Source organism: Nocardia altamirensis NBRC 108246, assembly GCF_001612685.1.
Taxonomy (GTDB): Bacteria; Actinomycetota; Actinomycetes; order Mycobacteriales; family Mycobacteriaceae; genus Nocardia; species Nocardia altamirensis.
The window spans coordinates 57672-113295 of record NZ_BDAY01000042.1 but is presented as its reverse complement, the minus strand read 5'-3'; the positions used below and the strand labels follow the sequence as shown (position 1 = coordinate 113295).

Sequence of the window (55624 nt, the reverse complement as noted above, 5' to 3'; positions counted from 1 at the left end):
GCGCGGCCGAGGCCGGAGCCCGCTCGGCGGGTGCGGGCAGCGCGCGCCGGTCCAGCTTTCCGCTGACCGTCAACGGAATCCATTCGAGCCGCACCAGCGCCGAAGGCACCATGTGGCCGGGCAGCAGCTCCGCCGCGCCGTCGCGGATCTGGTCGAGCGCCAGGACGGTGTCCGGCTCGGCCACCACGTAAGCCACGATCCGCTGATCGCCTGGCTCGTCCTCGCGCACGATGACCGCCGCCTGCGCGATTCCCGGCTGAGCGAGGATCGCGGACTCGATCTCGCCGAGCTCGATCCGAAAGCCTCGGACCTTCACTTGGTCGTCGGCGCGGCCGAGGTATTCCAACTCGCCGAAGCGATTCCAGCGCGCCAGATCGCCGGAGCGGTACAGGCGCGCGCCCGCATCCCCGCCGCCGAGCGGATCGGCCACGAAGCGCGTCGCCGACAGGCCGGGACGACCGAGATAGCCGCGCGCCAACTGCGTTCCCGCCACATAGATTTCACCGGCGACACCAACCGGAACTGGCTGCAGCCGGTGATCGAGCACGTACACCCGCAGGCCGGTGACGGCCCTGCCGACCACGGAACCCGTGGTGGCCGCGATGGTCGCGCCGTCCAGCGCGCGGTACGACACGTGCACCGTGGTCTCGGTGATGCCGTACATGTTCACCAGCAACGGCGCATCGGCACCGCGGCGGGACACCCAATCGGCGAGCCTGCGCAGTTCGAGCGCCTCGCCGCCGAAGACCACGTAACGCAGCGCGAGCGGCGAAACGTCCGGCGCGGCATTGCGATCCGCTTCGGCCAGTTGATAGAACGCGGACGGGGTCTGGTTGAGCACCGTCACCTGTTCGGCACGCAGCAGTTCCAGGAACTGCTCCGGCGAACGCGAGGTGTAGTAGTCGACGACCACCAGGGTGCCGCCGAACAGCAGCGGACCCCACAGCTCCCACACCGAGAAGTCGAAGGCGTACGAGTGGAACAGCGTCCACACGTCGTCGGGACCGAAGCCGAAGTCGCGATCGGTATTCGCGAACAGCCGCACCACATTCCGATGGGTGACCGCGACACCCTTCGGGCGGCCGGACGAGCCCGATGTGTACATCAGGTACGCGACGTGATCGGGCGACAGCGCGGCGTTGCGGTCGGCGTCGGCGATCGGTGCGTCGTCGGCGTCTTCGATATTTCCGGTCTCCACCGCGAACCCGTCGAGCACCACGCTCGGCAGTGCTACCGGAACCCGTACCTGGACCGTCGAATCCAGGATCACACTCGTCGGCTGGGCGTCGGCGAGCACAGCGGTGATGCGATCGACCGGGTAGGTCGGGTCGACGGGCACATAGCCCGCACCGCTCTTCGTCACCGCGACCAGCGCGACCACCAGGTCGAGCGAACGCGGCAGGATCACCGCGACCAGTGTCTCGGGTCCGGCGCCGTCGGCGATCAGCCTGCGCGCCAGCACATTCGCGCGCCGGTCCAGCTCGGCGTAGGTCAGTGTCTCGACCCCGAAGCGGGCTGCCGTCCGGTGCGGGTGCTCGGCAACTGCCGCGTCGAACAGCGCATCCAGGGTGGTCATCGGATCGCCGAAACGTCCTGCAGAACTGTCCGTTCCGGAGGAAACCCACTGCTGCGTGACGGCGCTGCGCTCGGCCGCATCGAGCAGATCGATGTCACCGACCGCGATCCGCGGATCTGCGGCGACGGCGTGCAGCACCCGCACCAACCGATCAGCGAAGACGGCCACCGTCGCCGGGTCGAACAGCTCGGTCGCGTAGTTCCACGACATGTCGAGTCCACCGTCCGCGGCCGCGCCGACGGTCAGCTGCACATCGAACTGGGCTGTGCCCGTCTCGAATTCGCCGATCCCGGCAGCGACGCCGGGCAGCTCGGCCAGCTCGAGTTCGGTGGCCATGGCCGCATCGAAGGTCAGCGCGACCTGAAACAGCGGATGATGTGCCCGCGAACGCACCGGGCTGATCACATCCACCAGCTGCTCGAATGGCAACTCGGCGTTCGCGAAGGCCGCAAGATCGGTGCGGCGCACCTGCTCGAGCAGCTCGCCGAAGCGCACCGCCGGATCGACCTCGCTGCGCAACACGACGGTGTTGGAAACCATGTCGTCGAACCCGTGTTCGCGACGCCGGGACACCCGGGCGCCGATCGCGATATCGGTGCTGTTGGACAACCGACCCGCCCACACCGCGAGCGCGGCGTGCACGACCACGAACAGCGTGACACCGTGCTCGCGCGCGCGTCCGGCCAGCGCGGCACGCAGGTCCGCATCGATCGAGAAGTCGTGCGTGCCAGTGGCATTGCCGACAACCTCGGGCCGCGGCCGATCCGCGGGCAACTCGATCTGGTCCGGCAGATCACACAACTGCGCGGTCCAGTACTCGAGCTGCCCGGCGGCCACAGACTCCGCGTCGATCTCGGGCGCAGTGTCCTGTCCGACAGGAGCCGCCATCCTGGCGGCCACACCGACCACGGTCGGCGCCTCGAACAGCACCCGGACCGGAACCTGGGTGTTCAACGCCGCGCCGAGCCGGGCCGCAACCCGAACCGCGATCAGCGAATTGCCGCCGAGCGTAAAGAAGTCGTCGTCCAAGCCGATCTGCTCGACCCCGAGCGCCTCGGCAAAGGTATCGGCGACGATCTCCTGTGTCGGCGTGACCGGTGCCCGGAATACCTTGGCCTCGATCTCGCCGGGCTCGATGCGTTGCCCATCCAGCTGCCTCGGAAAGTCGTTGCGGCCCAGGTACTCCAGCTCGCCATCGGCCGCCCAGCCATCCCCGCTTCGGGAAGGGGGTATCCACCGGACCAGATCACCCGTGCGATACATGCGCGCACCGGCGCCGAACGGATTGGCTACGAACCGCTCCGTCGTCAGGTCGGGACGCCCGACATAGCCGTGCGCCAGCTGCGCGCCCGCGAGGTACAGCTCGCCCGCGACGCCAACCGGAACCGGGCGCAGCCGCGAATCCAGCACGTACACCTGAGTGTTGAACACCGGGGCACCGATCGGCACCGTGCCGGTGTCAGCGTCGGTCACCTCGTGATGGGTCGCATCGACTGCGGCTTCGGCGGGGCCGTAGAGATTGTGCAGGCGGGCGCCGGTCATGGCACGCAGCCGGTGTGCGGCGGCCGCGGGCAGCCCGGCACCGCCGGAAAACACGTTGCGCAGCGTGATCGCCTGTCCGATGGCGTCCTCGGCCACGCACCTGGCCAGCAGCGATGGCGCGAATTGCACTGTGGTGATGGACTCTTCCGCGATCACCCGAAGCAGGTACGCCGGATCACGGTGGCCGTGCGGCGTGGCGAGCACCAGTCGGGCGCCGACCTGCAACGGCAGGAAGAACTCCCACACCGACGCGTCGACGGTGGCAGGCGTCTGCTGCAGCAGCGCATCGTCGGCGGCCAGCCCGTACTCGGCATGCGTCCAGACCAGGCAGTTCACGATCGAGGCGTGCGAGACCGCAACACCTTTCGGCGGTCCGGTCGGGTCCGAAGTGACGATGACGTAGGCGGTGTTGGCAGGCCGCAGCGGCTTGTGCCGGTCCGCGTCGGTCAGCGGTTCGTCGGAGAAGCCGGACAGGTCGAGCTCATCGATGCGGACCTGTCGTGCGACCGTGCTGTCCAAGTCGGCGCCAGAGGTCAGCACGCAGACCGGGCGGGTGGTGTCGAGAATGTGTTCGATGCGCTCGGCCGGATCATCCGGATCCATCGGCACATAGGCGCCACCGGCCGCGTTGATCGCATACATGCCGACGACGAGGTCGAGCGAGCGCCGAATACCGAGCGCCACATAGGATTCCGGACCGACGCCAGCTTCCTTCAGCCAGCGCGCCAGTCGGTGCACCCGAGCGGCAAGCTCACCATAGGACAGCGTCACGTTGTCGTAGGTCACCGCCGCAGCGTCCGGCGTCCGCGCCGCCTGGGCCTCGAACAGCGAAACCAGTGTCGCGGCGGCATCACCCGACTGCGACGTCAACGCCGCGTCGATGGGGAATTCGGTGTCGTTCCACTGCTCGAGCACCAGCGTGCGCTCGGCGTCACCGAGCAGTTCGATGTCTCCCACCATGATTTCGGCGTCGGCGGCAACCTCGCGCAACACTCGAATCATCCGATCGGCCAACGTCGCGGCGAACGCGGCGTCGAACAGGTCTGTCGCGTAACGCAGTTCGACGTCCATCGCGTTGTCGGACCCCGCACTGAGCAACAGCTGCAGGTCGACCTTCGTCGTCTGCTGATCGATGTCGAGCTCGTGCACCGTCAGGCCCGGCAGCTCGATGGCGACGCTGCTCTGGTTCCGGAAGGCGAGCAGCACCTGGAACAGCGGATGCCTGGCCTGCGTACGGACCGGGTCGAGCGCCTCGACCAACCGCGCGAAAGGCAGGTCAGCATGCGCGAACGCCTGCAGGTCGTTGGTGCGCACCTGCGCCAACAGATCAGTGAAGGACTGGTCGACGTCGACCTGTGCGCGCAACACCAGCGTGTTGACGAACGTGCCGACCATGCCGTCGAGCGCCTGTTCGGCACGGCCCGCGACCGGGGTACCAACGGCGATGTCGCCTGCGCCGCTGAGCCGGGCGAGCAACGCGGCAAAGGCGCTGTGCACCACCATGAACAACGTGGCGTCCTGCACGTGCGCCAGCCGGTTCAGCTCATCGATCAACGCACCGGGCACCCGGAACCGATGTATCCCCGCCGCATACGACGCCACCGCAGGCCGCGGCCGGGCAGACAGCCGCAGTTCGTCGGGCAACCCGTCGAGCGCAGCGCGCCAGTAGCCGAGCTGGTGAGACATCAGCGAGTTCGGATCGTCCTGCGGACCAAGCGTTTCCCGCTGCCACAGCGCGAAGTCCACGTAGTGGACAGCAGGCGGTGCCCAGTCCGGTTCCGACGCCGAGCTGCGCGCCAGGTAGGCGGTCATCAGATCACCGACGAGTGGCCGCATCGAGAAGTCGTCCGCCGCAATGTGATGCACCACGAGGACGAGGACATAGTCCTGGTCGCCGAGCTGGTAGGTGCGCAGCCGGAGCGGCGGCTCAGCGGCCACATCGATACCGCGCTCGACGAATTCAGCCATGGCGCCGAGCACGCCGCCCTCGGCGACCTGGTCGACCGCCAGGTCCGGGATCGCCTTGATCGCGGGCAGCACCCGCTGATAGGCCACCCCGTCTCGCAACGGGTAAACGGTGCGCAAGGATTCGTGCCGCCCGACCACATCGGCGATCGCGCCGCGCAGCGCGTCCAGATCCAGTGCCCCCGTCAGCCGCAGGGCGACCGTGCTGGTGTCGGCGGCCGAGCCGGCATCGAAGTGGTTCAGGAACCACACCCGCTGCTGTTCCAGCGACAGCGGCGGATACTCGGGCCGGACCTGCGCCGTAAGCGCTTGGCGCGCACCGGTTGCCACCCATGACGGCAAGCGGGCCGCCAAGGCCGCCACGGTCGGCGCCTCGAACAGCGCACGTACCCTGATTTCGGCATCCAGTGCCACGCTAAGTCGCGCCACCAGCTGGGTGGCGACCAGCGGGTTGCCGCCGAGCTCGAAGAAGTCGTCGTCCACGCCGACGCGTTCGCACCCGAGCAGCTCGCCGAAGGCTTGCGCGATGATCTCCTCGATCGGCGTTGTCGGTGCCCGGAATCGCTTGGCCGCGTACACCGGAGGGGGCGCCGTCCTGCGCTCGCGCTTGCCGCGACCCAGGTATTCCAGCACGCCGTCCGCCGCCCAGCGCACCAGATCGCCGGTGCGATACATCCGCACGCCCGCCGCACCGAAGGGATTGGCGACGAAGCGATCCGCCGTGCGGCCCGTGCGGCCGAGATAGCCGATGGCGAGCTGATCGCCTGCGAAATAGAGCTCGCCTGCGACACCAGGTGCGACGGCGTGCAACCGCGCGTCGAGCACGTAGACCTGGGTGTTCCACACCGGCCTGCCGATCGGCGCCGAGCCGGTATTCGCTCCCGTCGCTTCGTGATACGTGACGGCGCCCACCTCGGTGGGTCCGTACAGGCAGTGCAGCCTTGCGTCGGTCAGCTCGCGCAGCGTTACCGCGGTCGTCGCGGGCAGCGCGGCGCCCGAGACGAATATCTGCCGCAGCCAGGACAAGAGATCGCGGTTCTCGTTTCCGAGCGTTGCGACAAATGCCGTCAGCATCGACGGCACGAAATGCGTCGTGGTGATGCCGTGTTCGGCGATGAGTTGCGCCAGATACCCCGGATCCCGGTGGCCGTCCGGCTTCGCAACGACCAGCCGCGCACCGGTCTGCAAGGGCCAGAAGAACTCCCACACCGACGCGGCGCGAGCCACCGGCGTCTGCCGCAGCACCGCGTCGCCGCCGCCGATCGGGTACTCCTGCTGCAACCAGCGCAGCTGGTTGACGATCGCGCGATGGCTGACCACAACGCCCTCGGGCCGACCGATCGACCCGGCGCTGAACAGGACGCAGGCGGTGTGGCCCGGCCGCAGCGGACGAGTGCGCTCGGCATCGGTGAGCGGCTCGCCACTCGAAGTGGCGATGCCAGGCACACCCTCGATGCCTTCGATCGCGATGACCGGGACCTCGCGCTGCAGGTCGATGCCGAAACCATCCGCGGAGCGGTACAGGATCATCCGCGGGCGCGCGGTGTCGATGATGTGATCGATCCGGTCGGCGGGCTGATCGGGGTCGAGCGGCACATAGGCCGCACCCGTCTGCAGCACCGCGTACATCGCGATGACCAGCTCATTCGAGCCCCGGATCGACAGTGCGACAAGCGATTCCGGTCCGACACCGGCGCCGATCAGCTGTCTGGCGATCCGGTTGGCCCGCACCTGCAGTTCACGGTAGGTGAGCCGCTCCTCGTCGAAGACCAGGGCCACCGCGTCCGGGGTGGCCGCCGCTTGCGCGTCGAACAGCGAAACCAGCGTTTCGGCGGGCACCTGCCGCGCGGTGTCGTTCCATTCGACGAGCACCTGCGTGCGCTCCTCGGGCGAGAGCAGATCGATGTCGCCGACCGGCACCGCCGGGTCGGCGGTGACCGCCGCGAGCACCCGATCCAGGCGACGGGCGAACGCCGCCACCGTCGCCTCATCGAAAAGATCCTCGGCGTAACAGAATTCAGCCGACATCCCGGCGGTCTCGCCGTGCTCGTCCTTGGTCTCGTGCAAGGTCAGCTGCAGATCGACCTTGGCCAGCCGCGTGTCGTAGTCGACGCCGCGCACGGAAAGCCCCGGCAGTTCGACGGTGGCCTGCCTGGTGTTCTGAAAGGTCAGCAGCACTTGGAACAGCGGGTGCCGCGCCTGCGCGCGGGCCGGGTGCAGCACTTCGACCAGCCGCTCGAACGGCACCTCGGCGTGCGCGAACGCGTGCAGGTCCGTCTCGCGGGCCTGCTCGAGCAGGTCGGCGAAGCTCGCCGCGCCGTCAACGTCGGTGCGCAGCACGAGCGTGTTGACGAACATGCCGATCAGCTCGTCCAGCGCCGCCTCACCACGGCCTGCCACCGGGGTGCCGATGGCGATATCGCCGGTGCCGCTCAGCCTGGCGAGCAACACGGCGAGCGCGCTGTGCATCACCATGAACAACGAGGCACTACCCCGATGACCGAGTTCGACCAGCGCGCGCCGCATTTCACCGGAGATGACGAACGGGTAGGTGCCGCCTCGATACGAGGCGACCGCGGGACGCGGCCGATCCGATGGAAGCACCAATTCCGCAGGCAGGCCTGCGAGTTCGCGAGCCCAGTACCGAATCTGCGTGGCGATCAGCGAACTCGGGTCGCCCTCGGCGCCGAGGATCTCGCGCTGCCACAGCACATAATCGGCGTACTGAACCGGCAGCGCGGGCCAGGCGGGCGCCTGCCAGGAGGTGCGGGCGACGTAGGCCTCCATGATGTCGCGCGCCAGCGGCCGCATCGACCAGTCGTCGGCCGAAATATGGTGCACCACGACCCCGAGCACGTACTCGCTCGCGCTGATCTCGAAAAGCTTTGCCCGCAACGGCACCTCGGTGGCCACGTCGAACGCCGCCGAGGCGAGCTCGACCAGGTGCTCGAACAGCAGGTGCTCGGCCACCGGGATCGGCGTCAGATCCGGCACGATCTGCGCCGCCTCCCGTACCACCTGCACCGGCCCGGTCTTGGTCTCCGGGAACACGGTGCGCAGCGACTCGTGCCTGTCGATCACGTCGATGACGGCGACCTGCAGCGCGGCGACGTCGAGGTCGCCGGAGAGCCGGATGACGAGCGGGATGTTGTTGACCGCCGACTCGGTGTCGAACCGGTTGCGGAACCACATGCGCTGCTGGGCAGGCGAAAGCGGCACCTGTTCGGGCCGTACCTTGGCGACAAGTGCCTTGCGTGCGCCGTCACCGACCTGCGCCGCCACCGTGGCCGCGAGCGCGGCGACGGAAGGGGCCTCGAACAGCATGCGCACCGGCACCCTGGTGTCGAGTGCGATGCCGAGGCGGGCGACAACCTGGGTCGCGATCAGTGAGTTCCCGCCGAGTTCGAAGAAGTCGTCGTCGACCCCGACCCTGGCGATGCCGAGCACGTCACCGAAGATCCCCGCGACGATCTCCTCGATCGACGTTGTCGGCGCACGGAATTCGGTGGCCTCGAACATCGGGGCAGGCAGCGCCTTGCGGTCGAGCTTGCCGGACAGGCTGCGCGGCAACGCTTCCAGCACCACGATGGCCGACGGCACCATGTACGCGGGCAGCCTGCGGCGCAGGCTGTCCGCGATGTTGTCGATGTCGACCGGACCGGCCGCGCTCACCACGTAGGCAACGAGCCGATCGCCGAGCACGGTGTCGAAGGTGCGCACGACCGCCTGGGTGACGGCCGGATGGTCGAGCAGTGCGGCCTCGATCTCGCCGAGCTCGATGCGCTGACCGTGGAACTTCACCTGGAAGTCGTTGCGGCCGAGGAATTCCAGCACACCTGCGGAGCCGAGCTCGGGATCGCGCGGCGCCACCCAGCGCACCAGGTCACCGGTGCGATACAGCCGAGCGCCCGGTGCGCCGAACGGGTCGGCGACGAAGCGTTCCGCGCTCAGGCCGGGGCGGCCGTGGTAGCCACGGGCGGTCTGCCCGCCGCCCAGGTACAGCTCGCCGGGCACGCCGACCGGCACCGGGTCGAGGCCCTCGTCCAGCACGTAGGCCTGCGTGTTCCACACCGGGCGCCCGATCGGCACCGAGACGGGTGCGACCTCGTCGAGGTGCCATGCGGTGGCATGCACGGTGCATTCGGTGGGGCCGTACAGGTTGTGCACCGCCGCGGTGGAGAACCGCCGGAACGCGGCGACCGTGGCAGGGGGCAGCGCCTCACCGCTGACGAGAACCACACGCAGCGAAGCGCATTCGGTGGTCGAGGCGGCGCCGGCGAACACCGGGAGCATCGAAGGCACGAACGAGGTCATGGTGACCTGATGGCGTTCGATGAGCTCCGACAGATACCTCGGGTCGTGCTGTCCTTCGGGTGCGGCAATGAGCAAGCGCGCACCTGCGGCCAAGGGGCCGAACAACTCCCACACCGACACGTCGAAGGTGACCGGGGTCTTCTGCAGGATCACATCGGCGGGACCGATCCGGTATTCCGCGGTGAGCCATGCGATCTGGTTGAGCATCGAACTGTGCTGCACCGCAACACCCTTGGGCGCGCCGGTGGAACCGGAGGTGTAGAGCACGTACGCGGTGTTGCTCGCGCGCAACGGAGCCCGCCGGTCGGCGTCGGTGACCCTGGCGTCACTGAACTCGCTCAGGTCGAGGTCGTCGACGGCGAGCACGGGACAGTCGGGCGAGCTGACATTGTCGGACAAGGTCGTCAACACGCAAACCGGTGCCGAGGTCGCCAGCACATACTCGGTGCGCGCAGCCGGGTGCTCGGGATCGATCGGCACGTAACCGCCACCCGCGGTCAGGGTGGCGTAGAGGGCGATCAGCATGTCCATCGAACGGCCGATGCCGACGGCGACGAGCGTTTCGGGGCCGACGCCCTCGGCGATCAATTTGCGCGCCAAGCGATTCACCCGCGCCGAGAATTCGGCATACGTGTAGGCCACGTCGCTGCGGACACCATCGTCGAACAGCACGGCGAGGTCGTCGGGCCGCGCCGGCACCTGCCCGGCGAACAGGTCGAGGATCGTCGCGGCAGGCAGGTCGTGCGCGGTCTGATTCCAGCCCGTGAGCACGGTCGCGCGTTCCTCGGCGTCGAGGAGCTCGATCTCGCGGACCGCGGCATCCGGTGTGGCGGCCACGGTGTCGAGCACGCGCAGATAGCGGCGACCGAAGGCGGCGACCGTTGCGGCGTCGAACAGGTCGGTGGCGTAGGACACGGTGACCGTCATGCCCGCCGCGGCGCCGTCGGCACCACGTTCTTCGGTGATCGTCCACTGCAGGTCGAAGCTGGCGATGTCGAGGTCGATCTCATTGGCGGAGACCGAGAGTCCTGGCAATTCGACTGTCGCGTGCGACAGCTCCTGGAACGACAGCAGCACCTGGAACAGCGGATGGCGGGCCTGCGAACGCGCCGGGTTGAGCACCTCGACCAGACGCTCGAACGGCACGTCGGCGAAGGCGAACGCGGCGAGGTCGGTTTCCCTGGTGCGGGTGAGGAACTCGGTGAACGACTCGGCGCCGTCGATCTCGGACCGCAACACCAGCGTGTTGACGAACATGCCGATAAGGTCGTCGAGTGCCGGTTCGCCGCGCCCGGCGACCGGGGTGCCGATGGCGATGTCGCTGGTGCCGGACAGCCGCGCGAGCAGCACCGCGAGCGAAGCGTGCATGACCATGAACAGACTGACGCTGTTGGCGCGGGCCAGCGCCGAAAGGCGCTGGTGCAGTTCGGCATCGATCGCTAACCCGACGCGGCCGCCGCGCAGGCTCTGCACCGGGGTGCGCGGGCGATCCGCCGGCAGATCGAGCCGATCGGGCAGCCCGGCCAATGCCCTGCGCCAGTAGGCGATTTCGCGCGCCGCCAGCGAGCCGGGATCGGACTCGGCGCCGAGCACCTCGCGCTGCCAGATGCTGAAGTCCTGATACTGCACCGGCAGCGGCGCCCAGTCGGGCGCCCGGCCCGCTACCCGCGACAGGTAGGCCGCAGCCATATCGCGCGCCAGCGGCCCGAACGAGAAGCCGTCGGCGGCGATGTGGTGGACCACGAACGCGACCACGTACTCGGCACCGTCGTCGTTGCCGCCGGTCACCGCGTAGATCCGCACCCGGATCGGCAGCTCACGCGAGACATCGAAGCCGGTGGCCGCGAATTCGTGGAGCGCGCCGGATAATCGGGCTTCCTCGATCGGCCGGATCTCGATGCCGAGATCGACCTGGTCGGCGGGCAGCACCTGCTGGTATGCGCCGTCTTCGGACTCGGGGAAGATCGTGCGCAGCGACTGCTGCCTGGTTACCACGTCGCTGAGCGCGGCCTCCAGCGCCACCACATCGACCTGGTCGCGCAGCCGCAGCACGAACGGCAGGTTGTAGGCAGGCACCGTCGGATCGAACTGGTTGAGGAACCAGATTCGCCGCTGCGCCAACGACAGCGGCACCCGCTCGGGCAGCTGCTTGGCCACCAGCGGCGGCCTGGCTCCATAGCTCGGGCCTGCGTTGTCGGCCTGCGCCGCCAGCCCGGCCACCGTCGGGGTCTCGAACAGCGCGCGCACGCCCACGGTGGTGCCGAAGGCCGCGCCGATGCGCGCGACCACCTGGGTGGCGACCAGCGAGTTGCCGCCGAGGTCGAAGAAGTTGTCGTCGACACCGATGCGGTCCTGGCTCAGCACGTCGGCGAAGATGCCGGCGACGACGTGCTCCGCCTGGGTGCGCGGGGCCAGGAAGCCGGTCGCATCCGCGCGGAACAACAACTGTGGCAAGGCCCTTCGGTCCAACTTGCCGCTGGTGTTGAGCGGGAACGAGTCCAGCACCACGGTCGAGGCAGGCACCATATAGCCGGGCAGCTTCGCGGCCGCGAAACGAGTGAGCGCCACCGGATCGACCGAATGGTCCGGTGCGGCAACGACATAGGCCACGACCTGCGGGCCGGTGGGGGTGTCTGCCACCAGCACAACAGCTTGACCGACCGCGGGATGCGCGAGCAGCGTGGTCTCGATCTCGCCGAGCTCGATGCGCTGGCCACGGAACTTCACCTGGAAGTCGGTGCGGCCGAGGTACTCCAGCGTGCCCGCGTCGTTCCAGCGCACCAGGTCACCGGTGCGGTACATGCGTTCGCCGGTGTCGGACAACGGGTTCGCGACGAACCGATCCGCGGTCAGGTCCGGGCGGCCGAGGTATCCGCGCGCCAGCTGACACCCGGCCAGATACAGCTCGCCCGGCGCACCGATCGCGGCCGGTCGCAGCCGCGAATCCAGCACGTAGACAGCGACATTCCAGGCCGGTATGCCGATCGGCACGGTCACCGTATCGGCGGCGGTCGCCTCCCAGTAGGTCACCGACACCGCCGCCTCGGTCGGGCCGTACAGATTATGCAGGCCTGCGGAGCTGATCGCGCGGAATCCTGCGGCGGTCTCCGGCGGCAACGCCTCACCGATCACGAGCACCGTACGCAACGTGACGCATTGCGCCGCAGTGGTATACGAGACGAACTCAGCCAGCAACGAGGGTACGAAGTCGGTCACCGTGACGCCGTGCCGTGCGATCATGTCCGCGACATGCCGCGGGTCCCGATGCCCCTCCGGCGCGGCAACGACCAGCTTCGCGCCGACCATCAGCGGCAGGAAATAGCCCCACAGCGACACATCGAACGTCGTCGCGGTCTTCTGCAAATACACATCGTCAGCGGTCAACCGGTACTCGTCGAGCATCCACAACAGCTGATTGACAATCGCGTGGTGGGTGACTGCGACGCCTTTAGGCCGCCCGGTCGAACCGGAGGTGTAGATGACGTAGGCCGTGTTCTCCGGGCGCAACAGCGCCAACCGATCCGCATCGGTCACCGGAGCTTCCGAGTACCCCGACACATCGAGTGTGTCGATCCGTATCTGCCGCACCGACTTCGGGAGCTCCAGCTCGTCACCAGCAGTCAGCACACAGACCGGGCTCGCGGACTCGAGAATGTAAGCAGTGCGCTCAGCCGGATGATCCGGATCCACCGGCACATACGCACCACCAGCCTTCAGCACCGCATGCATGCCGATCACCAACTCCAGCGACCGCCGCATACCAAGCGCAACAAGCGATTCCGGACCGACACCATCCGCGATCAAGAACCGCGCCAACCGGTTGACCCGCGCACCCAACTCCGCATAGGTAAGTTCCGCGCCCTCGAAATCGAGCGCAATGTTCTCCGGCGTCAACGACATCTGCGCATCGAGCAACGCAGCCAGGGTGGTGTCGGGCACCTCCTGCTCGGAGTCGTTCCACTCCACCGCCGAGCGCGCCCGCTCATCGGCACTTGTCAGGTCCAAGCTCCACACCGCAGTGTCGGCCGCAGCCGCCAAGAACCCCGCGAAGAACTCCAGAAAACGCGAATGATGCTGCCGCGCTTCCTCTTCGGAGTACAGGTTCGGGTTGGTCTCGAAGTCGATGCGCGGAGACACACCCGCCTCGGACTGATAGAAGTTGACGCCGAGATCCTCGATCCGTCCCATCGAGAGCACCCGCAGCGTGCCGACGGTCGCACCCAGCACGATCCTGGGATGGAACAGCACGATGTTGACCACCGGCGCCGCCTGCCATCCCCCAGGGGCGACCACGTCATTGCCTGCCGCATCACGGCGGATGTCCTCGTGCCGGTAACGCTGATGCCGCAGCGCCCCCGACACCCCAACCCGCACCTGCGCGAGCAGGTCAGCGATCGTGGTCGCGTGGTCGACCCGCACCCGCAGCGGCACGATATTCGATGTCGTACCACCGGAACGCCGCATCACGGCAGTGGTGCGCGCGGTCACCGGCAGGCTCATGACCACGTCCTGCGCGCCGGTCCACTGCGCCAGATACGCGGCGAACGCGGCAAGCAACACTCCGGCAGGCGATGAATCATGGCGCGCGACAGCGGCTTCCAACAACGCGCTCTGCTCGTCCGAAAGCAGCGCTCCGGTCACGCCGTTGCGCGCGGCGGGCGGAGCCGAACGCCCGGCCAGGCTCGTGCCCGTCGCAAAACCCGCGACCCGATCGGCCCAGTACGCCTTGTCCGACGCGAAGCGCGTGCTCGCCCGGTAGTCCATCTCCTGGTCGTAGAGCGTGCGCAGGTCAGTGGCCTTGGCAGGCGCGATCGTTTCGCCGTTCACCAAAGCCGTGTAGATCTCGGCGATCCGAGCCACACTCGTCACCGCGGCGAAGCCGTCGAGCGCAATGTGGTGTGCCCGCAGGTACCAGTACCAATGCTCGTCGGCGAGCTGCAGCCCGGCGATCCGCACCAGCTGGTCCGCGGTCAGCTCCAGCGGACGACCGCACTCCGCGCGCATCCACGCCATCGCCGCCGCGGCCGGATCGGCCTCCCCCCGCAGATCAACGTAGTCGACCCGGTAGTCGTCCGCGATGGTGTGATCGACGTATTGGTACGGCTGACCATCGCGCTCGACGATGCGCAGGAAGCCGGACTCGAGTTCCGACGAGGCAGCGACGAGGGCCTGGCCCAGCACGTCCAGATCGAGTACTCCGTGCAACTCGACGTACTCGGCAACGGTTATCGGCACCTGCGGATCGGCATGCTGCGCGTACCAAATGCCCAATTGCGCAGGGGAAAGCGGGAAGTAATCGGCCGAATCAGCGTGCGCCGGTACGCCACCAGCTTCGCCGTCCCCGCCGAAATCCAGCCGGTCCAACCGTAACCTCGCTTCCGGAACACCATGCAAGCGCTCCCCGACGACACCCCGACAGAACGCTCACCACGCACAGCGTGGCGCCCGCGTCGCGGGGTTTCAATTCTCTTGATCAATCAGTCAAAAAAGCTCAGCGGCACCCGTGTTGCATTCCTCACATCCTGCGCGACGCGCTGGGCGCCCGGCACGGCGGGTCACCGATGGCGCACCCTGGCCGGATCGTAGAGATGGGATTCCACGCACGACACCGAGCTCGACATGGCGCGGCCGACCAGGATGACCGCGGCCTGCCGCAGCCCGGCGGCCGCAACCTGATCGGCGATATCGGTGAGGGTGCCGCGCAGCACCAGCTGATCGGGCTGGCTGGCGCGGTAGACGACAGCGACGGGGCAGTCCGCGCCGTAGTCGGCGACGAGTTCGTCGGCCAGCTCGCGGATCCGGGTGATCGCCAGGTGCAGGACGAGTGTCGCTCGGGTGCGGGCGAACCCGGCAAGTGCCTCGGTGTCGGGCATCGCGGTCGAGCGCGCCTGGGTGCGGGTCAGCACGACCGACTGCACGACCTCGGGCACGGTGAGTTCGGCGCCGAGCAGCGCGGCAGCCGCGGCGTAGGCCGGGACGCCAGGGGTGACGTCCCACGCGATGGCGTGCGCGTCCAGCCTGCGGGTCTGTTCGGTGAGCGCCGAATACAACGACGGGTCACCCGAACACAATCTGGCCACGTCCTGGCCTGCGCGGCTGGCGCGCACCAGGTGTTCGGTGATCTGGTCGAGGTCGAGGTGCTGGGTGTCGATCAGCTCGGTCTCGGGCGCGCAGTGCGCGAGCACCGCTGGATCCAGATAGGTCCCCGCGTACAGGCACACCGGCGAGGAGCGGAGCAGGGTGACCGCACGCACGGTCAACAGGTCGGCCGCGCCCGGCCCAGCCCCGATGAAGTGCACGGTCATGCGGAAGAGTCTATGGCCCAACGGCCGCGGCGGCCGCGGCCCAGTTCCGCCTCAGGAGGTGGCGTCCATGTGGGCGATCACCTTGGTCGGACGCAGCCGGACGACCAACTCGCCGGGCACCCCGTTGCGCTTGCCGAATTCCTCGGCACGGTCCGCGCCCATGTAGCGGCCGCCGATCTCGGTGGCGGTGCGCAACAGCTCGTCGAGGTCCTCGGACAAGGTCACAGTGCCTTGCAACTGCACCGAGGAATAGGGGTGCGCTTCCAAGTCGACACACACCGAGACGCGGCCGTCGCGCGCGAACGCCCTGCCCTTGACGGTGTCCTTTCCGGTGTTGAACACCAGCTCGTCGCCTTCGAGCACGAACCAGACCGGCGTGACCATCGGCCTGCCGTCGGCGGCGACGAACGCCACCTTTCCCGTCCGCGTGCCGTGGGAGAGGAACTCGCGCACCTGAGGATCCGTGAGGGAAGCCATGGAGAAACCCTAAGCGCAGGGGTGGGGCTGGATGAGGCAGCGAGGGCCGCATGTCGCAGAACGCCGCGGACGTCGAGCGTGCGACTCAGATGGCGCCCTGTTCGCGGGCGCGGGCGACGGCCGAGGTGCGGGACCGGACACCGAGTTTCGCGTAGATGTGCACCAGATGGGATTTGACGGTGGTCTCGCTGAGGAACAGTTCCTTGGCGATCTCCCGGTTGGATCGGCCGTCGGCGACCAAGCGCAGCACCTCGATCTCCCGTTGGCTCAGGGTGGTGTCGGCCCGCCGGACTCTGGTCATCAGTTTGGAGGCGACGGCCGGCGACAGCACGCTCTCCCCCGCGGCCGCCGAGCGCACCGCGGCCAGCAATTCGGCCGGTGGGGTGTCCTTCAGGATGTAGCCGCAGGCGCCTGCTTCGATGGCGCCGAGGATGTCGGCGTCGGTGTCGTAGTTGGTCACCACCAAGACATTCGGTGGCTGCGGCAGGGCGCGCAGTTCGGCGGTGGCGTCCGCGCCGGAGCGGCCGGGGCCGAAGCTCAGATCCATCAACACGAGATCCACCGGCGTGGTGGTGCAGAACGCGACGGCCGCCTCAGCGGTGGGCACATCGGCGACGACCTCGATATCGTCGCCACCGTCGAGGAGGGCGCGCAGGCCTGCCCGCACGATAGCGTGGTCGTCGGCGAGCAGCAGGCGGATCATGCGTGCGCTCCCGGCGTCGTATCAGGAAGGGCGGGCGGCGAATCCGCGACTTCGGCTCCGGCCGGTGCCGCGACAGTGGGCTCCAGCGGGAACGCAACAGTGACCGCGGTGTGCCCCGGCTCCGACTCCACAACCATGGTGCCGCCCTGCTGCTCCACGCGCGAGCGCATCGCGGCGAGCCCGAAAGAGCCAGCGGGCGACCGGTCGAGCACGGCGGGGTCGATGCCGATGCCGTCGTCCACCACATCGAGCAGCACCTCGGCGTCGGAGTAGGTGAGGGTCAACCGCATTCGGCTCGCCGCCGCGTGCCGCACCACATTCGAGACCGCGCCCTGCGCGATGCGCACCAGCGCCGCCTCGACCGGCATCGCCAGCCGTTCCGGTGCACCCTCGACCACCAGCTTGGTGCTGAGCGCCGGCGCCGCGGCACGCGCGCAGATTCGTTCCAGCGCCTGGGCCAGCGATTGGCCCTCCAACGCGGCGGGCGCCAATTCGGCGATCAGCCTTCGGGTTTCGGCGAGGTTCTCCGCAGCGGTCTCCCTGGCCAGCCGGATCTGTTGCAGGGCAGGATGTTCCGGCGCCGACTGTTCGGCGGCGTGCAGCAACAGCTGGATGCTGCTCAGTCCCTGCGCGACGGTGTCGTGGATCTCCTGCGCCAAGCGTTCCCGCTCGGACAGCTTGCCAGCCGTGCGTTCCCGATCCGCGAGCGCCGCTCGGGTGCTCATCAATTCGTCGATCAACCGCTGCCTTTCCGCCGACTCACGGAACAACGCCTGATAGCCGAGGCCGATGCCGACCGCCACCCCGGCACCGAAGAGCGGACCGATCACCCCGGCGGCCGACCAGCCGCGATGGGCGCCGAAGCCGAGCACCGCGATCGCGGTCGCCGCCGCCACCGCGAGCAGGCTCCACGGGCGCGGCAGCAGATGCAGATAGAGGAAGAACAAGCCGAAGGCGAGGTACCCGGCGTCCGGCGCGACCACGACCAGACCCAGCCACACCACGGTGAGCGCCGTCAACCACATCGACGGCCCGCCGCGGCGACCGCTCAGCGCGGGTCCGGCGAAGTAGATCACCAGGAAGAGCACCGTCAACGCGACGACCGCGACCGGATGCGGCGCGCCGGGCAACAGGGCGCGCACCGCCGTCACCACGGCCAGCGCCGTCACCAGCACATGCAGCCCGACCCGCAGCGCGGTGAAGACGGAGGTGAGCGGTGACGAGTGCACCCTGTCAGCTTATGTGCGGCTACCTCGGAGGCATCCATCGAAAGATGTAAACCGCCGCCCACCTTTCGACCAGGCTCCTTTCCTTCCCGCGCGCGATGGCTCGCCGCCGTCCGCGCGGAACAGTGAAGGCATGTTCGTCGCACTCCGAGATCTGCGCGCCGCCCGCGGCCGCTTCCTGCTCATCACCCTGGTCGTCACGCTGGTTGCGCTGCTGGTGAGTTTCTTGAGCGGGCTCACGGCCGGTCTCGCGCATCAGAACATCTCGGCGGTGACCTCGTTCCCCGGTGACACCGTCGTCTTCGCCGACAGTGGCGCTGCGCCGTCCTTCGATGCCTCGTCGCTGACGCAGGAACAGGTCGCGGCCTGGCAGTCCGCCGCCGGACCGGACGGCACCGTCGACCCGATCGGCATCAGCCACGGCAAGGTCGATCCGAGCGGGCGGGCCGCCGTGCAGGTCGCGCTGTTCGGCACCACGGGAACAGCATTCGGCAATCGCTCGGCAACCCGGGACGGCACGGTGATGCTGAGCACCGGCGCCGCCAAGGATCTCGGCGCGGCCGCAGGCGACACCGTCACCATCGCCGGACACCCCTTCACCGTCGCGGGCGTGCACGGCGACGACTGGTACAGCCACACTCCGGTGGTCTGGCAGACCCTCGCCGACTGGCAGGCGACGACGCCCCGCGCCGGTGCGGCGACCGTCCTCGCGGTCTCCGGAGTGCCAGACCAGAGCGCACTCAACGCTACGGCGCACACCCAGACAACCAACATCGCCGGCGCACTCTCCGCGCTCAGCGCCTACAAGGCGGAGAACGGCTCGCTGACCTTGATGACCGTATTGCTCTTCGCCATCTCAGCTTTGGTGATCGGCGCCTTCTTCACGGTGTGGACCGTGCAGCGCATGCCCGACATCGCCACCTTGAAAGCACTCGGCGCCACCTCCGGCTCCCTGGTCCGCGACGCCCTCACCCAAGCAGCCGTCGTGCTCATAGCAGGCGTCGCCGTCGGCCTCGGAATCACCTCCACCGCAGCAGCTTTCCTCGGCGACGCCCTCCCCTTCGTCCTGAGCCCAGCCACCACCCTCCTCCCCGCCGCCGCCCTCATCGCACTCGGCCTACTCGGCGCCACCTTCGCCCTGCGCTTCCTGTTCACCACCGACCCACTGACCGCGCTCGGCGCGGGACGCTGAGCCACTGGAGTTTTCGAGATCATGAGCACCGCACTGACCGTCGACAACGTCACCCTCACCTACCCGGACGGCGCCGGCCGCCTCACCGCCCTGGACCAGGTGAGCCTGCACGTCCAAGGAGGCAACGTTGCCGCCATTACCGGCCCCTCCGGCTCCGGAAAGTCCAGTCTGCTCGCCGCAGTAGCTACCTTGATCCGCCCCGACTCGGGCCGTATCGATCTCCAAACCCCCACCGGCAGTATCAATCTCGCCACCGTCAGCCGCCGTGAAGCCGCAGCGCTACGCCGCTCCACCATAGGCATCGTCTTCCAGCAACCGAACTTGATTCCCGCCCTGACCGCCCTCGAACAACTCGAGGCCATGACCCACCTGGGCCAACACCTCCACACCACCCGCCACCAGCGCCGCGAAACCCGCACCAGGGCAATGGAACTCCTCGACGCTGTAGGCCTCGCCGACCAACACGCCAAACGTCCCGCGCAACTCTCCGGCGGCCAGCGTCAACGCATCAACATCGCCCGAGCCCTGATGAACAACCCCGCCCTACTCGTAATCGACGAACCAACAAGCGCCCTCGACACCGAACGCGGCTCCGCCATCATCGATCTCATCCTCACCATCGTCCACGACCACAACGCCGCCACCCTCCTGGTCACCCACGATCGCACCCACCTCCACCGCATGACCACCATCCACACCATGACGGACGGCCACCTGACCGAAACATCGGACCACACCGAAAACTGGGACGTTCCAAAGCAATTCGTTCCAAAAACCGCCTGACACCAGCCATTTCCCTGTCGGTGGCCACTGATAGCTTCCATGCATGCCCGGCCAAATGCATGAAGGACTCCTCAACATGATCTGGCAAGACTCGCGACAGACCACCGAGCTGCTATCGACCATGCTCGACGGGCATTACCCGTATACGACCACGCGTGTTCGGGATCCGACGGACCGGACCGACGACCCTCAAAGGTGGCTACCATCTCCAGGAAGGCGTTACATGCAGGCCGGAGCGTCTAAGTTCAGCTCCCCCTTCGCGCGCGTCTTCTACTGGTGCGGACAGGTAGACGCACTGTTGGCAGTCATGGAAGCGAGAGGCCTGCTCAGCGCACCCGAAAGTAGGACCCTCGCCGAGGAATGCACTGACGCCTGCCGACTCGATACGGACTACCTCGAAACGCTTCTCCGCCGCGCGGTCAAGGTCGGCACAGTAGAAGAGGTCTTCGCAGGCCACCTACCCGATCAAGATTCACCCGCAGAGGACGAGTAGCCCTACAGGACGGTGGCGGATTGTGACACTCAGCGCATCCGAGGCGGGACCCGACTCCCGCCGACAACGCCTCGTAAATACCCTTCCATACATCAAAACTTACACTCTGGACGTTACTAATGCCGCATGCGATGTTATTTTCGATGCACGAAGGGCGACGAACGACTGTTCGGGCTCGATGATGCGGCCGAGTCCCGGTATCGCCGGTAAGGAATGTGGCCACCTTACCGAAAACTGGAACGTTCCAATACAATTCGTTCCAGCACCGCGCGAGAACCGGCACATTTTTTGTCGGTGGACATTGATAGCCTCCACGCATGCCCCCCAGCCACCTGCACGAGCGACTAGTTGACCTGTTCCGGCAACGTCCGCAACTGGCCGCCGAACTGCTAACGACCGTGCTGGACACCCAGCTACCCGAATACGACCACGCCCGTTTGGAATCCGGCGACTTTCCCGACATCAATCCCACCGAGTACCGCGCCGACATCGTCCTGGTATTTGCAGAGGGAACCACCCCGGCCCTAGGGGTGGTAATAGAAATTCAACTGCAGCCGGACAAAGACAAGACTTGGAGCTGGCCGGTTTACCTGACGACGCTCCGTGCTCGACTGAAGTGCCCGACTATCCTGCTCGTGCTCTGCCCGGACCAACGCACTGCTTCACATTGCCGCAAACCCATTACCGTCGCCCCCGAGTTCACGCTCAAGCCCTTGGTGCTGAGCCCGGCCGACATCCCAGTAGTCACCGACGCGGTGACCGCGACAGCCAACCCCGAGCTGACGGTCCTCTCGGCTATCGCACACGGCAGACATCCGGACCGCGAAGCCATCCTGACCGTCCTCGCCACCTGCGTACTCCCGGGGCCCGAGGGTACGAGGTACATTGACCTGGTATCGGGCCTCTTGCCCGAGGCCGCCCGACACTTCCTGGAGAGCGTCATGACCGCTGGCTACGAGTACCAAAATGAGCTCATCCGGACCTACTACTTCGAAGGCAGAGTTGAAGGTGAGGCCAGCGGCGAAGCCAAGGCGCTGCTGAAGGTCCTCCGCAAACGCGGATTCGAAATCCCGGACGCACTCGTTACCCGAGTCGAGGGAAACACCGACATCGCGCAGCTCGATGCATGGCTCGATCGTGCCGTTACCGCCGAATCTCTCGACGAAGTCTTCACCGACTGAATCGGTATTTCTTACCGAGGACGAGCCGAGGGCGCTATTTGCCCATCAGGGCGTTTCGTTCGTCATGGACCTTGGCGCGAAGGGCGTCTACGAAGGCGGACACCTCTGGGCGGCGGAGGGTTTCGGGGCGGGTGACCAGCCAGTAGGCGAGGTTGACCGAGACGATATCGGTCAGGATGCGGTGTAGGTCGGGGTGGCGGTCGGCCATGAAGCAGGGGAGCAGGCCGAGGCCTGCGGCGGCGCGGGTGGCTTCGACGTGCACGAAAACGTTGGTGGAGGTGACGGATTCGCGCATGGCGGGGGCGAAGCTGGAGGCCAGGTCGAGGTCGTCTACCTGGAGCATGGAATCTATGAAATAGACGAGGGGGTAGTCGGCGAGGTCATCGATGGTTGCCGGGGTGCCGTGTTCGCGGAGATAGTCGCGGGAACCGTAGAGGCCGAGGCAGTAGTCGGCGAGGCGAATCGCTTTAGCGCGGTGGACTTGTGGTTCGCCGACCACCACTTCCAGGTCCAGGCCGGAGCGCTGGATGGAGGCACGCCGGGTGGTGGCAACGATCTCGACGGTGATCCCGGGGTGCTGCCGCCGGACCTCAGCGGCAGCAGGAGCGGCGAGGTATGCGCTGAATCCGTCGGTGGCCGAGATCCGGACGACACCCTCGAGCACCCGGTTTCCGCTTGCGTCGGCGGCGAGGGATTGCACCGCCGATTCGACGGCCTCGGCCGCCACCAATGCTTCCCGACCGAGGTCGGTCAGTTCCCAGCCGCCTGCGACGCGGGTCAGGACGCGTCCGCCGAGGGTTTGTTCGAGCGCGGTGATGCGGCGGGAGATGGTGGTGTGGTTGAGGCCGAGTTCGTCGGCTGCGGTGACGAAGCGGCCGGAGCGGCCGACGGCGAGCAGAACGAGGAGATCGTCGGCGCTCGGTCGTCGGGAAGATCCCGAGGCCAGCACGCTCATATGTGCATTCTCGCAGATGTGTCGTGCGGATCTGGGCATTGCGGACCGCGTTATGTGCACGAATACTCGGTGCAGCCGAAGATTTGTGGGGCCGGTCACACACGATCGTGATTGTGAGCCCGGGCACGAAGGAGAGTTCGATGAGCGTGCGCAGCGCACTGTGGCCGACGGATGAGCCAGGAAAGGCGCCGACCGGGCTGAAACGGGTGGTTGCCGCGTCGATGGCGGGCACGGTCGTCGAGTGGTACGAGTTCTTCCTGTACGGCACGGCGGCGACGCTGGTGTTCAGCAAGGTGTTCTTCGCGAAGGGCACCAGCGATCTGGACGCGATCCTCGCCGCGTTCGTCACCTACGCGGTCGGGTTCGCCGCACGCCCGCTCGGCGGCATCGTCTTCGGACACTACGGCGACAAGTACGGGCGCAAGAAGCTGCTGCAGTTCAGCCTGATCCTGGTCGGCAGCGCGACGTTCCTGATGGGATGTCTGCCGACCTTCGGCCAGATCGGATACTGGGCACCAGCCATGCTGGTCGTCCTGCGCTTCATTCAGGGCTTCGCGGTCGGCGGCGAGTGGGGCGGCGCGGTACTCCTTGTGGCCGAACACAGTCCGAGCCGCAGCCGCGGCTTCTGGGCGAGCTGGCCGCAGGCGGGCGTGCCGATGGGCAATCTGCTGGCCACCCTGGTGCTGCTGGCGCTGACCACGTGGTTGTCCGAAGCCGCCTTCCTCAGTTGGGGCTGGCGCGTGGCGTTCTGGCTGTCCGCGGTGGTCGTACTCGTCGGCTACTACATCCGCACGAAGGTCACCGACGCACCCATTTTCATTGCGGCACAACAGGAAGTGGAACAGATCAAGGCGACGTCGCTGAGCGTCGTCGAGGTGGTCAAGCGCTACCCGCGCGGCGTACTCACCGCGATGGGCCTGCGTTTCGGCGAGAACATCCTGTATTACCTGGTGGTCACCTTCACCATCACCTACCTCAAGGTGCAGGTGCACGTCGACACGAAGGTCATCCTGTGGTGGCTGCTCGCGGCACACGCTGTGCACTTCGTGATGGTCCCGGTGGCGGGCAAGCTGTCCGACCGTTTCGGCAGGAAGCCGGTCTACCTGGTCGGCGCGCTCACCGCGGGCACCTGGGGCTTCTTCGCCTTCCCGATGATGGACAGCGGCCACAACGCGGTCATCCTGTTCGCCATCATCATCGGCCTGGTGTTCCATGCGCTGATGTACGCGGGCCAGCCCGCGATCATGGCGGAGATGTTCCCCACCCGGATGCGGTATTCCGGTGTGTCCCTCGGCTATCAGGTCACCTCGATCGTGGCGGGCTCGCTGGCGCCGATCATTGCGGTCCGCCTGCTGAACACCTACAAATCCGCGGTGCCGATCGCGATCTATCTCGCCATTGCCGCGTCCGTCACCGTGGTCGCCGTGATCGTCGCCCGCGAAACGAAAGGCTTGGATTTGGCAAGCATCGACCTCGCCGATGCCGAGTACCTGGCGACCAAGCCCGCTCCGGTGGCCGCCAAATGACCGACCTCGCAGGACGTTCCGCTTTGGTCACCGGGGCAGCCAGCGGGATCGGCGCGGCCTGCGCGCGGGAACTGTCCGCGCGCGGGGCGGCGGTCACCCTGGCCGACATCGACGAGGTCGGCGCCAAAGCGCTGGCCCGCGAGCTCGGCGGCACGTCATGGGCGGTGGACCTGCTCGAGGTCGAGGCCTTGGAAAGCCTCGACCTCGAGGTGGACATCCTGGTGAACAACGCCGGGGTACAACGCATCAGCCCGATCGAGGATTTCACACCGCACGATTTCCGCACCCTGCTGACGCTGATGGTCGAGGCGCCGTTCCTGCTGATCCGCGCGGCCCTGCCGCACATGTATCGGCAGGGCTTCGGCCGGATCATCAATATCTCGTCGGTGCACGGGCTCCGGGCTTCGGAGTTCAAGTCCGCCTACGTGACGGCCAAGCACGGGCTGGAGGGCCTGTCCAAGGTCACCGCGCTGGAAGGCGGCAGGCACGGCGTCACCAGCAACTGCGTGAACCCCGGCTATGTCCGAACACCGTTGGTGGACAAGCAGATCGCCGATCAAGCTGCGGCACACGGCATCCCGGAGCAGGAGGTGCTGGAGAAGATCCTGCTCACCGAGAGTGCGATCAAACGGCTGGTCGAGCCGGACGAGGTGGCCGCGCTGGTCGGCTGGCTGGCGTCGGCGCAAGCGGGCATGGTGACCGGCGCGTCCTACACCATGGACGGCGGCTGGAGCGCTCGATGAGCAAGCACCCGACCGCCGGCGACGGGCGGCTAACCCAAGGCACTCAACGCCATTCGACGCAGGACAGGCCTGGCACGAGTGGCGGTCGCCTTCGTCGCGCTGTGCGGCGTCGAGTTGATCAGGCCGAACGCGGCGTGGGCCTGTACCCGCGCCGTCTCCTCGGGTAGCCCGGGGTGCAGTTCGCGCAGCACCTCGACCCAGATCTCCACATACTGGCGCTGGGTGCGGCGCAGCTCGCGCCGTGCGGCGGTCGGCACGTTCTCGAGGTCCCGATCCTGGATCCGAATGAGCTCGGGATCCCCGAGCGCGAAGTCGAGGTGGAAATCGACGAGCGCGCCGAGCGCCTCCTGCGCCGACGTCGTGCTGGCCACCACGTCCTTGCCGCCGTCGAGCAGCCGCTGGCTGACCCCGACGAGCAGCTCGACAAGCAACGCCTCTTTGTTGGGGAAGTGGCGGTAGACGGCGGGACCGCTGATGCCGACGGCGGCGCCGAGGTCGTCCAGGCGCATGCCGAGGAATCCCCGGTCGGCGATGAGCCGGGCGCCCGCGTCGAGGAGTTGCTGCCTTCGCTGCGCCTTCAGCTGTTCGCGGCGGGTGAGCGTGCCGTTGTCGATGCTGGTCACACGCGCTCCTTTCGCCCTACCTGGACATCTCGGTTAACCAAGATTAACCTGAATCCCAGTTATCGGTGACTAACTGGCCCACCCGCCACCCGACCACCACCCCTCATCGAGTCGCTTCGCGACGCTGGACCGTCAGGATCACCTCATGACCGTTACCGAAGAGGCCGTCGACAACCGAGCCGCCCACAAGGCGCTGGTGGACGACCTGAGCGCCAGGCTGACCGCCGCCGCGCTCGGCGGACCCGCGAAGGCGCGGGACCGCCACGTCGCACGCGGCAAGCTGCTGCCGCGGCAACGGGTCGACCAGTTGCTCGACCCTGGCAGCCCGTTCCTCGAGCTCTCCCCGCTCGCCGCGACCGGGATGTACGGCGACGACTCCCCCGGCGCCGGGATCATCACCGGGATCGGCCGGGTCTCCGGCCGCGAATGCGTGATCGTGGCGAACGATGCCACGGTCAAGGGCGGCACCTACTACCCGATGACGGTGAAGAAGCATCTGCGCGCGCAGGAGATCGCGCTGCAGAATCAGCTGCCCTGCGTGTATCTCGTCGATTCCGGCGGCGCCTACCTGCCAGAGCAGGACGAGGTGTTCCCGGACCGCGAGCACTTCGGGCGGATCTTCTACAACCAGGCGACCATGAGCGCCAAGGGAATTCCGCAGATCGCCGCGGTGCTCGGCTCGTGCACCGCGGGCGGCGCGTACGTGCCTGCGATGAGCGACGAGGCGGTGATCGTGCGCAATCAGGGCACGATCTTCCTCGGCGGCCCGCCGCTGGTGAAGGCGGCGACCGGCGAAGTGGTCACCGCGGAGGAGCTCGGCGGCGGCGAATTGCATTCGCGCGTCTCGGGTGTCACCGATCATCTGGCCGAGGACGACCAGGACGCGTTGCGCATCGTGCGCCGCATCGTCGCCACCCTCGGCCCGCGCCCGGCGAGCCCGTGGGCCATCCGGCCGACGGTGGCACCCGCCGCACCGACCGACGAGTTGTATGACGTGGTCCCGGTCGACCTGCGCAGCCCGTACGACGTCCGCGAGGTGATCAGCCGCGTTGTCGACGGTGATCCGCAGGCGGACAGCGGCTTCCACGAGTTCAAGGCCGAATACGGCAAGACGCTGGTGACCGGTTTCGCGCATATCCACGGTCATCCGGTCGGCATCGTCGCGAACAACGGCGTGCTGTTCAGCGAATCCGCCATGAAGGGCGCGCATTTCATCGAGCTGTGCGACAAGCGCAAGATCCCGCTGCTGTTCCTGCAGAACATCACCGGTTTCATGGTCGGGCGCGATTACGAGGCGGGCGGCATCGCCAAGCACGGCGCCAAGATGGTCACCGCGGTCGCCTGCGCGCGGGTGCCGAAGCTGACCGTGGTGATCGGCGGCTCGTACGGCGCGGGCAACTACTCGATGTGCGGGCGCGCGTATTCGCCACGCTTCCTGTGGATGTGGCCCAACGCGAGGATCTCGGTGATGGGCGGCGAGCAGGCCGCGTCCGTCCTGTCGACGGTGCGCGGTGACCAGCTCGACAGCTCCGGTCAGCCGTGGTCGCCCGCGGAGGAAGAGGCGTTCAAGGCCCCCATCCGCGAGCAGTACGAAAGCCAAGGCAATCCCTACTATTCGACCGCCCGGCTCTGGGACGACGGCGTGATCGACCCCGCGGACACGAGAACCGTCCTCGGACTTGCCCTTTCGGTGTGCGCCCAGGCGCCGCTCGAACCCGTTTCCTACGGCGTTTTCCGGATGTGACTGCGATGCTGAACAAATCTCATCCCGTCGGTTTCGACACCATCCTCGTGGCCAATCGCGGCGAGATCGCGGTCCGGGTCATCAAGACCTTGCGCGCCATGGGGATTCGCTCGGTCGCGGTCTACAGCGACGCGGACGCCGACGCCAGGCACGTGCACGAGGCCGACACTGCGGTGCGGTTGGGTCCGGCCTCGGCCCGCGAAAGCTACCTCGACATCGACAAGGTCGTCGCCGCGGCCGTGCGCACCGGCGCCCATGGCGTGCATCCCGGGTACGGATTCCTGTCCGAGAACGCCGCGTTCGCCGCCGCGCTCGATGCCGCGGGCATCGCCTTCCTCGGCCCGCCTGCCAAGGCGATCGAGGTGATGGGCGACAAGATCGCGGCGAAGAACACCGTGTCCGCCTTCAATGTCCCGGTCGTGCCTGGCATCGCCAGGCCCGGCCTGACCGATGCCGACCTGATCGCCGCGGCGGCCGAGGTCGGTTACCCGGTGCTGGTCAAGCCCTCCGCCGGTGGTGGCGGCAAGGGCATGCGGCTGGTCGACGACCCGGCTCACCTGCCGGAGGCGCTGGTCAGCGCCCGCCGCGAGGCCGCGTCCGCGTTCGGCGACGACACCCTGTTCCTTGAGCGCTTCGTCACCCGGCCGCGGCACATCGAGGTCCAGGTCCTCGCCGACCGGTTCGGCAACGTCCTGCATCTCGGCGAACGCGAATGCAGCCTGCAACGCAGGCATCAGAAGGTCATCGAGGAGGCGCCGTCGCCGCTGCTCGACGCGGCGACGCGGGCCAAGATCGGCGCGGCCGCCTGCAATACCGCGCGCAGCGTCGACTATGTCGGCGCGGGCACCGTCGAGTTCATCGTCTCCGCCGACCGGCCCGACGAGTTCTTCTTCATGGAGATGAATACCCGGCTGCAGGTGGAACATCCGGTCACCGAGTTGGTGACCGGCGTTGACCTGGTGGAGTGCCAGGTCAGGGTCGCGGCCGGACAGAAGCTCGGCGTGCAGCAGCACGAGATCCGGATGATCGGGCATGCCATCGAGGCCAGGGTGTATGCCGAGGATCCTGGTCGCGGCTTCCTGCCCACCGGCGGCACGGTGCTCGACCTGTCCGAGCCGGACGGGGTCGGGGTCAGGGTCGATTCCGGGCTGCGCGTCGGCACGGTGGTCGGCAGCGACTACGACCCGATGCTGTCCAAGGTGATCGCGCACGGCGCCGACCGGACCGCGGCGATCGCGAAACTCGATCGGGCACTTGGCGATACCGTGCTGCTCGGGGTGACCAGCAATATCGAGTTCCTGCGCTTCCTGCTCGCCGACCCGGATGTCGCGGCGGGACAGCTGGATACCGGGCTGCTGGATCGCCGGGTCGCCGACTTCCACCCGACCTCGGTGGGTGAGGACGCATTTCTGGCCGCGGCCGCCTACCGATGGCTGCGCCGCTGGGCCGCGGCAGCGGCCGACCCGTGGCAGGCGCCGTCCGGCTGGCGGATCGGCGATGCCGCACCGACCTCGCTCCGGCTCGCCGGCGGAGACCGGGTCGAGCAGGTGTCCGTCACCGGCACGCCGGACGCCGCGACAGCACGCGTCGGAACAGGCGAATCCGTGGCTGTCACTGCGGCTTTCGCCGACGGCGTGCTGACGCTGACGCTGGACGGCCTGCGCCGCGAGTACCGCGTTGCCGAAGACGACGGCCAGATCTGGCTGGCCGGTCCGTCGGGCAGCGCCGTGCTGCGTGAAATGGCGGAGGCGGGCGGGCGCGGCGTCGCCGAGCACGTCGGCGACGCCGAAATCCGCAGCCCCATGCCTGGTTCGGTGATCGCGGTGCCGATCGAAACCGGCACGACCGTCGCCGCGGGCGCGCCGATCGTCATCGTCGAGGCGATGAAGATGGAGCACTCGCTCACCGCACCCGTCGCGGGCACCGTCGAGATCCTGGTGACACCCGGCACACAAGTACGTCTCGACCAGGTACTCGCCCGCATCACCGTGCCTGCCGATCCACCGGCCACCGACCCGAACTCCACTGAGCCAGAAGGAAACCCAGCATGACCGACTTCCTGTCCACCGGCACCCTGCCGGAGGAATACCGCGATCTCGCCATGACGGTGCGAGACTTCGCGCGGTCGGTGGTCGCTCCGGTGGCCGCCGAACACGACGCCAACCACACCTTCCCCTACGAGGTCGTCTCGGGCATGGCCGACATGGGCCTGTTCGGCCTGCCGTTCCCGGAGGAATACGGCGGCATGGGCGGCGACTACTTCGCGCTGTGCCTCGCCCTCGAAGAGCTCGGCAAGATCGACCAGAGCGTGGCGATCACCCTGGAAGCCGGTGTCTCCCTCGGTGCGATGCCGATCTACCGGTTCGGCAGCGACAAGCAGAAGCAGGAATGGTTGCCGCAGTTGACCAGTGGCCGTTCGCTCGCCGCGTTCGGGCTCACCGAGCCCGGCGCGGGCAGCGACGCGGGCGGCACCAGGACCACCGCGGTGGTCGACAGCGGCGACTGGATCATCAACGGCAGCAAGCAGTTCATCACCAACTCGGGCACCGACATCACCCGCCTGGTGACGGTCACCGCGGTGACAGGGCAGACCGGCGACAAGAAGGAAATCTCCACCATCCTGGTGCCCACCGACACACCGGGCTTCGTCGCCGAGCCCGCCTACAACAAGGTCGGCTGGAACGCCTCGGACACCCATCCGCTGAGCTTCACCGATGTCAGGGTGCCTGAGGAGAACCTGCTCGGCGAACGTGGCCGCGGCTACGCCAACTTCCTGCGCATCCTGGACGAGGGCCGCATCGCGATCGCGGCGCTCTCGGTCGGCGCGGCGCAAGGCTGTGTCGACGAGAGCGTGCGCTACGCCAAGGAACGCGAGGCCTTCGGCCAGGCCATCGGCCGCAACCAAGCCATCGCGTTCAAGATCGGTCGGATGGAGGCACGCGCCCACACTGCCCGTACCGCCTACTATGACGCTGCGGCACTGATGCTGGCGGGCAAGCCGTTCAAGAAGCAGGCGTCCATCGCCAAGCTGGTGTCCAGCGAGGCGGCCATGGACAACGCGCGCGACGCCACCCAGATCTTCGGCGGCTACGGCTTCATGAACGAATACCCGGTGGCCCGGCACTATCGGGACAGCAAGATCCTCGAAATCGGTGAGGGCACAACGGAGGTGCAGTTGATGCTGATCGGACGGGAGCTCGGGCTGTGAACGAGACGACGAATCTGCGCAGGGTTGTGCAGACCGGCATGTGGTTCGAGGAGCTCGAGACCGGCGTGCTCTACGAGCACCGGCCAGGCCGCACCATGACCGAGACCGACAACGTGCTGTTCAGCACCCTCACCATGAATCCGCAAGGGCTGCACATCGATGCGGCCTACAGCGACGCCCAGGAGCCGTTCCATCAGCGCCTGGTCAACTCGCTGTTCACCCTCGGAACCATGGTCGGCCTCGCGGTGGCGCACCTGACCCAGGGCACCACGGTCGCCAATCTCGGCTTCTCCGAGGTGAAGTTCCCCGCCCCGCTGTTCCACGGTGACACCGTTTACGCCGAGACCGAGGTGCTCGACAAGCGAGTGTCGAAGAGCAGGCCTGGCGAGGGCATCGTCACCTTCCGCCACACCGCCCGCAACCAGCACGGCGTTGTCGTCGCGGTCGCCGTGCGCAACGCGATGATCCGGCTACGACCCACCGCCGAGCCGTCATGACGTGGGAGGTGCCAGGCCCCGCCTGGCTGTTCTGCCCGGCCGATCGGCCCGAACGCTACGAAAAGGCCGCCGCGGCAGCGGATGTGGTGATCCTCGACCTCGAGGACGGCGTTGCCGCCGGCGACAAGGCGGCCGCCCGCAAGGCATTGGTCGAGACACCGTTGGATCCCGAGACCACCGTGGTCCGGATCAACGCCGTCGGCACCGACGAGCACCCGCTCGACCTCGCCGCGCTGGCCGACACCAGGTATCGGCGCATCATGCTGCCGAAATGTGAATCCGCGGAAGAGCTCTCGGCGCTGGCCGAGTACGAGGTGATTGCACTGATCGAGTCGCCGCTCGGCGCGCTCGCCGTCGGCCGAGCGGCCATGGCGCGCAACGCGATCGGCGTGATGTGGGGCGCCGAGGATCTCATCGCCGGGCTCGGCGGCAACTCCAGCAGGCACGACGACGGCAGCTATCGCGATGTCGCGCGCCATGTTCGGTCGACCACGCTGCTTGCGGCCAAGGCGTACGGCAAGTTCGCGCTCGACTCGGTCTATCTGAACATCAAGGATCTCGAGGGCCTGCACGCCGAAGCGCTGGACGCCGTCGCCAGCGGCTTCGACGCGAAGGTCGCCATCCACCCGAGCCAGGTCCCGGTCATCCGCACGGCCTACGCACCGTCGGCGACCGAGGTGGACTGGGCAAGGCGGGTGCTCGACGAGGTACCCCGGCATCGTGGCGTGTTCGCATTCGAGGGTCGCATGGTCGACGCCCCCGTGCTGCGCCATGCCGAGCAGATCGTGCGGCGCGCCGACCGCGCCTGACCACCAGTTCGAACAGCCAGGAGGAACACGGTGCAACCACAATGGGTGCCGACCGAAGCGGATATCGCGCAGGCACGCATCACCGATTTCGCGACGTTCGTCGAGGCGCGCACCGGGGTTGCCGCGCCGGACTACCGCACGCTGTGGCAGTGGTCCGTCGATGATCTCGCCGGTTTCTGGCGTGCGGTCTGGGACTACTTCGAGCTGGGCGAGGTCGCCGGCGAGGTCATCTCCAGCATGGAAATGCCAGGCGCGCAATGGTTTCCCGGCACGCGGCTGAACTACGTCGATCAGGTGATCCGGCAGTTCCGGACCGACCGGCCCGCGATCCTCGCGATCGCCGAGGACGCACCGATCCGCGAGGTGTCCTGGGCCGAATTGATCGACGACACCGCGGCATTGGCGCGCACCCTGCGCGCCCTCGGCGTCCGGCCCGGCGATCGGGTGGCCGGATACCTGCCCAACATTCCGGAGGCGGTGGTCGCGTTCCTGGCGACCGCGAGCATCGGCGCCGTCTGGAGCGCGTGCGGCCAGGACTACTCGCCCAAGGCCGCGCTGGATCGGCTCGGCCAGCTGGAACCCACGGTGCTGATCACCGCCGACGGGTACCGCTTCGGCGGCAAGGCGCACGACAAGCGCGCCGATATCGCCGCACTGCAAGCCGGTTTCGCCGGTCTCAGCGGCACGATCGTCGTCTCGCAGCTCGGACTGGAGGTCGCCGACGCCACGTTGTGGCGCGACGCGATCGCCACCGACGAGGCGGCTCCCGCGGTGATCACCACGGAGCCGGTCGATTTCGATCATCCGCTGTGGATCGTGTTCTCCTCCGGCACCACCGGGTTGCCGAAGGGCATCGTGCACGGCCACGGCGGCGTGCTGCTGGAACACCTCAAAGCCGTTGCGCTGCAATCCGATATCGGTGCCGACGACACCTTCTTCTGGTACACCAGCCCGAGCTGGATGATGTGGAACTTCCAGATCGCCGGCCTGCTGGTCGGCGCGACCATCGTCTGCTACGACGGCAGTCCCACCTATCCGGCGCCGGATGCGTTGTGGCGCATCGCCGCCGAGACGAAGACCACCGTGCTCGGCACCAGCCCCGGCTACGTGCTCGCCTGCATCAAAGCGGGCGCGGTGCCGCGTGCCGAACACGATCTGTCCGCACTGCGCACCGTCGGCATCACCGGGGCGTCGTTGCCGACCTCGTCGGCGGTGTGGCTCGGGGCGAACACCGGTGAGCACGTGCAGGTCAACTCGATCAGCGGTGGCACCGATGTGGTTTCGGCCTTTATCGGTGGGGCGCCTACCGTCCCGGCCTGGCCTGGTGAGCTTTCCACGCGCTTCCTCGGCGCGGCACTCGACGCCTTCGACGCTGCGGGACAGCCGGTGCGGGACGAAGTCGGCGAGCTCGTCATCACCAAGCCCATGCCGTCCATGCCGGTCCGCTTCTGGAACGATCCCGACGGAAAGCGGTATCACGACGCCTATTTCGACATGTACGCAGGCATCTGGCGGCACGGCGACTGGATCACCATCACCGAGCGGGACACCGTCGTTGTCCACGGCCGCTCCGACTCGACGCTCAACCGACACGGCATCCGGATGGGCAGCGCCGACATCTACCAGTCCGTCGAGCGCCTCCCCGAGATCGCCGAGGCCCTGGTCATCGGCGCCGAGCAACCCGACGGCGGCTACTGGATGCCACTGTTCATCGTGCTCGCCCCCGGCGCCGAACTCACCGACGACCTGAAAACCAGGATCAACACCACCATCCGCACCGAGGTGTCGCCACGGCACGTCCCCGACGAAATCCTCGTCGCCCCAGGCATTCCGCACACCCGCACCGGCAAGAAGCTCGAAGTGCCCATCAAAAAACTCTTCCAGGGCGCCGATCCCGCCCGCGTCGTCGAACGCAGCGCGGTCGACAACCCGGACCTCCTCGACTGGTACGCCACCATCCGGCCCGCCACTGCCCCGTGAAAAAGCCTGGTCATCCCCGGTGGTACCGACGGGGATGACCAGGCAACCACCACTACCGGTAGTAGGAATGGCCGCCCATGGAGGCGGTGAAGATGGCGGCCCTTGCCGCGCGCGCCGCGACGAGATTGCGGCGCTCGTCGGGGGTCAGCCGGTACCTGGCCATGGTGCGACGGGCCGAATAGACGAGTCCTGGCCACAGCGGCAGTTCCCGCGGAAATGCGAACGTCATGATGAACTCCTTTCGGAAGGCCCACCACCACAACCGTTTTCAGGCACAACAAACACCAGCGACCGCACCGCGTGTTGACACGGAATGCCGATGGCGCAGGATCGGTTCTGGTTCAGTCGCCGCAACGGCGGCAGCGGGCCGAGAGCAAGAGGGATGCGAAATCGCTACTCGGATAAGGACTATCGCCGGATTCCATCGACCCTCACCTCCTCGCTGCCGAGACGCACGGGCGCGTCGCCGATACCTGGTGCCGGACCACGCTTGGCAGGGGAACGCCACGGCCGGAACGGCCGGGCGGCACCCCTCTCGTCAGAGCTTCGGCACTGCACGACGTATCCCGAGACCGGGAAGCCACCTGGGATCGCCCCTTAATCCGAAGCGATCTGTCCTGATCCTGGGCGTCTCTCGACGTCGTCGGATCAGTGGCCTGTGTTCGCGCAGGAGCCTCGCCTAGCGAGGTGCTGACCGACCCAGGATGGCCGCTCCGGCGGATCCCGTCAAGTGCGGTTGAAAAGCGACCGCGTCATAGACCTTGCCGCGTGTATCTCCTAGCGTGGTAGGCAACAGGCTTCGTCTTACCCAGGGGAGGTGGCATCGTGGCCGCACAGGACGTCCGAGCCCAGTCCGAGGTCACCGCCTATCCACCGGGCCCTCGGCTGCCCGCGCTCCTGCAAGGCGCCTGGTACCAGCTCAACCGTCAGCGGTTCATCTCCGCAAACGCCCGCCGCTACGGTGACGTGTTCACGCTGCGGGTACCGCCGTTCGCGGACAACGCCGTGGTGTTCTCTCGTCCCGAACACATCAAGGAGATCTACGCGGGCAACCCGCGCGACATGCACGCGGGCGAGGGCAACCAGATCCTCGGCACCATCATGGGCCAGCACTCGCTGCTGCTCACCGACGAGGACGAGCACGCGCGGGCGCGGCGGCTGCTCATGCCCGCCTTCAACGGCTCGGCGTTGCGCGGCTATCGCGACCTGGTCGCCGAGATCGCGATAGCCGAGATCGACCGTTGGACAACGGGTTCCACGCTGGTCACGCTCGACCGGATGAACGCGCTCACCCTCGAGGTGATCACCCAGGTGGTGTTCGGCGTCACCGACGCGAAGACCCGTGCCGAGCTGACGCCACGACTGAAGCGCATCGTGCACCTCAACCCGCTGGTGTTCCTCGGCTTCCAGTCGGCCCTGCTTGCCCGTTTCGGCCCGTGGAAGCGGTTCGCCGACAACCTGCACGAGCTCGACGCCCTCCTCTACGCCGAGATCGCGGGTCGGCGGCGCGCGCCGGACCTGGCCGAACGCACCGACGTGCTATCCACACTCCTGCACGCGGGCACCGGCGACGATCATGATCCGCCGCTCACCGACGCCGAGCTGCGCGACCAGCTCATCACCCTGCTGCTCGCCGGTCACGAGACAACCGCCTCCGCGCTGTCCTGGGCGCTGTACGAGATCGCCGCGCATCCGGCGATCCAAGCCGAGGCGTACGACGCAGCGCGCAACGGCGACGAGAAGTACCTCGAAGCCGTGCTGAAAGAGGCGATGCGCCTGCACGTCATCATCAACGGCACGAACCGAAAACTGACCAGGGACATGACAATCGGCGGCAGGCGACTGCCCGCAGGTACGGTGGTGAACACCTCGATCCTGCTCGCGCATCGCAATCCCGACAGTCATCCCGATGCCGGCGCCTTCCGCCCGGATCGGTTCCTCACCGGTGAGGTGGCCCCGAACACCTGGTTCCCTTTCGGCGGCGGCGTCCGGCGCTGCATCGGTGCGGGCTTCTCCCTCATGGAGGGCACCGCGGTGCTGCGCGAAATCCTGGTGCGGCACACACTTTCGCTGCCGGAAGGGGCGAAGCCCGAACAACCGAAGACGCGCAACATCACCACCGTTCCACGCGGAAAGGCGCGACTGGTCCTCACTCCGCGTCCGTGACCAAAGGTCGGCACGGCACGGGATTGTGACGGCCCGCACAGCGGTCACCCACGGGATCGGCCAGCGACGTCCGGCACATTTCGGCGCGCCCCGCGCTGAGCGAACCGGGTCTGGACCGAGCCCGTCCGGCTCAGCCCCGAGCCGTGGCCGTTCCCATCAGCGCTGATCAGTACGATGTCCGATATGAGTGTCGACAATCGCCGTACGGCGCGGAAGGCGAGCAGCGGCGACTCGGCACCGCGAGAGATCCGGCGCAGGCCGAAGAATCGGCGGGCACAGATCGCCGCGGCCTCGGCGGCCGCGTTCGGCGCACTCGGCTATCACGGCGTGAGCATGGAGGACATCGCCTCCGGGCTCGGCATCAGTTCGGCGGCGCTGTACCGGCATTATCCGAGCAAGTACGCGCTGTTCCGCGAGGAACTGCTGCGGGTCGGCCGGGCCATGACCGAGGCGGTAGAGCTGCCCGCGGCGGCCGCGGACTGGCCACCCGAGCGGCGGCTGCGCCAGGTGATCGACGCGCTCATCGCCGTCACGATCGAGAATCGCGCGACCATCACCCTGGTGCGCTGGGAGGGCCGCTACCTCGAGCCCGACGACCTCAGGACACTCGAGGATCAGCAACTCGGCGTGCTCGACGCCTTCGGCAGCCAACTCGCCGGGCTCAGGCCGGAACTCACCGAGGACGATGTCCGGGTGCTGCGACTTTCGCTGCTCAGCACGATCACCAGCATCTCCGACCACCACGCCAATCTGCCGGCCAAACCCCTTGCCCACCTGTTGAGTTCGGCGTGCCAGTCGATCATCGAGGCCGAGCTGCCCGCGGAGCAGCCTGCCGAGCCGCTGCAGGTGGTCGAGATCCCGGATTCGTTCAAACACGAACTGCTGCTGCGCAAAGCGGTGGAGCTGTTCCACGAACGCGGCTACCCGAACGTCAGCGTGGAGGATATCGCCACGGCGGCAGGCCTGTCCGCGGCCTCGGCGGTGTACCGCTTCTACCGCGGCAAGAGCGACCTGCTTGCCGCAGCGTTTCGTCGTGCGGCGGAACGGGTTTCGGGCGCCGTCGGCCCGGCGGTGGCCAGCTCGTCGAGTCCGGAGGGCGCCCTGACGGCGCTGATCGACCAGTACGTCGCGGGCTCGTTCGCCGAGCGCGCCCTCACCTACGTGTATTTCACCGAGTTCCAACATGTTCCGGCCGAGGAACGCACGGTGCTGCGAAACATCCAGCGGCTCAGCGTCGAAGAGTGGGCACGGCTGCTCCGCGAGGTGCGGCCGGAGCTCTCGCCCGCTGAGGCGCGGTTCCTGACGCATGCCGCGTTCGCGTTGGTGGTCGATCTGGGGCGGGCCTTCGACAATCAGCCGATGGCGGCTCAGTGCCGAGTGCGCTTGTTGATGCAACTGGTCTTGTTCGGGCGTCCGGCGGCGGCGTAGCACCCCTGCCGAGCGAACGGCCGGGGCCGGGTACCAACCGGTCGTTTATGTTAAGCAGAATTCCATCTGAGTGAACCAAATATATCGAGGTAACCACGGTAATACTGCTCGAGATGTGATCTTCAAGTCACTTCCCAGCAGAGGTGGTTCAAGCCTCGGTGGCAAGCCCGAGGTTCGGCTAACATCGCGGCATGGGTGCCCAGGATCGCCGGACCGCGAACAAGGCGACCGACGGCACCGCACCGCGGGTGATCCGGCGGCGGCCACGGGATCGGCGAGCCCAGATCGCGGCGGTCTCCGCCGAGGCATTCGGGTCGCTCGGCTATCACGGCGTGAGCATGGAGGACATCGCCTCCCGGCTCGACATCAGCTCGGCCGCGCTGTACCGCCACTATCCGAGCAAGTACGCGTTGTTCCGTGAGGAGGCGCTGCGGCTCGGCGCACTCTCCGAGGCCGCAGTGCTGGACAACGCGAGTTCGGCGCCGTCGGAGACCAGGCTGACCCAGGTCATCGACGCGCTCATCGCGTCATCGATCACGAACCGGCGCAGCGCCGCGCTCCTGCGCTGGCAGCGGCGCTACCTCGACGAGGCCGACACCGCGACCCTGAACAACCAACTGGCGACGGTGAATTCGGCGCTCACGTCGTTGCTCGGCCAGACCCGCCCTGAGCTCGCCGAGGCCGACCTGGCCGTGCTGGCGGCAGCGGTGCTGAGCGTGCTCAGCAGCATCGGCGATCATCATGTGTCGGTCCCGGTCCGTGCATTGCACGCCCTGCTCGGCACCGCGTGCGGCGCGGTGGCCGCCTGCACCCTTCCACCGCCCGTCGATGCCGAAACCGTTGTGGCAAGCGAGATCCCGGAGACGTTCAAGCACGAGCTGCTGCTCGCGCGCGCGATCGAGCTGTTCCACGAACGTGGCTATCCGAACGTCAGCGTGGAGGACATCGCCGCCGCGGCAGGCCTGCCCGGCTCCTCGACGGTCTACCGGTTCTATCGCGGCAAGGGCGATATCCTGGCGGCCGCGTTCCGCCGTGTCGCCGACCGGGTTTCGGCCGCGATCGGCCCTGCCGTCGCCGCCGCGGATTCCCCGGAACAGGCGTTGCGCACGGTGATCGAGCTGTATGTCGCAGGCTCGTTCGCCGAACGCGCGCTGACGTTCGTCTACTACGCCGAGATCAGCAACGTGCCTGCGGACGAACGGACAGTCCTGCGAAACATCCAGCGGCTCAACGTCGAAGAGTGGGCGAAGCTGCTCGTCGGCGCGCGGCCCGAGCTGAGTGCCGCCGAGGCCAGGCTGCTGGTACATGCGGCGCTGGCCCTGGTCGTCGACCTCGGCCAGCGCTTCGGCTCCGACGACCCGACCTGTTCCCGCGAACGGGTCGTGCACCTGATGCGGGTCGTCCTGTTCGGCTGACTACTGCTGCAACGGCGGAGCCAGTGGCGAATTCACCTTGTTCACCAGCCACCGTCCGTCGGCCTTTTCCAAGCGCATCACCATGGACAACTGACCGGGCGCAGGCTTGCCCTGGGTGCCGAGGCTGGTGATGGTCTGCCCGATGACCACGATGGCCTCGGCGGAGTTCTCGTCACCGGTCTTGATCGCACACTGGACGTCGTTCACCTTCGACACCACCGCACCCTGGGTGAGCACCTCGCGCAATTCCTTACTGGTGCTGTCGAATTGCTTCTTCCAATCGCCGGTCGCCCCGGCGAGGACAGCGGCGAAGTAAGTGTCCAGGTTCTTGGCGTCGTAGTCGGCCAAGACCGGAGCGTACTTGCATGCAGCGGCGCGGGCGTCTGCGTTGGCGTCGATGGTGGCTTTGTTGCCCCGGTTCTGGATGTAGAAGAAGACACTCGAAGCAATTGCGGCACAAAGGAGTACGGCAGCCGCTGCCCGGAGAGCGTGCGTCCCGGCGCGGCCGGAAAGCCGTTTGCCTCGCTCGGCCACCGCCGGTTCGACGGTCTCTGCCGAGACAACTTCTGACTCCTTCGCAGAGCTCGCCGGCTCCTCGTGCTGCACGTCGGCAGCACCGTCGTTGTCGGTCATGCGAAATGCTCCTATCTGCCAGGCGCCGGACGGGACAGCTCATTACCGGTCACGCCGGGCGGCGGACCGGAACCGTTGTCCGGCACATTCGGTCGTGGCGCGTTCGCCGAACCCCGGATCTGCAGCGCGGGATCGCTGGTGACGCAGTAGTTGTAGAGCCGGACCCTGGTGTCGACGGTCGCTGTCGTCGGCACAACGGGCACCGTGTCGTAATCACAGCTCGGCCGCGGCCACGGGTCGATGAGGGTGTGATAAGCGTTGTCGTGCGCGGGAATTCCGATGGCTTCCGAACCCGCACGCAGCGCGGGGAACAGCGCGGCGATGGCAGGCGCGCGCAGCTTCGCGGCCTTGGTGATTGCGACGAAGTTGGTGACCAAATTGGTCACCGGGTCCTCGGTGTCGTGCACGATGCCGCCAAGGGTGGCCAGCTGGCCCGGCCCGAGCTCGAGGAAGGCGCGGACCTCCTGATCCGCGGCGGTCAACTGTTGGAACAGCGCGCTGGACCCGGTTGTCAACGTGGTCAGGTCGGGTTGCGCGTGTGCGGTGGTCTCCGCGATCACCTGGAGATTCGCGACCAGCTGGCGGGTCTGCGGCAGCAGGTCGGTCAACCCGGCCATGGCCCTGCTGATGCCGGAGATCATGTTGCGCAACCGATCCGGGCCGCCAGCCAGCGCCTTGTCGAGCTCATCGATGATCACGTTGAGCCGCGCGGGGTTCATTCCGGCGATCAGCCCGCTCATGTTCGCCAGCACCGACTGCACCGTCACCGGCACGGCGGTCTGGGCACGCGCGACCACCGCGCCATCGATCAGATACGGGCCGCTGTCGGCGTCGGGGCGGAAGTCGAGATACTGCTCTCCCGCCGCGGACAGCCTGCCGACCGCGACGGTGCCGCCCACCGGAATCCTTGCGGCCTTGTCGATTTCGGCGATCGCCGCGACACCGTCACCGGAGATGCGGACATCGTCGACCCGGCCGATCCTGGTACCGCGGAAGGTGACGTCGTTGTTCGGCGCCAGACCACCCGAGTTCGCCAATTCCACCCGCACCTTGTACGTGCTCGGCAGCGGGTTGAACCGCAGCACATTGGCGCCGAGATAGGACACCCCGAGCACGAGCACGACGACCAGGCCGATATTCGCTACCGCGGTCCGACGCCGGACCAGCCATTGCCACAACGGCGGATTCATCGCCCACCGCCTTGCAGCCGACCGAGCACCTTCTCGATGACCTGCGCCAGGCTGCCGATAAAAGCAGGCACATCACCGATCTCAGGCGGTCGCGAGCCCTTCGGGTCGGTGAGCGCGCCGACGCTGAGGTAGGACACGGTGGCGGCGACGGCGAGCACCGGGCCGTCCAGCCCAGCCATCACCGACGGATAGATGGCGTGCAGTCCATCGAGCGTCCCCGCCAGATCGCCGCCCATCTGCGCGAACCCGGACATCAACCGCTGAATGCTGTCGAACAGGCCGAGGAACTCCGGCCCGGTGGTGTCGGTGAAGTCGCCGAGCGCGGCCATCGTCACCGAGACCTTGGCGATGAGATCGGCGATGGCCTTGTTGTTTTCGGCGACCAACCCGATCAGCGGCGGGAAGGTGTCCGCCGCCGCACCCAATTCGGCTTTGCGCCTTGCCAATTCACCGGTCAGCGTGTTCAACCCGGACAGCACGCTGTCGACGTCGGCGGTGCGCCGGTTGAGTGCGGCGAGCACATCGGTCATCTCGGTGAGCAGATGCGACAGCTCGGGCGCACGCCCGCCGACCATGGAGTTCATCTCGGCGGTGATCCGCGCCGCCTGGTTGAGGCCGCCGCCGTTGAGCAGCAGCGAGATCGACATCATCAGCTGCTCCACCGAGGCGCCGGTCGAGGTGCGGTCGGGCGCGATGGTGTCGCCGGGCCGTAGCAGCTCAGCGCTGTCCTGTTTGGCAGGCAACGTCATCGCGACGAACATGTCGCCGAGCGGAGTGGCCTGGCGCAGCTCGGCGGTGGTGCCGCGCGGCAGCTGAATGTCCGCGCGGATCTGCATTTCCACGTCGGCGACGAAATCGGTGGTGCTGATCGCGGACACCATGCCGATATCGGTGCCGCCGATCTTGACGTGCGCGTTCGCGGGCAGGTTGAGCGCGTCGCGGAACTCGGCGTGCAGGGTGTAGCCGGGGCCGCCGATACCTGGCTTGGGCAGCGGCACATTGTCCACGGTGACCGCGCAACCCGCCGACGCACTGAGCGCAACCAGCGCCACCACCAAAGCCCCTGCGCGCCTGCTCATTTGGTCAGTCCGAGCAGTGCGGCGGTGAGCCCGAAGTCCGGGCCGAAGTCCTGAATCTTGCCGGTGCGGCACCCGTCGAGCCGCATCTGCACGCGTTCGCAGAACACCGAAAGTGCTTCACCGTCGAGGACCGCCTTGTCCAGCAGTCCGTGCAGGCGCAGCGCCTGATGTTCGCGGCTGGTCGCGTTGTTCAGGTTCTGGAAGAACAGCGGCCCGACATCGACGATCTCGGTGAGCGAGCGGGCGTTGGCGCGCATCTGCCCGGTGAGCGTGGTGAATCGGGTGAGTGCACCGAGCAATTGCTCGCGATTGCCACCGACAACGGTCGCGGTATTGGTGACGAAGTCGTTGAGCTGGGTGAGCACCGCCTGCAGCCCCGGCGCCTGATCACCCATGAGCTGAACCATTTCGGTGAGCCTGCCGCTGAAATCGCGCACCGTCTGGTCGTTCTCGGCGATGATCTGGGTGATCTCGTTGAGTTTGACGATGGTGTTGGAGATTTGATCGCCGTTGGCCAGGCTCACCTCGAAGGCCGAGGACATCGCGTCGAGCGTCGCGCGCAGCTTGTCCCCGTTGCCGTCGAGCAGTGGGAACAGCACCCGGCTCGCCATCGGCCCTGTCTCGTTGTCGCCCTTCAACGCTCGGCCGAGCTGATCGAAGTTCTCCAGGATGCGATCGAGTTCGACCGGGGTGCGGGTGTGTTCGAGCGGGATGTGCGCGCCGTCCGCCAGCACCGGTCCCGTGCCCTCGTAGGCGGGCGCGAGCTCGACGTGGCGGTTGGTGATCAATTGCGGCGACACCAGCGCGGCAATCGCGTCGGCGGGCACTTTGACGTTCTTGTCGATGGACATGGTCACCTCGACATAGCTGCCCCTGGCCGTCACCGTGTCGACCCGGCCGACCGGGACGCCGAGGATCGCGACGTCGTTGCCCGCGTACAGCCCGGCGACGTTCTCGAAATCGGCGCTGATCCGCAGGTGTTCGGCAAGATACTGATCCGGCAGCCCGCTCAGACTGTCCGGCAGCAGCGAGCAGCCGGACGCCACGCCCGCCGCCACACACAGGACAGCGGTTTTCAGGAACGTCCCTATCTTCATCATTTGCACCCCTGTACCGCACCCGCGAAACACAACCAGTTGTCCGGGAAGACCCACGGCGCCCACACATCGCCGTACGGGCCGTTGCCGAGCGCATTGTTGAACTGGCGCAAGGCAACCGGCATGATCTCGTAGAGCGAGTCGAGGTTGTCCCTGTTCTTCTCCAGGCCCTCCGACATGGTGTTCAGACTCTGGATCAACGGCCCGAGCTGGTCGTTGTTCTCCAGGCCCATCTCCTGCAGCAGGCGGGAGAGCTCGGCGACGTTGTCCAGCAACGACTTCAGCAGCTGCTGCCGCAGCGCGACGGCGTTGCCGATCGCCTCGCCCCTGGTCAACAGCAGCAGCACGCTGTTGCGGTTGTCCGAGACCAGCTGGGAGACCTGATCCATGCCCTTCAACAGCACGTCGACCTCGTCGCGCCGATCGTTGATCACCTTGGCGAGCGCACCGATGCTGTTCAACGCCTCGACGGTGAGCTGCGGCGAATCACCCATCTGTTTGCTCAGCAGGTCGAGCGATTGCCGCAGCTTGGCCGGATCGATCCGCTCGATCCGCTCGAACGACGACTTGTACGCCGGATCGCGGATGACCTTGCCGAGGTTGTACGGCACCGAGGTGTTCGCCAGGGCAATCCGATTGCCCGGCAGGCCTTTTCCGTTGCCAGGCACCAGCTCCACGTGCAGCTTGCCGAGGATGGTTGTCATCTTGATGGCCGCGCGGGCGTCCGGGCCGAGCCGCAGATCTCCGCGCACGCGCAGGTCGACGAGGACCTTGGCGCCGTCGAGCCGCACCGCGCGCACCGCGCCGACCTCGATGCCGGACACATCCACCGACGCGCCCGCCCGCAGCCCCGCCGCCTGGGCGAACTCCGCCTGGATCGTCTTGTCGCCCAGCCGAGCCTCGGACAGCACGCTGGAGCCGACCAGCAACAGCACCACCGACCCCGCCGCGAGCAGGCCGAGCCACAGCAGCCGGTTCCGCGGCAGCCGCACCCGTCCGAACAGCGATCGCACTCGTGTCTTCACCGGCACACCTCCGATTGCGCGTTGCCGCCGATCTGCGAGAACAGCCCTGGTGGGAGCAGCACGCCCCAGAGCGACACATCCAACCGGCAGATGTAGGCGTTGCCGTACGCGCCGTAACTGGTGAACCTGGCGATGCCGTTGAGCAGCGTCGGCAATTCGACCGCCGCCTGATCGAGCGAGGCGCCGTTGAGCAGCAGCAACGCCACGCCGCGTGTCGCATCGTTCTGGGCCCGAGCCATATTCGGCTTCACCTGACCGATCAGGCGTGCCAGCGCATCGGTCGAGGTCGCCACCTGATCGACCGAGCTCTTGAGCGACTCGCCCTGCGCATACAACGAATCGACCAGCGAACGTGCCTGGGTGATCAGCGTTTCCAGCTCGCCGCTGCGGTGCGCGAGCCCGGCGATGACGCTGCTGAGATTGCTGATGACGTCACCCAGAATCTTGTCCCGCTGCCCGAAAGTGCCTGCCAGCTCGGCGGCCTGGGTGATCAGCGCACTGAGCGAGACATTGTTGCCCTGCAAAGCTTGAATCAGCGTCTCCGACAATGAATTGATCTGATCCGGTTGCAGCACGCTGAACAGCGGCTCGAACCCCGACAGCAGCCCGGAGACATCGAAGGAGGGCTCGGTGCGCTCGATCGGGATCGCCGAGCCTGCCGCCATGACCTGTCCGCCGCCCTCCCCCGGCACCAGCGCGATATAGCGCTGGCCGATCAGATTCTGGTAGCGCACCAGCGCTTTCGTGGTCGTGGTCAGTCGCTGGCGATCCTGGATGCGAAAGTCGATGCGGGCGCGGTAGTCACCGTCGAAGTCGATCCGGTCCACCCGGCCGACGCGCACCCCCGCCATCCGGATGTCGTCGCCGACGCGAAGGCCGAGCACGTCGGAGAAGGTCGCGGAGTAGGAATCGGTGTCGCCGGTCACCGAACGCTGCAGTGTCGACCAGATCGTGTAGGTCAAGACGATCGCGACGATGGCGAAGAGGCTGAACCCGGCCAGTGCCTTTCCTGATTTCATGGTCAGCGACCGCCCTTGTCCGCCGGAGTGAGCGAGCCGCCGGCCAGCAGCGGTGACAGCAACAGGTACTGCGCGGCGTTCGGTGGGCCGCCGACGATCGCGGCCACCGCGTCGGTGCCGCGTAAACCGCTGGGATCAGCAGGGTTCGGTGCCGGATCCCGCGCCGCCGCCGGTGCGGTGAGTCCGGGAATCATCGGCAGTCCCGGAATCGTCGGCAGTGCGGGAATGCCGGGCACCGCGGGCAGCACCGGCCGTGGACCGGCGGCGGGCAGCCAGTTCGGCACCAACTGCGACGGAAAGTCCTGCGGTGGAGCGACATCAGGGACACTGGCGCCGCCGCACCGCGGTCCGGCCATGCCGCCGTACCGCGGACAGTCGGCGGCCGTGTACTGCTTGAACGGCGTAAAGGACACGTCCATCTTCCACACCATCTGACGGCTCGGCCCGAAGCTGAACACCGAACGCAACTTGCCAAGTGCCACATTGAAGTTCGCCGCCGTCGCCTGGAGCGCCTGCGGATCCTCGGCCAGGCTGCCGAACAGCTGGCCGACACCGGCGACGACGTCCTTGCCCGCGTCGGGATTGCGGGCGAACAACGAATTCACCGAGTCCACCGCCCCACTCGCGTTGGTCAGCAACGCCACCAGCTGGTCCCGCCGCTCGGTCAGCGTGCGCGCGGTGGTCACCGACTCCGAAAGCACGCCGACCAGGTCGGGCGCGGACACACTCAAAGCAGTGGCGGCCCTGCCGAGATTGCCGAGCAGATCACCGATCCCGGGAATCGCGTGCACCTCGGTGAGCCAGCGGTCCAACCGTTCGATCGTGGAACCTGGCACCCGCGCGGCCGGGTCGAGCGCGTCGGCCAGGGTGGCGAGCACCCGGCCGAGCTTCTCCGGCTGGATGCGGTCGAGCACCTCACGCAACACGGTCAGCGTGGTCTGCAACTGCACCGTGCCCGCGCTGGTGTCCTCGGGGATCTCCGCGCCCGCCCGCAGGGTTTCGGCGCTCCTGCCGTTGTCGACGAGCTCGATCGCGGTCACCCCGAAGATGTTGTTGGGGATGACCCGCGCCGTTACCGCGGCCGGAATCAGCGCGGCGACATCGGGTTTCAGGTCGAGCGCGGCGCGCTGCCGCTCCCCCTTGGCGACCACCTGCACCTCGGCGACCGAGCCGACGATCATGCCGCGGAACTTCACGTCGGCGTGCTCGGGCAGCCCGTCACCGGTGCTGGTGAGCACGGCGACGACGCCGACCTTGTCCTCGAAGCGTCCGGTGTAGCGCAGCCCGAGCAGCACGAGCAGCAGCGCGGTCACCGTCGTGAGGGCGATGCCCGCGAGCGCGAGCTGCGCCGGGCTCGGTCCGCGGCCACTGGGGTCGATGAGCATCCGGCGCCTACCCGGAGATCCGGAAGCCGGGGTCGATGCCCCAGATCGCCAGCGTGAGAAACAGATTCGCGAAGACCATGACGACGATCACCATCTTGATCGCCCGGCCCGCCGCCTGGCCGACCCCTTCCGGTCCGCCGGTGGCGACATAGCCGTAGTAGCACTGCAGGAACGTCGAAAGCAGCACGAACACCATCACTTTGAGCACCGAGAAGAACACGTCGGCGCCGTTGAGGAACTGGAAGAAGTAGTGGTCGTAGGTGCCTGCGGAGGTACCGCCGAGGAACAGCACCGACAACTTGGTCATCAGATAGGCGACCGCGAGACCCACGCTGTACAGCGGGACAATGGTCAGCGTCGCGGCGATCATCCTGGTGGTCACCAAGTACGGAAGCGGCCGGATGGCAATGGATTCCAGCGCGTCGATCTCCTCGGAGATCCGCATTGCGCCGAGCTGCGCGGTGAATCGGCAGCCCGCCTGGATGGCGAAGGCCAGCGTGGCCAGGATCGGGCCGATCTCCCTGGTGGTGGCGAACCCCGAGATGGCACCGGTCAGCGGGTTCATTGTGAGCAGGTTCAGCGCCGTGTAGGACTCCATGCCGACGGTGATGCCGCCGAACCCGCACAGGATGATCACGACGCCGACGGTCCCGCCGCCGACGATCAGCGACCCGTTGCCCCACCCGACATCGGCGGTCAGCCGCAGCACCTCTTTGCGATAGTGCTTGAGCACGAACGGAATCGCCGCGATCGCCGCCACGAACGTGATGGCCTGGTGGCCGAGCCGCTCGTTGAGCCGCACCGGCCCGCGCATCGCCCCTCCGACCATCCGCAAGGGCCGCAACGCTGGTGGGGTGTACCGCGAGCCCATCTCAGAGCACCTTCGCCGGGAACAGCGTGTTGTACACCTGCGTGATGATGATATTGGTGGCGAACAACATCAGCGCCGAGTTGACCACCGCCGCGTTCACCGAGTTCGCGACGCCGCCGGGCCCGCCCCTGGTGTGCAGGCCGATATCGCAGGCGATGATCGCGGTGAGTGCGCCGAAGATCGCGGCTTTCAGCAGCGCGACGATCAGGTCGTTCGCCACCGCGAAGGACGCGAAGGTGCTGATGAACGAGCCCGCAGTGCCGCCCTGCGCGTAGACGTTGAACAGGTAACCGGTCGCGAACCCAACGAACACCACGAACCCGCACAGCAGCATGCTCACCAGGACCGCGGCCGCCAGCCGCGGCGCGACCAGCCTGCGGATCGGATCGACGCCCATCACCTTCATGGCGTCGATCTCCTCCCTGATCGTGCGGGAGCCGAGGTCAGCGCAGATGGCCGAGCCGACGGCGCCCGCGATCATCAGCGAGGTGACCAGCGGCGCGCCCTGGCGAATGATGCCGAGCCCGCTGACCGCGCCGATGAAGGTGGTCGCGCCGACCTGACTCACCAACGCGCCCAACTGAATCGAGACAACCACCGCCACCGGGATGGCGACGAACACGGTCGGCGCCGCGGACACACTGGCCATGAACGCGCACTGCTTGATGAACTCCTGGAACGGAAACCGGCGGGCGAGCAGCGCACGCATCAACTCGAGCACCGCGTCACGGCCGAGAACCACTTGTCTGCCAAGGGTTTCCAGCGAACGCTGCGGATGCCGCCGCCACAGGCCGCGCAGGTCGTCGACGGCCCGCTCCAGGTCGGTTCTGCCGCGTTCGGTGATCGTCACTCGATATCCCTCTCCACGCTCAGGCGATCAGCTGCCGCTGCAGCAACACCAGGAGGTAGCCGACCGCGGCGACGCCCGCCGCGACGGCGCCGAGCACAAGCAGCCACAGCCCGAGCCGGAGTACCGGGTGCACCCTGGTGCGCCCGCCGAGCACCTTGACGCCGATCACAAGGACGTCGATCAACCACACCGCCGCCATCATCAGGTCATGCACACATTCGAGAAGGTGAGCACCGGCCAGCACACGATCGATCCGAGGAACGAGATGATCACGTCGATGCCGTGCATGTCACGCAGATGGCTGGTGTGCGTGAGCGTCCAGACGACGCCGATCAGCCCGTACGGAACGCCGAGGATGATGAGCGTGCCGAGGAACTCCGAGACCTTCATCTCGTAGCTGAATATCCGATCCAGCCTCTTGAGCATGCGTGTCCTTTCGCGCGCCGGTCGGGCGGGACCGGCCGCCCGCGGCGGGATCGTCGGTGATCCGCCACTGGATCCTGCCGGACATCGCATGGTCCGGTATGGGCCCGTATGTTACGCACGATTCCGGCATCTTCGGAAGAGTTCCGCGAAAATACATAGGGGCTTTAGCTGCGATAACCATATGCATGACCGTTGACTGGAGGATGCAAGCAGACATAAGTTAGCAACAGTTCACATGGCATATACTTCGCCCCCGGAGTCGGTTCAAGACACGGAAGGACTCCCATGACCGCCGCAGCGCCGTCCCCGCAGCCCGCACCCACGTTTACCAAAGACCGCACCCGAATCCCCATCGACGCCACCCACCGCCCGGTCACCAAACGGCCGCTCGCGCTCACCGACGCGTTGGACTTCTGGTCCTTCGCCGGTGCGGCGGCCAACGTGGTGATGCAGATGGCGCGGCCCGGCGTCGGCTACGGGGTCGCGGAGAGCAAGGTCGAATCCGGGGCGTTGATGCGGCATCCGTGGAAGCGGGCCCGCACCACCACCCAGTACCTCGCCGTCGCCATCCTCGGCACCGAAGAAGAGCGACTCGCCTATCGCGAAGCGGTGAATGTCGCGCACCGGCAAGTACATTCGGCTCCCGGCGCGCCGGTGAAGTACAACGCTTTCGACCGCAGCCTCCAATTATGGGTCGCCGCTTGCCTGTACATCGGTTTCGAAGACACCTACCAGCTGCTGCAGGGCAGGATGAGCGACGAGCAGGCCGAGGCCTTCTACGTGTCGTCCTCGACCCTCGGCACCACATTGCAGGTGACAGCCGACATGTGGCCGGCCACCAGGGCCGATTTCGATCGGTACTGGAACGAGGCCTGCGCGCAGGTCGAGATCGACGAGTTCGTCCGCGCTTACCTGAACGATCTGCTCGACCTCCGCATGATCCACTGGTCCCTGCGCTTACCCTTCCGAAACCTGTTGAGGTTCCTCACTATCGGCTTCCTGGCCCCGCTGTTCCGCGACCAACTCGGCGTCGAATGGACCGCCACCGATCAACGCCGCTTCGACCACCTCTTCGTTTTCGTCGCGTTCGTCAATCGCTTCATCCCCCGCTTCCTCCGCCACGGCAGCACCCACACCCTGATGGCCGACGTCCGGCGCCGAATCCGCAACCACAAGAACCTGATCTGACATGGCACCGTCGTCCGGGTGCTCGGCACCCGGACGACGGAGACCCCTCGAGGGCAGAGTGGTATCAGGGGCAGAGCGCGTGGCTCAGGAGGGCGGTCAGGTCGGGCAGAGCCTTGGGCTCCTTGGTGAAGGCGTAGGTCACGGCTCGGCCTTCCACGGTGGCGCCTGCGATGACGATGTAACCGTAGATGCCGCCGGTGTGGCCGAAGGACTCTGCACCGCAAGGCAAACGGGCGGTGCTGGTGCCAAGTCCGTAACGCTCGTCGAGGCCGAGACCCTCGTCCGCGACGACGTCGTTGCGCATCTCCTGCAGCTCGGCGGCCGGGACCACTTTTCCGGAAAGGAGAGCCGCATAGAAACGGTTCAGGTCCGCACCGGTGGATACCAGCGCGCCGCCTGCCCACGGGACGGACGGCTCGATGCGGGTGACGTCCGTGAGCACGCCGTCGATCTCGGCGTAGCCCTTCGGGTGTGGCCCGCGGATGTCGTGTTCGCCTGCGGCGGGAAAGTAGGTGTCGTTGAGCGCCAACGGTTTCAGGATGCGGCGGTCCAGTTCGTCGGCGTATCGCGCGCCGGTGACCCGTTCGATCAACACACCGGCGACGGCGTAGTTCGAGTTGCTGTACGCGAAGCGCGCGCCTGGCGCGAAATCCGCAGGCTTGCTCATGATGATCGCGAGCGCCTCGTCCGGCGTCATGATGCGGTTCTGCAACGCCGCCCGGTATTCGTCTACCCGCTCGTCCGTGGCGAAGTCCGGTAAACCACTCTGGTGCCGCAGAATCTGGCGCACCGTGATCGCGCGACCGTCGATCCCCTGGCCATGCACCACCCCGGGCAGATAGGTGTCGATCGGCTCGTCGAGCCGAATCCTGCCCTCGGCCACCAGCTGCAGCACGATCGCGCTGGTGAAGGATTTGTTGATGCTGCCGACCCTGACCTGCTGCGGCGGGTCGGTGGGAATCGTTGCCCTGGTAGCGGTATCGGCCACCCCGCTGGTGAGCGCCACCGTCTTACCGTTCTCGGTGACGGTCGCGATCATCCCGGTCACGCCTGCACCGACGAGGCCGTCGATGTCGGCTTGAACGGCGCGAATCCTGGTGTCCGACACCACGGATTCCGGTTCCGGCTGCGAGTCGGACGCACATCCGGCGAGCAGTACCAGCCCGGAGACGGCGGCAATCACTGGTGCGAATCGCATGCCTGCGACGCTAGAAGCTCGGCGGGCACCCCACATCGGGGACCGACCCCGAGATCTCCCCTGAACTTGCCTCCCCTTCGAGGATGAGAGCTTGCGCTGGAGTGCACTCCAACTTTTACAGTCGTGCCCATGACCAGCACCCAGAACTCCGCAGCCCAGCTCGATCGCTACGAGCGCGGCATGGCACTGCTCCAGCGCATCGGCGGACCGGCAGCGACCGCCGTGATCGACAGCCTGGCCGACATCGCTCCCGACCTCGGCAGGCTCACCGTGGAGTTCGGCTACGGCGACATCCTGTCGCGCCAGGGCCTGACCCTGCGCCAGCGGCAACTCGCCACGGTCGGCGCCCTCGCCGCCCTCGGCAACGCCGCACCCCAGTTGCGATTCCACCTCGACGGCGCGCTCAACGTCGGTGTCACCCGCACCGAAATCGTCGAAACCCTCATCCACGCCAGCGTCTACGCCGGATTCCCGGCCGCGCTCAACGGCTTGACCGTCGCCAGGGAGGTCTTCGCCGCTCGCACCGACCTACCCGCCGAACCGCCTGCACCCAGCGCACCCGAGGGTGACCGATTCGCACGCGGTTCAGCCGCCTTGACCGAGATCGACGGGCACGCGGGCGAACAGGTGGTGGCCGCGTTGCAGGACATCGCGCCCGATTTCGCCAGGCTCCTCACCGAATTCGCCTTCGGCGACATCTACTCCAGGCCCGGGCTCGACCTGAAGAGCCGCGAGCTGGTGACCGTCGCCATGTGCACCGCACTCGGCGTCGCACCCCAACTCGGCGTGCACATCCACGGCCTGCTCAATGTCGGCGGCACCGAACAGGAGGTCGTCGAGGTGCTGATCCAGATGGCCGGATATGCGGGATTCCCCGCCGCGCTCAACGGCATCACCGTGGCACGCGCGGTCTTCGCCGAGCGCAAGATCAATCAGAATTCCGATGTCTGATATCGGCGTTCCCATTGGCTAGTTTACTGACCCGGTCCTAGGGTCGACTGCATGGCGAAGATACTTTTTGTGATGACCGGCGCCGACTCATGGACGCTTGCCGACGGAACCGAACATCCGACCGGATTCTGGGCCGAGGAGTTCGCCGTGCCCTACGCGGCGGTGAAGGAAGCGGGGCACGAGGTCGTGGTGGCCACCCCGGACGGGGTGGTACCGCCCGTCGACCGAGGCAGCCTCGCCGCGGCCGCCAACGGCGGACAGGACCGGGCCGACGCATTCGCCGCAACGCTGGCAGCGAGCACCGAGCTGCGGAGCCCGATCAAGCTGTCCGAGGTCGACCTCGCCGACTACGCCGCGGTCTTCTACCCGGGCGGGCACGGCCCGATGGAGGACCTCGCGGTGAACACCGTATCCGGCGAAATCCTCACCGCCGCACTGGCATCCGGCAAGCCGCTGGCGGTGGTCTGCCACGGTCCCGCCGCCCTGCTCGCCGCGACGAAGGCGGACGGCGCCAACGCCTTCGCCGGGTACGCCGTGACCGGCTTCACCAACGCGGAAGAAATCCAGGGCGGGCTCGCGGACAAGGCGAAGTGGCTGCTGCAGGACCGGCTGGTCGAGATCGGCGCCGACTTCCGCGAGGGTGCGCCGTGGGCGCCGAACATCGTGGTCGACCGGAATCTGATCACCGGGCAGAATCCGGCCTCCTCCGCCGGGGTCGCCGAGGAGCTGCTGAACTCGCTCACCTGACGTGTACCGGCCGCGAACGCGATACTCATATCGGGAATCCCTCGCGCGATAGTGACGTTGCTCGCGATATCGACGTTGCCGCGCGACGTCACTTTTGCTCGTCCGCTTTCGCGTAATTCCACTTCGGAAGGAACCGAACACTATGAGCACCAACCTGCACGCCCGGCCCGCCGCAGCGTCGGGCACGTTCGCCGTCGGCGGTGACCTACCCGTGCATCGGCTCGGCTACGGCGCCATGCGACTGACCGGCCCCGGCGTCTGGGGCGATCCGGAGGATCCCGACGAGGCGGTCCGGGTGCTGCGACGAGTCGTCGAGCTCGGCATCAACTTCATCGACACCGCCGACTCGTACGGCCCGTTCGTCAGCGAAGAACTCATCCGCAAGGCGTTGCACCCCTACCCCGACGACCTGGTGATCGCGACCAAGGGCGGCTTCTCCCGCAGCGGCCCCGGCGACTGGCGTGCGCTCGGCAGGCCCGAGTACCTGCGTCAGCAGAGCGAACTCAGCCTGCGTCACCTCGGCCTCGACCGCATCGATCTCTATCAGCTGCATCGCATCGACCCGAAGGTGCCGCTGGCCGACCAGCTCGGCGAGCTCACCCTGCTGCAGCAGGAGGGCAAGATTCGCCACATCGGCCTGTCCCAGGTCAGCGTCGAACAGCTGAAGCAGGCCCGCGAGCTCGCCACCATCGTCTCGGTGCAGAACCTCTACAACCTCGCCAACCGCACCGACGAGGACGTGCTCGAGTACGCCGAGCGCGAGAACCTCGCGTTCATCCCGTGGTACCCCATCGCGACCGGCGAACTCGCCAGGCCGGGTGGCCCGCTGGACGCGATCGCCAAGGACCATGGCGCCACACCCGCGCAGCTCGCGCTCGCGTGGCTGCTGCGGCGCTCGCCCGTGATGCTGCCGATTCCGGGCACCGCGAGCATCGCGCATCTGGAAGAGAACACCGAGGCGGCGCGGATCACGCTGACCGACACGGAGTTCGAGGCCCTCTCGGCAGCGGCCTGATTTTTCGTTTCGTGAGCCCGGCGGGGACTCGGCTCAGATCGAGTCCCGCCGGGCTCACTTGTCGGCGGCCCGGCGAAGGCAGAAGGCCGAGGCCGCCAGGTATTGGTGACAGTGGGCGCCGTGACCACCGTGGACGGTGCGAATGAAGCGCGCTCGGTCGTAGCTGAGACCGACCGGTTCCTGCGTGCAATCGCGGCTTTGGATCAGCCACAATTCCCGATCGTCCGAGCGCAATGCGTCCATTGTTCACCTCCACGTAAAGGTCAGTGCACCCGGCACCGAAGGCGCCCTCCGGATTCGCGCGCGACACGGATGGATCGGGCCGTGCCGGGACCGTGCGTCGAGTTCCGGAATACCGGCGCCCTCGTGAGGGTTTGGGCAGAACCCCGGCGCCGGGTGCTGATTCAGCGTGCACGTTGCGATTCGGTAGATAACAGACCCGAATACGGTAATTGCGGGTAGTTTCCGTTTGTATCAGCCTGGTACGAGGAAGCGGGACCTATGGTTGAGATCGACTGGACGGGCGAGGATGTCCGTGCGCTTCGCGCCGCGATGCGGCGAAGTCGGTACGAATTCGCGCGTCTGGTGGGCGTCACCCCGCGCACGGTGGTCTTGTGGGAAAACGGCCGGACAACCCGGATGCATGCCGCAAGCCAACGCCTGCTCGACAGGGTTGTGTCGGAAGCCGATCCGGTCGTTGTCGCACGGTTCGAGCGGTCTGTCACCACAGGCCGGGACACCGCCGTCGACCACGCGGACACCGACTCGGCGCTCGAGACACACACCCAGCTCGGTAGGGAAATCGGGCTCGACAAGGAAGTCGGGGATGACGACGTGAGAAGGCGAGAGTTGCTGGCCTGCATCGGGGTTGGCCTCACCGGCCCCGCGGCTGCGCTGGTCGCGGGCGAGCCGGAGAAGATGCTGGCCACCCTGGATGCCGGATCGATCAGCGAGCGAAGGCTCGGCCAGCTAGAGCAGACGGTCGAGGCCTTGGGCAAACGAGTGGTGCAGGTGCCGCCGCACGAGCTGCTACACCCGACGCTCGAGCAATTCCGCGCGGTCCGTGGCGTTCTCGCGCAACGGCAGGCCACCCACCATCAGGTCCGGCTGGTGCGCACCGCGGGCAGGCTGGCCAACGTGGTCGGCGAGATCTTGTTCAACGAAGGACATTTCGGTCAGGCCCGGCTGTGGTACGGCACCGCAATTCATGCGGCACAGGACATCGGAGATCGTTATTCCGAGGACATCGCACTCGCCGGTCTCGCATATCTACCGACTTACAGCGATAAACCGAAGGAAGTTCTGAGCCTGCTCGCAGGCCGTCTCGACGATAATCCGACGAACGGTCCAGCGGCGGCCTGGTTGTGGGGAATGGCGGCCAGGGCATACGCCAGTCTCGACAATGCCGACCAGTTTGCGCGGTGCATCGAGAAATCGGCCCGTGCATTGGAAAATGTTGGCCAGGAGGAGCTTACGGTGGGGATCTTTTCCTATCGACCGGAAAAGCTCGCTTTCTATCAAGCGATTGGCTATTCGCGCCTCGGTCGCGCCGCGGAAACCGCCAAGGCGGCGGCCTGTGCACTGGTCCGATATGACCCGCAGGAAACAATGGAACCCGCCCTTGTCCGCTTCGAACACGCCACCGCGTTGCTGAGCGCAGGCGAGATCGACGAGGCGTGTTCCGTTGCGACACAAGCGATCACCAGTCATCACACCTATATCGGCCTCACCGTCACCAAGCGCGCAACGCAGTTCGACGGCGCGCTGGCCGGATTCCGTGGCCGCGCCGTCACCGAGTGGCGGCAGCACGCCCGCTCGGTCGTCGAGTCGGCCCGAACGAGGGCGTAGCGGAGCACCATTCGACGACCGGCTCGCTCGACCCCTCACCGGTGGCGTTGCCGATCGGTGAGGTCGGCGGTGGGTCGGCCGTCGGCGCCGCTGTGGCGCTAGGAGTTCGCGGCTTCTTGCGGCCTGCCGCGGTGCATGATCGCGTTCAGCCAGCCGCTGATCTGTTGTGTTTGTGCGGGTGTCGGGCGTCCGGCCTGCCAGCGGTTGGCGGCTTGGATCAACGTCTCCTGCAGCGTGGGGGTGATCCGTTG

At 67.2% G+C, this 55624-nt stretch carries 40 protein-coding genes and 1 riboswitch (1 of these 41 running past the window's edge); of the genes, 19 read left to right on the top strand and 21 right to left on the bottom strand.

What is annotated here, in order from left to right; translation table 11 throughout:
• The 5 genes from NA11_RS22590 to NA11_RS22570 form a co-directional block, all read right to left on the bottom strand.
• A partial coding sequence (locus tag NA11_RS22590) for a non-ribosomal peptide synthetase (RefSeq protein ID WP_069163957.1) occupies positions 1 to 14761 on the bottom strand: 14761 nt, incomplete at its 3' end.
• A 191-nt stretch (positions 14762 to 14952) separates the two neighbouring features.
• A complete protein-coding gene (cobM, locus tag NA11_RS22585) occupies positions 14953 to 15702 on the bottom strand; it encodes a precorrin-4 C(11)-methyltransferase (protein WP_069163956.1) in 750 nt (249 codons plus the stop codon).
• 51 nt (positions 15703 to 15753) lie between these two features.
• Positions 15754 to 16179: a PPOX class F420-dependent oxidoreductase gene (locus NA11_RS22580; protein ID WP_069163955.1), complete on the bottom strand. Its 426-nt coding sequence runs from the start codon at positions 16177 to 16179 to the stop codon at positions 15754 to 15756.
• Between the two features lie 85 nt (positions 16180 to 16264).
• Positions 16265 to 16882 (bottom strand): LuxR C-terminal-related transcriptional regulator, encoded by a 618-nt coding sequence (locus NA11_RS22575; RefSeq protein WP_069163954.1) that lies wholly within the window; start codon positions 16880 to 16882, stop codon positions 16265 to 16267.
• The gene (locus NA11_RS22570; RefSeq protein ID WP_084654953.1) at positions 16879 to 18111 is read right to left on the bottom strand and encodes a sensor histidine kinase; all 1233 of its coding nucleotides are present in this window, start codon (positions 18109 to 18111) and stop codon (positions 16879 to 16881) included. Before NA11_RS22570 ends, NA11_RS22575 begins: the two co-directional genes overlap by 4 nt.
• A 130-nt stretch (positions 18112 to 18241) precedes the next feature.
• On the opposite strand from NA11_RS22570, the gene NA11_RS22565 reads away from it, so the two are divergent.
• The 3 genes from NA11_RS22565 (at position 18242) to NA11_RS22550 (ending at position 21757) form a co-directional block, all read left to right on the top strand.
• Complete coding sequence (locus NA11_RS22565; RefSeq protein ID WP_069163953.1) at positions 18242 to 19300, top strand: ABC transporter permease; 1059 nt, start codon at positions 18242 to 18244, stop codon at positions 19298 to 19300.
• A gap of 18 nt (positions 19301 to 19318) precedes the next feature.
• The gene (locus NA11_RS22560) at positions 19319 to 20083 is read left to right on the top strand and encodes an ABC transporter ATP-binding protein (RefSeq protein WP_084654951.1); all 765 of its coding nucleotides are present in this window, start codon (positions 19319 to 19321) and stop codon (positions 20081 to 20083) included.
• Between the two features lie 810 nt (positions 20084 to 20893).
• Positions 20894 to 21757 (top strand): RpnC/YadD family protein, encoded by an 864-nt coding sequence (locus NA11_RS22550; RefSeq protein WP_069163950.1) that lies wholly within the window; start codon positions 20894 to 20896, stop codon positions 21755 to 21757.
• Positions 21758 to 21791: 34 nt separating this feature from the next.
• Here NA11_RS22550 and NA11_RS22545 read toward each other — a convergent pair whose 3' ends face one another.
• Entirely contained in the window at positions 21792 to 22712 is a 921-nt protein-coding gene (locus NA11_RS22545; RefSeq protein ID WP_141717771.1) for a LysR family transcriptional regulator, read from the bottom strand.
• A 140-nt stretch (positions 22713 to 22852) separates the two neighbouring features.
• On the opposite strand from NA11_RS22545, the gene NA11_RS22540 reads away from it, so the two are divergent.
• On the top strand, positions 22853 to 24238 hold the full coding sequence (locus NA11_RS22540; RefSeq protein ID WP_069163948.1) for an MFS transporter: 1386 nt from the start codon (positions 22853 to 22855) through the stop codon (positions 24236 to 24238).
• Positions 24235 to 24981 (top strand): 3-hydroxybutyrate dehydrogenase, encoded by a 747-nt coding sequence (locus NA11_RS22535; RefSeq protein ID WP_069163947.1) that lies wholly within the window; start codon positions 24235 to 24237, stop codon positions 24979 to 24981. Before NA11_RS22540 ends, NA11_RS22535 begins: the two co-directional genes overlap by 4 nt.
• 29 nt (positions 24982 to 25010) lie before the next feature.
• Here NA11_RS22535 and NA11_RS22530 read toward each other — a convergent pair whose 3' ends face one another.
• The gene (locus NA11_RS22530; protein WP_069163946.1) at positions 25011 to 25604 is read right to left on the bottom strand and encodes an SACE_7040 family transcriptional regulator; all 594 of its coding nucleotides are present in this window, start codon (positions 25602 to 25604) and stop codon (positions 25011 to 25013) included.
• A 145-nt stretch (positions 25605 to 25749) separates the two neighbouring features.
• On the opposite strand from NA11_RS22530, the gene NA11_RS22525 reads away from it, so the two are divergent.
• From NA11_RS22525 to NA11_RS22500, 6 genes are read left to right on the top strand one after another with little or no spacing between them, the layout of a single operon-like run.
• Positions 25750 to 27348 carry a carboxyl transferase domain-containing protein gene (locus NA11_RS22525; protein WP_069163945.1) on the top strand — a complete coding sequence of 533 codons (1599 nt, stop codon included), beginning with the start codon at positions 25750 to 25752 and terminating at the stop codon, positions 27346 to 27348.
• Positions 27349 to 27353: 5 nt separating this feature from the next.
• Positions 27354 to 29399: an acetyl-CoA carboxylase biotin carboxylase subunit gene (locus tag NA11_RS22520; protein WP_069163967.1), complete on the top strand. Its 2046-nt coding sequence runs from the start codon at positions 27354 to 27356 to the stop codon at positions 29397 to 29399.
• Positions 29396 to 30556 (top strand): acyl-CoA dehydrogenase family protein, encoded by a 1161-nt coding sequence (locus tag NA11_RS22515; protein ID WP_069163944.1) that lies wholly within the window; start codon positions 29396 to 29398, stop codon positions 30554 to 30556. Before NA11_RS22520 ends, NA11_RS22515 begins: the two co-directional genes overlap by 4 nt.
• Positions 30553 to 31053 carry a MaoC family dehydratase gene (locus NA11_RS22510; RefSeq protein WP_167837706.1) on the top strand — a complete coding sequence of 167 codons (501 nt, stop codon included), beginning with the start codon at positions 30553 to 30555 and terminating at the stop codon, positions 31051 to 31053. The genes NA11_RS22515 and NA11_RS22510 overlap by 4 nt, the downstream gene beginning before the upstream one ends.
• Positions 31050 to 31862 (top strand): HpcH/HpaI aldolase/citrate lyase family protein, encoded by an 813-nt coding sequence (locus tag NA11_RS22505; protein WP_069163943.1) that lies wholly within the window; start codon positions 31050 to 31052, stop codon positions 31860 to 31862. Before NA11_RS22510 ends, NA11_RS22505 begins: the two co-directional genes overlap by 4 nt.
• Before the next feature lie 30 nt (positions 31863 to 31892).
• Positions 31893 to 33842 (top strand): acetoacetate--CoA ligase, encoded by a 1950-nt coding sequence (locus NA11_RS22500; protein ID WP_069163942.1) that lies wholly within the window; start codon positions 31893 to 31895, stop codon positions 33840 to 33842.
• Positions 33843 to 33894: 52 nt separating this feature from the next.
• Here NA11_RS22500 and NA11_RS45765 read toward each other — a convergent pair whose 3' ends face one another.
• Complete coding sequence (locus NA11_RS45765) at positions 33895 to 34071, bottom strand: hypothetical protein (protein WP_167837705.1); 177 nt, start codon at positions 34069 to 34071, stop codon at positions 33895 to 33897.
• A 294-nt stretch (positions 34072 to 34365) separates the two neighbouring features.
• Positions 34366 to 34536: riboswitch (M-box (ykoK) riboswitch) on the bottom strand.
• A gap of 131 nt (positions 34537 to 34667) precedes the next feature.
• Here NA11_RS45765 and NA11_RS22490 point away from each other — a divergent pair.
• From NA11_RS22490 to NA11_RS22480, 3 genes are all read left to right on the top strand, one after another.
• Positions 34668 to 36008, top strand: a complete 1341-nt coding sequence (locus NA11_RS22490; protein WP_069163940.1) for a cytochrome P450 — start codon at positions 34668 to 34670, stop codon at positions 36006 to 36008.
• A gap of 183 nt (positions 36009 to 36191) precedes the next feature.
• On the top strand, positions 36192 to 37436 hold the full coding sequence (locus NA11_RS22485) for a TetR/AcrR family transcriptional regulator (protein ID WP_069163939.1): 1245 nt from the start codon (positions 36192 to 36194) through the stop codon (positions 37434 to 37436).
• A gap of 191 nt (positions 37437 to 37627) precedes the next feature.
• The gene (locus NA11_RS22480) at positions 37628 to 38851 is read left to right on the top strand and encodes a TetR/AcrR family transcriptional regulator (protein WP_069163938.1); all 1224 of its coding nucleotides are present in this window, start codon (positions 37628 to 37630) and stop codon (positions 38849 to 38851) included.
• On the opposite strand, the gene NA11_RS22475 is transcribed toward NA11_RS22480, so the two are convergent.
• From NA11_RS22475 to NA11_RS22425, 11 genes are read right to left on the bottom strand one after another with little or no spacing between them, the layout of a single operon-like run.
• On the bottom strand, positions 38852 to 39484 hold the full coding sequence (locus NA11_RS22475; protein ID WP_069163937.1) for an Rv1363c family protein: 633 nt from the start codon (positions 39482 to 39484) through the stop codon (positions 38852 to 38854).
• Between the two features lie 11 nt (positions 39485 to 39495).
• Positions 39496 to 40674, bottom strand: coding sequence for an MCE family protein (locus NA11_RS22470; RefSeq protein ID WP_069163936.1), 1179 nt, complete (start codon positions 40672 to 40674; stop codon positions 39496 to 39498).
• The gene (locus NA11_RS22465; protein WP_069163935.1) at positions 40671 to 41753 is read right to left on the bottom strand and encodes an MCE family protein; all 1083 of its coding nucleotides are present in this window, start codon (positions 41751 to 41753) and stop codon (positions 40671 to 40673) included. Before NA11_RS22465 ends, NA11_RS22470 begins: the two co-directional genes overlap by 4 nt.
• Entirely contained in the window at positions 41750 to 42850 is a 1101-nt protein-coding gene (locus tag NA11_RS22460) for an MCE family protein (protein WP_069163934.1), read from the bottom strand. The genes NA11_RS22465 and NA11_RS22460 overlap by 4 nt, the downstream gene beginning before the upstream one ends.
• Positions 42850 to 43875 (bottom strand): MCE family protein, encoded by a 1026-nt coding sequence (locus NA11_RS22455; protein ID WP_069163965.1) that lies wholly within the window; start codon positions 43873 to 43875, stop codon positions 42850 to 42852. The genes NA11_RS22460 and NA11_RS22455 overlap by 1 nt, the downstream gene beginning before the upstream one ends.
• The gene (locus tag NA11_RS22450; protein ID WP_069163933.1) at positions 43872 to 44894 is read right to left on the bottom strand and encodes an MCE family protein; all 1023 of its coding nucleotides are present in this window, start codon (positions 44892 to 44894) and stop codon (positions 43872 to 43874) included. Before NA11_RS22450 ends, NA11_RS22455 begins: the two co-directional genes overlap by 4 nt.
• A 2-nt stretch (positions 44895 to 44896) precedes the next feature.
• Positions 44897 to 46279 (bottom strand): MlaD family protein, encoded by a 1383-nt coding sequence (locus NA11_RS22445; protein WP_069163932.1) that lies wholly within the window; start codon positions 46277 to 46279, stop codon positions 44897 to 44899.
• 7 nt (positions 46280 to 46286) lie between these two features.
• Entirely contained in the window at positions 46287 to 47150 is an 864-nt protein-coding gene (locus NA11_RS22440; protein ID WP_069163931.1) for an ABC transporter permease, read from the bottom strand.
• Between the two features lies 1 nt (position 47151).
• Complete coding sequence (locus tag NA11_RS22435) at positions 47152 to 48000, bottom strand: MlaE family ABC transporter permease (protein ID WP_069163930.1); 849 nt, start codon at positions 47998 to 48000, stop codon at positions 47152 to 47154.
• A 19-nt stretch (positions 48001 to 48019) separates the two neighbouring features.
• Positions 48020 to 48202 (bottom strand): hypothetical protein, encoded by a 183-nt coding sequence (locus NA11_RS22430; RefSeq protein ID WP_069163964.1) that lies wholly within the window; start codon positions 48200 to 48202, stop codon positions 48020 to 48022.
• A complete protein-coding gene (locus NA11_RS22425) occupies positions 48202 to 48426 on the bottom strand; it encodes a hypothetical protein (RefSeq protein ID WP_069163929.1) in 225 nt (74 codons plus the stop codon). The genes NA11_RS22430 and NA11_RS22425 overlap by 1 nt, the downstream gene beginning before the upstream one ends.
• Before the next feature lie 285 nt (positions 48427 to 48711).
• On the opposite strand from NA11_RS22425, the gene NA11_RS22420 reads away from it, so the two are divergent.
• Positions 48712 to 49614, top strand: coding sequence for an oxygenase MpaB family protein (locus tag NA11_RS22420; RefSeq protein WP_069163928.1), 903 nt, complete (start codon positions 48712 to 48714; stop codon positions 49612 to 49614).
• 64 nt (positions 49615 to 49678) lie between these two features.
• Here NA11_RS22420 and NA11_RS22415 read toward each other — a convergent pair whose 3' ends face one another.
• The gene (locus NA11_RS22415; RefSeq protein WP_069163927.1) at positions 49679 to 50812 is read right to left on the bottom strand and encodes a serine hydrolase domain-containing protein; all 1134 of its coding nucleotides are present in this window, start codon (positions 50810 to 50812) and stop codon (positions 49679 to 49681) included.
• Positions 50813 to 50941: 129 nt separating this feature from the next.
• Between NA11_RS22415 and NA11_RS22410 the strand changes: the two genes are divergently transcribed.
• From NA11_RS22410 to NA11_RS22390, 4 genes are all read left to right on the top strand, one after another.
• The gene (locus NA11_RS22410; protein ID WP_069163926.1) at positions 50942 to 51763 is read left to right on the top strand and encodes a carboxymuconolactone decarboxylase family protein; all 822 of its coding nucleotides are present in this window, start codon (positions 50942 to 50944) and stop codon (positions 51761 to 51763) included.
• Positions 51764 to 51814: 51 nt separating this feature from the next.
• Complete coding sequence (locus NA11_RS22405; RefSeq protein WP_069163925.1) at positions 51815 to 52510, top strand: type 1 glutamine amidotransferase domain-containing protein; 696 nt, start codon at positions 51815 to 51817, stop codon at positions 52508 to 52510.
• Positions 52511 to 52652: 142 nt separating this feature from the next.
• Positions 52653 to 53525, top strand: a complete 873-nt coding sequence (locus NA11_RS22400; protein WP_069163924.1) for an aldo/keto reductase — start codon at positions 52653 to 52655, stop codon at positions 53523 to 53525.
• 501 nt (positions 53526 to 54026) lie between these two features.
• On the top strand, positions 54027 to 55373 hold the full coding sequence (locus NA11_RS22390; RefSeq protein ID WP_069163922.1) for a helix-turn-helix domain-containing protein: 1347 nt from the start codon (positions 54027 to 54029) through the stop codon (positions 55371 to 55373).
• Positions 55374 to 55471: 98 nt separating this feature from the next.
• Here the strand turns inward: NA11_RS22390 and NA11_RS45760 are convergent, their stop codons facing one another.
• On the bottom strand, positions 55472 to 55624 hold the 3' portion of the coding sequence (locus NA11_RS45760) for a hypothetical protein (RefSeq protein ID WP_167837704.1). 9 nt of this gene lie beyond the right edge of the window; only the last 153 of its 162 coding nucleotides appear in the window; its start codon lies beyond the right edge, outside the window; its stop codon occupies positions 55472 to 55474.

What these genes read in the sequence shown, in the direction of transcription:
- NA11_RS22540 (WP_069163948.1), top strand. Translation starts at nt 22,853, where the DNA reads ATGAGCGTGCGCAGCGCACTGTGGCCGACGGATGAGCCAGGAAAGGCG.
- NA11_RS22565 (WP_069163953.1), top strand. Translation starts at nt 18,242, where the DNA reads ATGTTCGTCGCACTCCGAGATCTGCGCGCCGCCCGCGGCCGCTTCCTG.
- NA11_RS22475 (WP_069163937.1), bottom strand. Translation starts at nt 39,484, where the DNA reads ATGACCGACAACGACGGTGCTGCCGACGTGCAGCACGAGGAGCCGGCG.
- NA11_RS22575 (WP_069163954.1), bottom strand. Translation starts at nt 16,882, where the DNA reads ATGATCCGCCTGCTGCTCGCCGACGACCACGCTATCGTGCGGGCAGGC.
- NA11_RS22405 (WP_069163925.1), top strand. Translation starts at nt 51,815, where the DNA reads ATGGCGAAGATACTTTTTGTGATGACCGGCGCCGACTCATGGACGCTT.
- NA11_RS45765 (WP_167837705.1), bottom strand. Translation starts at nt 34,071, where the DNA reads ATGACGTTCGCATTTCCGCGGGAACTGCCGCTGTGGCCAGGACTCGTC.
- NA11_RS22430 (WP_069163964.1), bottom strand. Translation starts at nt 48,202, where the DNA reads ATGATGGCGGCGGTGTGGTTGATCGACGTCCTTGTGATCGGCGTCAAG.
- NA11_RS22390 (WP_069163922.1), top strand. Translation starts at nt 54,027, where the DNA reads ATGGTTGAGATCGACTGGACGGGCGAGGATGTCCGTGCGCTTCGCGCC.
- NA11_RS22505 (WP_069163943.1), top strand. Translation starts at nt 31,050, where the DNA reads ATGACGTGGGAGGTGCCAGGCCCCGCCTGGCTGTTCTGCCCGGCCGAT.
- NA11_RS22545 (WP_141717771.1), bottom strand. Translation starts at nt 22,712, where the DNA reads ATGAGCGTGCTGGCCTCGGGATCTTCCCGACGACCGAGCGCCGACGAT.
- NA11_RS22520 (WP_069163967.1), top strand. Translation starts at nt 27,354, where the DNA reads ATGCTGAACAAATCTCATCCCGTCGGTTTCGACACCATCCTCGTGGCC.
- NA11_RS22460 (WP_069163934.1), bottom strand. Translation starts at nt 42,850, where the DNA reads ATGAAGATAGGGACGTTCCTGAAAACCGCTGTCCTGTGTGTGGCGGCG.
- NA11_RS22400 (WP_069163924.1), top strand. Translation starts at nt 52,653, where the DNA reads ATGAGCACCAACCTGCACGCCCGGCCCGCCGCAGCGTCGGGCACGTTC.
- NA11_RS22550 (WP_069163950.1), top strand. Translation starts at nt 20,894, where the DNA reads ATGCCCCCCAGCCACCTGCACGAGCGACTAGTTGACCTGTTCCGGCAA.
- NA11_RS22415 (WP_069163927.1), bottom strand. Translation starts at nt 50,812, where the DNA reads ATGCGATTCGCACCAGTGATTGCCGCCGTCTCCGGGCTGGTACTGCTC.
- NA11_RS22485 (WP_069163939.1), top strand. Translation starts at nt 36,192, where the DNA reads ATGAGTGTCGACAATCGCCGTACGGCGCGGAAGGCGAGCAGCGGCGAC.
- NA11_RS22410 (WP_069163926.1), top strand. Translation starts at nt 50,942, where the DNA reads ATGACCAGCACCCAGAACTCCGCAGCCCAGCTCGATCGCTACGAGCGC.
- NA11_RS22425 (WP_069163929.1), bottom strand. Translation starts at nt 48,426, where the DNA reads ATGCTCAAGAGGCTGGATCGGATATTCAGCTACGAGATGAAGGTCTCG.
- NA11_RS22470 (WP_069163936.1), bottom strand. Translation starts at nt 40,674, where the DNA reads ATGAATCCGCCGTTGTGGCAATGGCTGGTCCGGCGTCGGACCGCGGTA.
- NA11_RS22515 (WP_069163944.1), top strand. Translation starts at nt 29,396, where the DNA reads ATGACCGACTTCCTGTCCACCGGCACCCTGCCGGAGGAATACCGCGAT.
- NA11_RS22465 (WP_069163935.1), bottom strand. Translation starts at nt 41,753, where the DNA reads ATGAGCAGGCGCGCAGGGGCTTTGGTGGTGGCGCTGGTTGCGCTCAGT.
- NA11_RS22535 (WP_069163947.1), top strand. Translation starts at nt 24,235, where the DNA reads ATGACCGACCTCGCAGGACGTTCCGCTTTGGTCACCGGGGCAGCCAGC.
- NA11_RS22420 (WP_069163928.1), top strand. Translation starts at nt 48,712, where the DNA reads ATGACCGCCGCAGCGCCGTCCCCGCAGCCCGCACCCACGTTTACCAAA.
- cobM (WP_069163956.1), bottom strand. Translation starts at nt 15,702, where the DNA reads ATGACCGTGCACTTCATCGGGGCTGGGCCGGGCGCGGCCGACCTGTTG.
- NA11_RS22525 (WP_069163945.1), top strand. Translation starts at nt 25,750, where the DNA reads ATGACCGTTACCGAAGAGGCCGTCGACAACCGAGCCGCCCACAAGGCG.
- NA11_RS22450 (WP_069163933.1), bottom strand. Translation starts at nt 44,894, where the DNA reads ATGAAATCAGGAAAGGCACTGGCCGGGTTCAGCCTCTTCGCCATCGTC.
- NA11_RS22445 (WP_069163932.1), bottom strand. Translation starts at nt 46,279, where the DNA reads ATGCTCATCGACCCCAGTGGCCGCGGACCGAGCCCGGCGCAGCTCGCG.
- NA11_RS22440 (WP_069163931.1), bottom strand. Translation starts at nt 47,150, where the DNA reads ATGGGCTCGCGGTACACCCCACCAGCGTTGCGGCCCTTGCGGATGGTC.
- NA11_RS22480 (WP_069163938.1), top strand. Translation starts at nt 37,628, where the DNA reads ATGGGTGCCCAGGATCGCCGGACCGCGAACAAGGCGACCGACGGCACC.
- NA11_RS22580 (WP_069163955.1), bottom strand. Translation starts at nt 16,179, where the DNA reads ATGGCTTCCCTCACGGATCCTCAGGTGCGCGAGTTCCTCTCCCACGGC.